The following is a 56795-nucleotide window of genomic DNA, read 5'->3' as shown; positions in this document are numbered from 1 at the left end:
AAACAATTTGGTGTATTTTGTTTTGTTTCTAACGATATTTAAATTCGTCTAGGACGGGCACTGATATACCAAAATTCAAAAACTCAATAAATGAGTCATTCAATTAGGAATTATTCATTCCTAGTGAATTTATTATTTTTAATGTCTTCGTCCTTTATATTTTAGGAAACAAAAAGATGAAATTAAATAAATTAGCGTTAGTTCTTGGCTTAGGTTTATCTGTTGCTGCAGGTTCTGCATTTGCTGCTGATCCAGTAAAAGATCAAGGTCATGGTACAGTTAAATTTGTTGGTTCAATTATTGATGCTCCTTGTTCTATTCATCCTGATTCAGAAAATCAAACTGTTCCATTAGGTCAAGTTTCTACTGCTGCATTAAAAGATGGTGGCCGTAGTAATTCTCGTGATTTTAAAATTACTTTAGAGAATTGCACAACAGAAACTTATAAAACAGTTAAAACCACCTTCACGGGTTCAGAAGATGCAAGCATCTTAGCGGGTTCTTTAGGTATTGAAGGTATCGCTAAAAATGCTGCTGTTGTTATCACCGATGCAGGTGGTAAACAAATCAAATTAGGTGAAGCAACTGCTGCTCAAAACTTACGTGACGGTAATAACGACTTGAACTTTGCTGCTTACTTACAAGGTTCTTCTGCAGCAGCCGCTGTTCCTGGTGACTTCACGGCAATCGCAACTTTCGCACTGACTTATCAGTAAGAAAAAATAAGTTCTGTACAAGGATGTACAGAGCTTTATTTCCTGTGTCTATTTTTAACGATTTTTTTCTTACGGAGAAAAATATGAATCGCAAGATGACACCACTATGGCTATGCCTTATTGCCAGCTTACTGATAACAGCAGCAGTAGCGAGTGATGTAAAACAAGATAAAAACATGCATCAGCGATTTGGGGTACTTAATCTTTCAGGCTCGATCTTAGAACCCTCTTGCACGATTGCAGCAGGAAGTGGTGAACAAGTTATTCCACTGACAACGGTTTCTATTCCAATGCTGGTGACTGAAGGGCAAGGACCTATTGAGTATTTTTCTATCAGATTAACGGAATGTACGCTAATTGAACAAAAAGGTCAGGAAGCGGACAACCCTCGTTTTATTGCAACGTTTGAAGGTCCCTCTAACGAGAATGGTAATTTTGCACTTTCTGGTGAAGCGAGAGGTGCGTCATTAGCGATAGCTGATCGTTATGGTAGGCGAGCCATTCCGGGTAAGCCATTGCCCCCTGTTGGTATTGACTCCAAATCCATGGCGTTACTTTACCAAGCGCGAATAGTCAAAAATAACGAAATACCAAAAGCTGGAAATTACCGAACAACGCTGCGATTTAAGCTGGAATACTATTAAATGGATCGGGTTGGATAACTTATGGTTAGAACATTCAAAACCGTTGGTTTAGGGACGGAAAAAAAGAAAAAACAACATACTATTCGGCCTGTTGCTGTACTGATCTATTTAATTCTTACTGGCGCTTCCAGTATTTCAAGTTCAGCTTTAGCAAATAGTGATATTGAATTTAATGCCGATATTTTGGATCTAAAAGATAAGCAAAATATCGACTTATCCGATTTCTCGCGCGCGGGTTATATTATGCCTGGGCGATATGAGTTTGTTGTTCGTGTGAATAATAATGAACTCCCTGACCTCTATAACATTAGCTATGTTGTACCCGCCAATGATCCTAAAGGTAGCGAGGCATGCTTGCCACCAGAATTGATCCATCAAATAGGACTCAAACCTGAATGGGTTGAAAAAGTTAAATATCAAGATAATGGAAGTTGTCTTGATATCTCTTCTATTCCCGGAATGACTGTGAATGCAAGTTTGGGAAGTGGCAACCTTATTCTTACTATTCCTCAAGCGTATCTTGAATATTCAGCGCCAAACTGGGATCCACCTTCTCGTTGGGATCACGGTATCTCTGGCGTGCTTTTTGACTATAACGTCAATGCTAATGTGACCGATCCCGCTAAAGGAAAACAGCGTCAACAAGTGACAGGCTTAGGAACAGTGGGAGCAAACCTTGGTGTTTGGCGTTTTCGTGCTGATTGGCAAGCAAGTTATCAGCATACAACAGGTATTCCCGATAGCACTGAAAATAGTTGGAAATGGAATCAGCTTTATCTTTATAGAGCAATCACGCAGTTAGGGGCTCGCCTTGTTATGGGGGAGACTTACTCACGTTCTGACATTTTCGATAACTTCCGTTTTACTGGGATTAACTTGTCTACAGATGACAATATGCTGCCACCTAATTTAAGAGGATATGCCCCTGAAGTAACGGGTGTGGCAAAAACGAATGCGAAAGTGACGATTAGCCAGCAAGGTCGCGTGATCTATGAAACGCAAGTTGCTCCAGGTCCGTTCCGTATTCAAGACATCAATGATGCAGTGAGTGGTAAATTAGATGTACGTGTTGAAGAGCAAGATGGATCTGTTCAAGAATTCCAAATGGATACAGCAAGTATTCCTTACTTAACACGCCCCGGACGAGTGCAATATAAATTATCTGCGGGTAAACCGTCGGATATGAACCGTAATACAGAAGGCCCTATTTTTGGTATGGGTGAATTCTCATGGGGGATCAGTAACGGTTGGTCACTTTATGGTGGTTCATTAGTATCGGGCGATTATAACTCAGTTTCTGCTGGTATTGGTCGTGACCTAATGGCGCTGGGGGCTATTTCTTTTGATGCGACACATTCTTGGGCAAAAATTCCAAGTGATAACAAACGTTATCACGGTGGCTCTTACCGCTTAAGTTACTCAAAACGTTTTGAACAAATCAATAGCCAAGTGACATTCGCAGGCTATCGATTCTCTGAACGTGACTTTATGAGTATGAACCAATACTTAGATCGTCGTTATCGTGGTGGTGAAGAAGATAACAATAAAGAGCTTTATACCATTATGTTTAGTAAGCAGTTCCCTGAGTGGGGATTAAGTGCCTACTTAAACTATAGTCATCAGACTTATTGGAATAAGCCTAATAATGATAACTATAACTTGTCATTAGCCAAAACGATGGATATTGGTCGCTTTAAAAATATCAACCTCAGTCTGTCGGCGTTTCGCAATAAATTTAATGGCACCAATGATAATGGCGTTTATATGAATGTCAGTATGCCTTGGAGTGATCGCGCAACCATTAGCTACAACACTGTGATTAATAAACACGGTAATTCACATAATGTCAGTTATTACGATCGTATTGATGACAATAGTAGCTACCGTGTTGGTGCTGGTTTAAGCAGTAACGGTAAACCATCCGCAGATGCTTATCTCATGCATTATGCTGATGCTGCATTGGTTACTGCTAGTGCGAGTCATATTAATGGTGAATACACATCAGCCACATTATCACTACAAGGTGGGGCGACATTAACACCAAAAGGTGGTGCATTACACCGTACAAGTCGTACTGGTAGTACTCGTTTACTTGTTGATACAGATGGTGTTTCAGATGTACCAGTGAAAAGTATTGGTGCTATTACGCGTACCAACGCTTTTGGTAAAGCTGTACTGCCTGATATCAATGATTATTACCGCAGTAGTGCCAGCATCGACCTTGATCAGATGCCAGATAACGCTGAAGCATTACGCTCAATTCAACAACTAACCCTAACAGAAGGCGCAATAGGCTACCGCCACTTTGATGTGGTATCGGGACAAAAAGCGATAGCTGTCATTCGATTACAAGATGGCACTTATCCTCCATTTGGTGCCAGTGTCACAACCGAGAAGGGGCGTGAGCTTGGTATTGTCAATGATGGTGGGAATGTCTATCTGACGGGAATTAACAGTGATGATGTATTGAGTGTTCGTTGGAATGGTCAAGAGCAGTGCAAAGTCCGTATTCCAACATTAGTTGAAGGATTATTTATGTCTTCATTATTACTGACTTGTAGTGATGGTGAAGCAACATCGTCAACAATCAATCAAAGAACAGAGCCCTTGCCTCAACCTAAACTGATTACGCAATAAGGTTAGGAAAGAAGGGAAAAGATAAAAATAATTTCAGACAAAAAGAGTAATTCAAAATGATGTTATCAAAGCGCTTATTCATTGTAACAACCACTTTATTGACTGGAATGGTCTTTACTAGTCAAGCCCTTGCTGCGATTGCTTTAGATAGAACGCGTGTCATTTTTAATGGTGCCGATAAATCTATTAGCTTAAATGTCAGCAATCAAAATAAAGAGTTGCCTTATTTGGCACAGGGCTGGATGGAAAATGAAAATGGAGAACGTATTGACAGCCCACTATTAGTTTTACCGCCTATTCAGCGTATTGAGCCGGGCGATAAAAGCCAAGTAAAAGTGCAGTCATTACCCGATATTGCCAAATTACCACAAGATAGAGAGAGCGTTTTCTATTTTAACTTGCGTGAAATTCCACCTCGTAGTGATAAACCCAACGTGTTGCAAATTGCATTACAAACGCGAATTAAGTTGTTTTATCGCCCAGCATCGATTTACGCCACACAAACGGATCTCACTCATCCTTGGCAGGAAAAAATCACCTTAATAAAGAAAGGTGATCGCTATGAAGTGAATAACCCGACACCTTATTACGTGACATTAGTGGATGGATTAACTGGATTACAAGGAAAAAGCCTTGATGGTTTTGAACCGATCATGATTGCGCCTAAAAGCACAGGAACGATAAATCTGCATACTTCGGCGTTTGGCGCATCACCTGTACTCAGTTACATCAATGATTACGGCGGACGTCCACAGATGAAATTCACCTGTAATGGCAATGAATGCAAAGTTACAGAAACATCAGCAGGAAACTAAATAGGTCTATTTTATGAAAATGGAACAGCGGTTTAGCCTAAGCAAAGCAGTGTTGATTCTTATTTTGGCAACGTTTACTGGAGGCCTAAGTTTTACTGCTGTTGCGAATTTACCCGCTAGAGCGGTGAAAGATGTTATTCCGGGAATTGTTTATATCAATATTTCAGGGAATGTTATTGCGCCACCGCCTTGCTTAATTAATGACGGCAAAATGATCGAAGTTAATTTTGGTGAGGTGATGAGCACACGTATTGATGGTGTTCGTTATAAAGAGCCTATTCATTACACCGCGACTTGCCAAAAAATGCCAACCAATGCCATGAAAGTTTATGTTACAGGCAGCGCAACTGGATTCGATTCAAATGCGCTACAAACAAATATTACGGGATTGGGGGTGCGTATTCTGTATCAGGGCAACTTATTAGATTTAGGTAAGGCGGTGAATTTTACCTATCCCAACTTACCTGAATTAGAAGCTATTCCGGTTCGTGATCAGAATGAAGCCTTAGTGGGTGGTGATTTTGTCGCAAGTGGCACACTGCATGTGGATTATCAGTAAGAGGTCAGAAGATGAATAAATTAAAGTACATGTGCCTGATTGCATTACTGAATTCTTATTCTGCCATCAGTGCAGACGCACCTAATATGAAATTATTTGGCACCTTATTAGTGCCACCTCCTTGTGTCATTAGTAACAACGAACTGATTGATGTCTATTTTGGACACAACGTGGGTATTCATAAAGTAGATGGCATTAACTATACCGAATCGGTGAATTATCGATTGGTTTGTGATCCAAATTTAAAAGGTTGGGATTTAGGGCTTTCTATTATTGGCCCTAAAACACAGTTTGATGAAGCTGCACTACAAACCAATATTCCAGATTTAGGCATTCATCTTACGCAAGATGGTAAACCTTTTAAATTAAACGAACGTATTGCGATATCACCCGATAATCCACCTGTGATCCAAGCGGTGCCCGTTAAAAGACCGGGTAGCACTTTGCCTGAAGGTGCATTTGAAGTTTCTGCAACACTGCTTGCTGAATACCAATAGGAGCGTATTGATGAATATAAAAAGATTATCGATCCCGTTCGTATTGGGTCTAGCCACATTTACAGGATTAACATCAACCGCTTTTTCAGCACCGGATAACATGCGTTTTCACGGAATATTAGTTGATGAGCCTTGCACCATAAAGCCCGGTGATGAAACCGTTGAGTTAGATTTTGGCAATATTCCTGATAAGAACCTTTATGCATATCAAAGAACACCCAGCAAATTGTTTCAAATACGCTTGTCTGAATGTGATTTAACGATTGGTAAAAGCGTCAAGATCACTTTCAAAGGTGATGAAAATCAAGCCATGGCAGGGCAAGGTTTTTTAGCGATTAGCCCAAGCAGCCAAGCGGCGGGTATTGCTGTTGGATTGGAATCTGAAAATGGAAATGCGCTACCTGTTAATAAAGAAACAGACAAAATGTCATTAAATGCGGATGACACGATTTTAAATTTTTATGCCTTTATTCAAGGGGAGCCGGATGCGATTGCTAACCAGTCCATTAAACGCGGCCCATTTAGTGCAATAGCCACATTCCATTTGAATTACGACTAATTACTCGGGTTGAGGTTTTATATGTTCATATTAAAGCGACTTCCGGCTTTATGTATTGCAATAGGGGGGTTGTTTTCGGCTCCTGCAATGGCATCCATCTTTTCTTATATTACAGAATCAACAGGAACACCATCTAATGCAGTCTATACCTATGTTATTCAGCGTTGGGATCTTGAAACATCGGGAGTATTAAACCCTTGTTATGGATGGTCTACTTGTTATGTAACTATCAATCACAAGCATGAGCTTGATGGCTCAGGGGGGAAAGCTAAGCAAATTATTGCAAGAATTGAGAAGTTGCGTACTTTAGCTGAAGTTAGAGAGGAAGTGCTAAGAAATGTCTCTTTACCACTAGAGGGAAAAGCCGAACACGTTGGGCCTGCTTTAGATTCTAATCAGGAATGTGTGGGATTATTTTATCAACCAAATTCAAGTGGATTATCACCCAGTGGACACTTACTTCCTGGTTCATTATGTGGTATCGCACCGCCCCCTGTTGGTGCCTGTAAAATAACGGAAGGAGCTGTAAACCTTAATTATGGTGATATTGATGAATATAGTTTAGAAGGTGCTCAGCGTTATCAGAATATCAATGTCACTTGTAATTTAGCGATGAAAGTCATGGTCATAGCATCAGGTTCAGATAGGGGGAGAGTACCTTTACGTTCAGACAACAGTTTATATGCGGATTTATTTCTTGATGATTATCCCGGTGAAACTGGCAGCATAATAAATGTTCCTGCTAACGGTTCTGTACCTGTAAAAGTGAGCTCTACTTTACATACCAATGGTCGCGTCGCACCGGGCTATTTCTCTGGTTCAGGTTCAATTATTTTAACGATGCCTTAATCGTGATAATGGGTGAATATTATGATGAATTACGATTTTACAGATATTGATGTTAATGCGTTAGTTGGAAAACGAATTCAGAAAAAGCGTAAAGAGTTAGGTTACACCGGTATGCAAATTGCTGAAAAAATTGGTGTAAGCCAACAGCAATTCTCTCGATATGAGCGCGGGATGAACAAGATAGATTTAAGTTATCTTGTTCTATTAGCCAACTATCTAAATACACCTATTTATTGGTTTTTTGAAGACTGTTTTATATCAAAATCGTCATCAGAAAATCAACGTACTGATAAACGAAGTAGCATCATTGCTGAAACAATGCCTGATGTATTTTTGTACTAATGCATATCGCTAAAGGATACTCAAACTTGGTGTTTTAAAGCGTATGCTTTTTCTTTGATTGATTACCAAATTGGTAAGGCAGGGGAAACCCTGCCCTTTTTTTATGCTAAAAAAAACTCATTGTGGGTAATCAAACTTGAGTTATTGATCGCACAATCAGTAAAAAAGGAAGAAGTAGGTAATCAATTTTTATTCTTTTATAAGAGATGAAAATCGGTCATAAATGTAAGTTTGTCATTTTATGATGATAATAATTATCTAAAACAGGCATTTCTCTTGAAAAGCTGTATCGGAATACTCTTAAAGCGAGTGTTTTACAAATATCGACTTTTATTAGGTTCAACATGTCTTTTTTTTATTACATCGTGAAAAAGATAAATAAAGCTAACTTAATTTATTGAATAAAGATATTCTAATAATGATATTCTTATTAAGATGTGATTAGTCCAATAATTAAATAATACTAATGTAATTCTATACTTTTATTTAAATTATTAACTCATTATCATTTAGTCTATAAAAGATAATTTCCAATATATATCTAAAAACTTACTTCTTTAAGTTAATTAACTATTCGAAAATAAGTTAAATCTATTCAGATAATATAAAACTATTCCTAATTTATCGTAAAGATAAAAAAACGCCAATATTCTTATTGAAAAAGATTTGATAATTAAAAAACAAGTAATAACGACTAATATTTATACGCACTATCCGAGTAATGTTAAATCGATATGTGTATGATGTAAATAAAATGTATTTTATTGTGTTTCTATTTGGATAAAAACATGTAGATCCAATGAAAGAGCAATAATATGAATAAGCTAATAATGAAATTAGTAGCAATACGTAAAATAGTCAATAATCCAGTAAATAAATAATTTAATTTTTTGAAGTAGAACTTAATAAATACATTAAAATTTTTACCCAAAAAAAGCGTAATTATTCTCAATCAAATGATTAAAAATCTAGGTTTTTTTGAGAAAAAAATAGTCATTACTCTAATTTCTTTTTTGAATTATCAGTTAGTTAACCCATGAGTATGTTCTTAATCAAAAAATGCAAATTGTAAAAAAACTCACTTTCTGACCTTAATTTCCTAAGTATAAACACTTAACTTCAAGTGTTAAATTTTTATCAAAACACTCTATTTTTGATTGTCTTTTTTATATAATTCATTGAAAATCAATTTGTTATACTTTTTATACTCTTTTTATGTTATTTATTGTAAATAATAGTAATTATAAATAATGTAACTATATATTTATTTATAAAATACAATAACTTACGTATATTCTTGGTTTTGTTCTTAATGTTTTAATCTATTTGAGATTATCATTAAATGATTAGATTGGTGTGGTTTCTACGCGGTAGTAAATAATGATAATAAATAAATTAACAAACTCAATATTTTGATCTATTTATAAATCAATGTGTTAAGGTTGATTTGTTATAATATGTAAAATTTTAGTTATTTGGGGTTAAAATAAATAAATAGGAAAATGTTATTTAATTTACTATTACTCCTATTCATAAAAAGACAGTTAGATCTTTTCACTTTAAATTTTGAAATAGTAGAATTTAAATCTTATTTCACTCTTTTTAAGAGTGAGTATTTGGTTTTAAATTCCATTTTAGCTATTTTAAAAAAGTAATATTTTGTATGAAAATGTAAAAAATACACCTAATATCAGTAAATTAATAAAAATAGATTTAATAAAATTTGAGTGGTTTGACTTAAATAAAACCAGAGAGAATAATACATCCAACTTGATACGCTTCCTTTATCTAATTTCATAATTAAATATGAATTTGGCTGGATGAACTTTATCAAAATATAGAAACTTTATTTAGTGTGTCATTCATTTAAGCAACTTGCTTATATTGAATTTTATTATTTTAAATATCTTCGTTCTTATATTTTCAGGAAACATAAAGATGAAATTAAATAAATTAGGTTTAGTTTTAGGTTTAGGCTTAACTGTTGCTGCTGGTTCTGCATTCGCTGCTGATCAAGGTCATGGTACTGTAGAATTTTGGGGTTCAATCATTGATGCTCCATGTTCAATCGATCCTAACTCAGGCGACCAACGTGTTCCACTAGGACAAGTTTCAGCAAATGCACTGAAAGATGGCGGCCGTAGTGTTTCTAATACTTTCAAAATTAAATTACTGCAATGCTCTACTGAAACTTATAAATCAGTTCAAACTACTTTCACTGGTGCTGAAGCAACAGCTATTCTGCCAGGTTCTTTAGGCATCGAAGGTTTAGCGAAAAATGCAGCAGTTGTTATTACTGATGCAGGTGGTACTCAAATTAAATTAGGTGAACCAACAAAAGCTCAAACTATTCGTGATGGTTCAAATGACCTGAACTTTGCTGCTTACCTACAAGGTTCTTCAACAGAAGCAGCTGTACCTGGTGACTTTACTGCAATCGCTACTTTCGCATTAACTTACCAATAATAGATGTCCTTTTAGGCCCTGTATAAGGACGTATAGGGCTTTATCTTTAGCTGTATTTTTATGGTTTATCTTATGGAGTAGAAAATAATGAATCGCAAGATGGTGCCACTATTATTACTTGCTACAACAGGACTATTTGTTAAGCCTGTAATGGCAGTGACCGATATAAAACAAGATGTAAAATCACATCAGCGATTCGGCATGGTTAGTCTACAAGGTTCTATATTAGAGCCAACATGCACTATCTCGGCAGGAAGTCGAGAGCAAGTTATCTCTTTGAGTACCGTGTCTATTCCAACCTTAGCTGTTGAAGGCCAAGGACCTATTGAATATTTCTCTATTCGATTGACAGAATGTTCCCTTGTTGACCAAAAAGGTACACAAGCTGAACGTCCTCGTTTTATTGCTACTTTTGAAGGCCCCGCACAGAACGGATTATTCCAACTTTTCGGCGACGCTAAAGGTGCTTCGTTAGCCATCGCTGACCGTTACGGAAGATTGGCAATACCAGGGAAGCCTTTACCTCCTGTGGATATCGATACCAAATCGTTGTCTTTGTTGTATCAAGCAAGGCTTGTTAAAAATAACGACATTCCACGAGCAGGTAATTATCAAGCAACCCTGCGTTTTAAACTCGAATATTATTAAATGGATTGGTTGGATTATTTATGGCTAAATCATTCAAAACTGCTTCAAGAAAAGCAGAAAAAAAGAGTAATCAGCATACAATTCGACCTGTAGCAGCACTGATCTATTTAATTATTGCTGGTATGGCGAGTGCCTCTAATATGGTATTTGCAGCCAGTGATATCGAGTTTAACTCTGATATTCTTGATCTAAAAGATAAACAAAATATCGATTTATCTGATTTCTCTCGTGCCGGCTATATTATGCCCGGTAAGTATGAATTTATTGTTAAAGTTAACAATAATGAATTACCTGATCTCTATACCATTAATTATATTGTCCCCGAAAATGATCCTAAAGCGAGTATTCCTTGTATTCCTCGTGAATTAGTCAATCAATTTACGTTGAAACCTGAGTGGCTCAAAGCGGTAACTTGGAAAGACGGCGATGCCTGTCTTGATGAGTCATCAATACCGGGTATGACAACAAGTACCAACTTAGGCGCAGGTAGCTTTATTGTGACTATTCCTCAAGCCTATGTTGAATATGCCACCGAAGATTGGGATCCACCTTCTCGTTGGGATGAAGGTATTTCTGGGATTATTTTTGATTATAACCTGAATGCTAATGTGACCGATCCTGCTAATGGTAAACAAAGACAACAAGTTACCGGTAGTGGTACTGCTGGTGCAAACTTGGGTGTTTGGCGTTTTCGTGCTGATTGGCAAGCAAACTATCAACATACAACAGGTGTGAATGGTAGTACTGAGAACGATTGGGATTGGAGTCAATATTATCTTTATAGGGCGATAACCCAATGGGGTGCTCGCCTTGTGATGGGTGAGACTTATTCACGCTCTGATATTTTTGATAACTTCCGTTTTACTGGTATCAGTTTATTAACGGATGACCAGATGTTGCCTCCTAATTTAAGGGGATATGCGCCCGAAGTAACGGGTGTCGCAAAATCTAATGCTAAAGTGACAATTAGCCAGCAAGGTCGTGTGATCTACGAAACACAGGTTGCACCTGGTCCTTTCCGTATTCAAAATCTTAATGATGCAGTCAGTGGTAAGCTGGATGTTCGTGTTGAAGAGCAAGATGGTTCGGTACAAGAATACCAAATGGATACGGCAAGTATCCCTTACTTAACACGTCCGGGCCGAGTGCAATATAAATTATCAGCAGGTAAGCCTTCTGATATGGATCACAAGACAGAAGGGCCAGTTTTTGCAATGGGTGAGTTTTCATGGGGGGTCACGAATGGTTGGTCACTCTATGGAGGTTCATTAGTTGCGGGTGATTATAACTCTGTTTCTTTAGGTATTGGTCGTGACTTAATGGCGTTAGGGGCAATTTCATTTGATGCGACACACTCTTGGGCAAAAATTCCAAGTGATGATAAACGCTATCATGGTGGCTCTTATCGAGTGAGTTACTCTAAACGTTTTGAGGCTATTAATAGTCAGGTGACTTTCGCAGGTTACCGTTTCTCAGAACGTGACTTTATGAGTATGGATCAATATTTAGATCGTCGTTACCGTGATAACAATCGTGATAATAGCAAAGAGCTTTATACCATAACATTAAGTAAACAATTCCCTGAATGGGGTGCAAGCGCATATCTTAACTATAGACACGAAACTTATTGGAATAAACCTAATAACGATTACTACAATTTATCTTTATCTAAGTTTATGGATATTGGTAGTTTTAAAAATATTAATCTTAATTTATCCGCTTATCGCAACAAATTTAACGGAGCAAATGATGATGGTGTTTATCTAAACGTCAGTATGCCTTGGAGTGATAAAGCGACAATTAGCTATAACACTGTCATTAATAAGACTGGTAATTCACATAATGTGAGCTATTTTGACCGTCTCGATGACAATAATAACTATCGCTTAGGTACAGGTTTAAGTAGCCGTGGCCGTCCTTCTGCTGATGCTTATTATACGCGTTATGCTGATACCGCACTGGTAACGGCAAGTGCGAGTCATACTCAAGGTGAAAATACCTCTGCATCACTTTCGCTACAAGGCGGGGCAACGTTAACACCAAAAGGTGGGGCATTCCATCGTACTGCAATGCCAGGAGCTGCGCGTCTATTAGTCGATACTAATGGGGTATCTGGGGTACCAATTAGAAGTTTAGGGGCTGTGAGCAATACTAATTATTTTGGTAAAGCAGTACTTCCAGATATCAATAATTACTATCGGAGTAGTGCAACAATTGATTTAGATAAATTACCTGATGACGTTGATGCGGTGCGTTCAATTCAACAATTAACCCTGACCGAAGGGGCAATAGGTTACCGCGAGTTTGACGTTATTTCAGGGCAAAAAGCAATGGCGATTGTTCGCATGAAAGACGGTAGTTATCCACCATTCGGCGCTAGTATTACCACAGCAAAAGGACGCGAACTGGGCATCGTGAATGATAGCGGTAATGTTTATTTAAGTGGAATAAACTCGGGTGATATTTTAGATGTACGTTGGAGTGGTAAAAAACAGTGTGAGGTGCAAGTACCTAAATTAGACGAAGGTATCTTTATTTCTTCACTATTATTAACGTGTGGGGACACTCCATCAATCTCTTATTCAGCACAAGAGAGAACCGAATCACCATCTCAGCCACAATTAGTCAAAACTGAAGGTTGAGAAGGGAAAAATTAAACGATTTTATAAACAAAAGAGTAATTAAAGATGATGTTATTAAAGCGCTCATTCATTGTAGCAACCACATTATTAACGGGTATGGTGTTTACTCAACAAGCTATTGCTGCGATTGCATTGGATAGAACTCGTATCATTTTTAATGGAGCTGATAAATCAATTAGCCTTAATGTCAGTAATCAAAATAAAGATCTGCCTTATTTAGCACAAGGTTGGATGGAAGATGTCAATGGGCAAAAAGTGGAAAGTCCATTAATCGTTCTGCCACCTATTCAACGTATTGAACCCGGTGATAAAAGTCAGATAAAAATACAAGGCTTACCTGATGTATCTAAATTACCTCAGGATAGAGAAAGCGTGTTCTATTTTAACTTACGTGAAATTCCACCACGTAGTGATAAACCCAATGTACTGCAAATTGCATTACAAACACGGATTAAATTGTTTTATCGCCCAGCCGCGATTTATGCAACACAGACTGATTTAACAAATCCATGGCAGGAAAAAATCACCCTAACGAAAAAAGGGGATATCTATCAGGTTAATAATCCAACGCCTTACTTTGTGACAATTGTCGATGGGTTAACCGGATTAAAAGGTGAAAGTATTACTGGGTTTACGCCTTTAATGGTCGATCCAAAAAGTAGTGCGGATCTTAATTTGAAAGCCTCGACACTTGGTGCTTCACCCGTATTAAGTTATATCAACGATTACGGTGGACGCCCTCGTTTGAAATTTAGCTGTAATGGCAATGAGTGCAAGGTTGTAGAAACAGCAATCGGAAATTAATAGGTTTATTTATGGATATGGAACAGCGGTTTAACACAAGCAAAGCAGTGTTGATTTTATTAATGACAACATTTACTGGTGTCCTGAGTTCAGCTGCTGTTGCAAATACACCACCTACAGCGAGAGCGGGTAGCGCTATACCTGGGATTGTATATGTCTATATCACGGGTAATGTTATCGCTCCACCTCCTTGTGTCATCAATGGGGGAAAAACGATTGAGGTTGATTTTGGTGAAGTCATGAGTACGCGTATTGATGGTGTTAATTACAAAAAGCCTATTACTTATAGTGCTGAATGTAGAAAAATGCCAACAAATACAATGAAAGTCTCTATTTCTGGAAATGGTACTGGGTTTGATTCAAATGCCTTGACCACAAACATTACAGGATTAGGGGTACGTCTTCTTTACCAAAATAAATTATTGAGATTGGGGCAAGAAGTGAATTTCACTTATCCTAACTTCCCTCAATTTGAGGCAATTCCTGTTCGTGATTACTCTGCATCATTAACTGGGGGTGATTTTTACGCTACGGCAACGCTTCGAGTAGAATATCAGTAAGGAGTCAGTACATGCTTATTAATTTAAAAAAGGTTTGTCTGACAACATTACTCGTCATGTCGCCTTTATTTGTCAGTGCGGATGAACCGAATATGAAATTATTTGGAACATTATTAATTCCGCCTCCTTGTGTAATCGAAAATAATAATTTAATTGAAGTTTATTTTGGTCATAACGTTGGTATTCATAGAGTTGATGGGATTAATTACACCCAATCCGTGAATTACCGATTAAAGTGCGATCCCAATATTAAAGGTTGGGATCTGGGGCTTTCTATTATTGGTCCTAAAAGTCAGTTTGATGATGCTGGATTGCAAACCAATATTACGGATTTAGCTATTCATATGACTCGAAACGGTGAGCCTTTTATCTTAAATGAGCGCTTTGTTATCTCACCAGATAAACCCCCTATTATTCAAGCTGTTCCGGTAAAAAAACCGGGAAGTACCTTAGTAGAAGGTCCATTTGAAGTAACTGCAACGTTGCTCGCAGAATATCAATAGGAGTGTGAAAATGAAGCTTAAAACATTACCGCTTCCTGTTATTTGCGGGCTTACGCTTCTAATAGGAATATTTTCAGCCGCTAATGCAGCACCGAATAATATGCGACTTTATGGCACATTAGTTGATGAACCTTGTGTAATAAAACCAGGTGATGAAACCATCTCGCTAGAATTCGGTAATGTGCCAGATAAAACGTTTTATATTGGCGCGGGTAGAACAAATAGCCAAAATTTTCAAATTCATTTATCAGAATGTGACCTCTCTATTAATAAAAGGGTGAGAGTGACATTTAGTGGTACTGAAAATCAGGCAATGGTTGGGCAAGGTTTTCTTGCATTAAGTACAGGAAGTCAAGCTGAAGGTATTGCCATTGGGTTAGAAAACTCGGATGGCAGTCCACTGCGGATTAATCAGGAAACAAGCAATATTGCCTTAAATTCAGGAGATTCTATTTTAAGGTTCCGTGCATTTATACAAGCCGAGCCTAATGCTATTGCTAACGAATCAATAAAACGAGGTCGTTTTAGTGCCATAGCCACATTCCACCTGAATTATGATTAATTATTAAGATTGAGGTTAGTATGTTTACCCCAAAACGATTATCAGCATTATGCCTATTTAGCGTGATGACACTCTTTTCTGCATCATCAATGGCTTCTATTTTTTCTTATATTACTGAATCTAAAATTATTTCTTCTTCTGCTGCAAATTATACTTTTATTATTCAGCGTTGGGACCCAGAAACAACGATGACATTGAATCCTTGTTATGGTGGTGCATCTTGTAAAATCACGATTAATCATCGACATAATGCATCAGGACAAGGTGGGGCTGCGACAAGAACAATTTTAACTGGGGCACAAAAATATCGCACTATGGCGGAATTACGTGATGCTGTTATGCGTGTGCAAAGTTTTCCTACGTCACCTGCTGTAGCTCACCACTCTGGGGTGCCTAATAGTGAAATTCAAGAGTGTGTTGGCTTATTTTATGAAACCGGAACGACAAAATTACTACTTCCAGGATCAATGTGCGGTATTGCACCGCCTCCTGCTGGGGCTTGTGAGATAATTGATGGTTCTGTCAACCTCAGTTATGGCGATATTGATGAAGACAGATTAGGCGACTCAACACAGAATAAACGATCACAAACAATTCGCGTAACATGCAATAAAGACTTATCTGTTGTTGTTTATGCATCATCTCTAGAAGGCCCAAATGTCAGATTACGCCCAGACGGTAGCCTCTATGCAGATTTATACCTTAACAATAAACCAGGTGAAAATGGCGAGATAATTTTTGTACCTGCGGGAAGAGCAACACCTGTAGTTGTTAGCTCTGTATTACGTCCTTATGGTCGAGTTGCTCCCGGTTCATTTTCTGGGGTAGGTACATTAATTTTGGCAATGCCTTAATATAAACGAAGTTGGAAAACGCGATGATGGATTATTTTCTTATAAACATCGATGTGAATGAGCTAGTTGGTAAAAGAATACAGAAAAAACGCAAAGAGCTTGGTTATACCGGCGGTCACCTTGCCGATAAATTGGGAATTAGCCAACAACAGTTCTCACGTTATGAACGCGGGTTAAATAAAATAGACTTGGGTTACCTTGTGACATTGGCAGTTTATTTAAAAACCCCAATTTACTGGTTTTTTGAAGATTGTTTTCACGTTGAAGAAGAGACTGAAGATAAACATGCAAGTAAGTGTATCTACTTTATGGCGGAATCTACGCCAGATATTATCTTCTAATCAGTAAATATTTTCTCATTGAGTGGTAGATAAAGAGGGTAAGTTATTCTTACCCTTTTTTATCTTTAAAATATCAACAACATTGCCTTTCAAATATTTATTTTACGATATCCATCTTTCTTTTTTCAGATCATCAATTCTTTATTCTATGTATAGTCATACGTTCAATATCTACTGTAAAATCACCTGTTCATGTTACAAATAATCTAAAGTTTTAACCTATCCTGACCATTTATTCGTCATTGTTTTCTCTTTTATAGTAATTACAGCCGTTACTATCAGGTTTATCTGAGTGTTTTATCGTTTCTGACTATTAATTGAAGGTATTTTTAGTCTGAAAAGGTTAATAAATAATCATAAAAATGTTAAAAAATGTTACCTTATGCACATTTTTTAATTTTAGATATTATAAATTAATTTTAATGTAAGTGATTTGTAATTGTGTGATTTATTTTTATTTGATTGTTTAATAAGGTAAAAAATATTTTATTTGATAACTTTATCCTAATTTTTATCTTAAATAAAGTGCTTATAAATAGGATTAACAGATAGTCATAATAAAAAGGGTTGTGTACTGTGCATTTTCTGTTTTTTTTATAAAAAGGATAAATGATGCAAACAAAAAAACAGGGAGGCAGTCGCTTTCTACGCACAGTGGAATGGCTAGGAAATGCGCTACCCCATCCCGTTATTTTATTTATTATTTTAATTGCTATTTTACTTGTCTCTTCGGCAGTTGGTGAATATTTTGGCGTTACGGTACAAGATCCCCGACCAGAAGGTGCCAAAGGACGTGCAGAAGATGGCTACATTCACATTATTAGTTTGTTAGATGCGGATGGTATTCGTCGTATATTGGCAAATGTCGTCACAAACTTTACTGGTTTTGCGCCTTTAGGTACGGTGCTGGTGGCGTTATTAGGTGTCGGTATTGCTGAACGTGCAGGTTTATTATCTGCGGTTATGCGTTTAGTGGTAATGAAAGCACCTCGCAAAATGACCACATTAGCAATTGTCTTTGCTGGTATTATGTCGAATACCGCGGCTGAATTAGGTTATGTGGTATTGATACCGTTATCAGCAATTATCTTCCATTCGTTAGGGCGGCATCCTCTTGCTGGTCTAGCGGCTGCCTTTGCTGGGGTTTCAGGCGGTTATTCTGCCAACTTACTCTTAGGGACAATAGATCCATTATTATCGGGTATTACACAGCAAGCGGCGCGTATTATAGATCCAACTTATATCGTTGGTGCTGAAGCAAACTGGTACTTTATGTTTGTCAGTACATTCCTTATTACTTTCTTAGGTTACTTCATTACAGAAAAAATCGTCGAGCCTCAATTAGGGCCTTATAACGGCAACGAACTTGATGATGAAGAAAATGATTTAAGGAATGCTGCTGAAGTTACGCCACTAGAAAAGAAAGCATTATGGGCTGCAACAGGAACATTTATTGTTATGGGCGTGATTTTGGCGCTAACGGTTGTTCCTGAAAATGGCATATTGAGAAACCAAGAAACAGGGTTAATTGGTAATTCTCCTTTCTTAAAATCTATTGTTGTCTTTATTTTCTTATTCTTTGCAATTCCGGGTATTGTTTACGGATGGATTGCTAAGACAATGCGTACAGATAAAGACATCGTGGATGCCATGGCGAATTCGATGAGCACGCTTGGGCTATATTTAGTAATTATTTTCTTTGCGGCTCAGTTTGTTGCGTTCTTTGGTTGGACAAACATCGGTCAGGTTATTGCTGTTAAGGGTGCAGCATTACTTAATAGCATTGATATGCCAAGTGGATTACTGTTCTTAGGCTTTATTTTAATCTGTGCTTTTATTAACTTAATGATTGGTTCAGCATCAGCACAATGGGCTGTTACAGCACCTATCTTTGTACCAATGTTAATGCTTGCAGGTTATGCGCCAGAGACAATTCAAGCAGCATATCGAATAGGAGATTCTGTCACTAATATCATTACACCAATGATGAGTTATTTTGGTTTGATATTAGCAGTCGCAACAAAATATAAGAAAGACACCGGTATTGGTACTATGATCTCTATGATGTTGCCATATTCCGTTATTTTCTTAATTGGTTGGTCATTATTATTCTATTTATGGGTATTTGTATTCAACTTACCAGTAGGACCAGGCTCACCAACGTATTATTCTCCAACCGCAGGTTAATTCTCTGCGATGATAGAAGCTTATACAGGGATGTATAGGCTTTTTCTATTTTGATATTTCATTATTTTTGTTCGGTTTCTTTTTTATGATTTGCTAATTTTTCTGTCAGTTGTGTGGCATAGTCCGTATGTAAAAATTGAGTATCTAAACCAGCCTGCTGTAATTTCAATTCAAGTAATGCCAAGCGTTTTTGCAGTGATTCATTCTCTATTCCAGTTTCATTTAATGTGCTTAAGATTTCAGCTAGGGATAAGGCTTCTTTCCTATCTTGCATTTCAGGCGGTAAAAAACCCGCATTCTTTAATAAGTGGTAGCTTGCTCTAAGTGACTCAGGAACATGGCTATTATCATCAAGGATCAACGGTTTTCCTTCACCTTTAAGTGATGAAAGTTCCCCTTTTTGTAACGCTTTTTCGATATGGCGTTCAGCCCATTCATCTAAAATAGACACTTTAAACCTCTTTTTCGGTAACTATTACAATAGAAAAGATCATCTCACATCAAATTAGCTTGCTTAGATTATATAGTTTGATATTATATTTTTATATTATATAAAAAAATATATTGTAAGGGATCAAAAATGAGCAAGTACAAAGAAATAGTAACAGACATTGCAGGTAACATGGGGGCATTGTCTCAAAATATTCCAGACGTAATGAAAGCTTTTATGAGCACGACAAAAGCGGGTGGTAAAGAAGGCGCTTTAGATGCAAAAACAAAAGAATTGATCGCCATTGCAATTGCAGTTGCAAATCGTTGTGATGGTTGTATTGGATTTCATACAAAAACACTTGTGGAATTAGGCACAACAGAGCAAGAACTTGCGGAAGCATTAGGCGTTGCTATTTATATGGGGGGCGGCCCTTCAGTTATGTATGCATCCAACACCATGGGCGCTTTTAAAGAGTTTAGTAAATAAGATTTTTATCATCATATAATTAAATAAAGTAATCAAAAACCAGAATAAGTTTCTTCTGGTTTTCTTTATTTATATTTTCTGTTTATTTTCTGTTTATTTTTAATTTTTTATCCTCTCTTTTTTTCTTTTAATAGTATCTAGATAAAACGTAGATAAAAAACTCTCTGGTTTTTAAAAAATTTAATAAAATATTAAGGTTTTATTAGTTGTTCCATTAACCTTTTCTTATCATATCTTGCTGATTAATATTGATAATGTTGGTGTTTTGCTGTTATTTTTGTTGATTAAAAATAAAACAATAAGTTAATTAATTATAATTTAATAAATAATAATTGAATCTTTTATAGGATAGCTATTCTAAGTGAATAGTTCATATAAAGTGATATTGTTTTATTTTAACGGGGAATATATGCGTGTTGATTTTTTAGAAAAATATAAATGGTTTCTACTTTTTATTTTTATATTTTTAACTTATTTAATTCCTCTCGAAACACGACTACTCTGGCAACCTGATGAGATCCGTTATGCTGAAATTAGTCGAGAAATGCTTGTATCAGGTAATTGGTCTGTACCCTATATGCTGGATATTCGCTATTTTGAAAAGCCAGTATTGGGGTATTGGCTAAACAGCATTGCACAATGGCTATTTGGCGGTGGTAATTTTTCTGTTCGTATTGTTGTTGTAACTTCAACCTTATTAACCGGCTTATTTGTTTATCGTGCTGCTATGCTAGTTTGGCATAACCGTACTTTGGCGTTTAATGCACTAATGGTCTTTTTATCCTCGTTTCTTGTGTTAGCTATTGGTACTTACAATATTCTTGATCCTATAGTGACAATGTTTGTCACAGCAGCAATGTATTATTTTTTATCTGGATTACATGCAACTAATAGAAAGGGTAAAATTAAAGCTTATATTCTCGTTGGTATTTTCTGTGGATTAGGTTTTTTAACCAAAGGTTTTATTGCTGTTGTATTACCCGCATTAGTTTTTGTTGTAACCGCAATTAGTTTATCTCGTTTTAAAGAAGTCCTTTGTTATGCACCAATAGCGCTTATTTCTATGCTTATTATTGCTGGCCCATGGGTGATTTCAGTTGCACTTCAGGCACCTGATTATTGGCACTACTTCTTTTGGGTTGAGCACGTTCAACGCTTTGTTGAAAAGGGATCAGCAAGATCACAACCTATGTGGTTTTATTTACCTATTGTTATTTTAGGTATTTTGCCTTGGTTAGGGTTCTTATTTGGGGCTATTAAATCAGCTATTTTCCTGAAGAAGGGAACTCTTTATTTTTCGTTTTGGTTATTCCTATTTTTTGTTTTCTTTTCTGCCTCCAGCGGTAAGTTATTAACCTATATGTTGCCTTGTTTTGCGCCACTTTCTATCTTGATTGCACATTATATGGAAGAGCTAAAAAACAAACACCATGAAAAAATTCATAATATTAATGCGATCATAAATACTGTTTTTGGGCTTATAGGCGTCTCTATTATTGTTTATTCGCTTTTCTCTACACGATTTACGTTATACGAAACAAATGAGCAATATAAAGCGTTGCTGGGTATTGTGGGCTTCTTATGCTGGAGTGCGGTGGGGGTTGCTTCTTTCTTTAAACCCACACGCTTACTGACTTTATTTTGCTCGATAGGATTAAGTCTAGTAATTGGGTATGTTATTCCTCATAAAATAGAAAGCAAAAGCACCCCTGAAAAGGCAATTAATCACTATTATAATCAGCTAGCAGATAAGCCTTATATTTTAACTGATGAAGTTGGGATCGGGACGTCTTTAGCATGGGGTTTAAAACGTACTGATATTCGTTTAACAGAGACGAAAGGGGAGCTCGCTTATGGTCTGGCATATCCTGATGTGCAAAATAAATATTATGATCTTAAGCAGCTAGTTAACTTAATTGAAGAGAAGAACTATCAAGGGCTTGCGATTGTTTTAGTCCGACCTGAGCGAAAAGAAATATTATCTGTTATAAGTCAGTTAAAGATAAAACCTATTGTAGAAAAACGGGGTGATTTAACATTTGTTTTCTTTAATTAACTGATTTTAAAGGCTATTTATATTTTTCAAGAGACGGCTATAAAAGAGCAATTAAATTTAATTTCAGCTTTTAAAATGATATGAATTTGATTTTTTGTGTTGTTTTTATGTGATCAAAGCCAAAAAATGGATTTTGTTGAGAAATATATTTTGCTCTTTTTAGTTTTAATGGTAGGTTTAAAATGTGTCCATTAAATCGGAGTTAGCTAAGCACTATATGAGAAGTCACTTTACTTTATCAGAACCCCCGCCCAAACAAAATGTACTTATGAATGGGGGTAATTTATGCTGATTTTCCTAGCTGAATGTTTTATCGGTCTAGCATCAATTGCTCTTACTCACCGTGTATTAACGTTGTACGGTACTAAAAAGAAGTGATGATACCCGCTAGCTAAAATAAGCAATTAACTATTGCTTATAACTAAAAGTCCTATATCTAATTATGATCTAGGACTTTTATAATTATATTAATATTTCTTATTAAAAAATTTAGTAATTTTATTGAAAATAACCTTCAATCAATTTTATTTTTTCAATATCTAAGGTATTCGTATATTGATGTAATAATGTCCAAGCCTGAATATAATCATATTTAGCTTTAATTAAATCTTGTTGAGCGCGATATAATAATTCTTCAGCATTAAGAACATCGACCATTGTTCTCTGCCCGCCAATATAACTTTTTTGAGTCGCATCTAATTGCAATTTAGCAGAAGAAACGGATTGCTCATAGGCGTTCAATTTAATATTACTCGTTGTACATATTTGGTATTGATGGCGTAATTCTTGTGTGATCTGCTGAATAATTGCATCTCTTTCAAATGCACTCATTTGATACAATGCAGTAGATTGACGCATTGAAGCTGTTGTTTTTCCACCATTAAATAAAGGTAAGCTGACATAAAAGCCAACATTCGCTGATTGATATTTTTGATTTACGGTATTATTGCTATCTGAATCACTATTAGAATAAGAAGCATAGAGTTGCACTGTTGGGAAAAATTCACCTCTATTTTTTTCCACTTCTTGTTTTGCTATTGCCATTTCATAACGAGCTGTTTGAATATTGAGGTTGCTTTGCATAGCCTCATTTTCCCATGACTCGTAATTATTGGGTGTGATAGGTTGTAATATAAAACTATTAGTGCTTAATTTTGCTATATGTTCTGCATAAGGTAGCGGTGTACCAATCATCGAACTTAGTTTATTTTTTGCATTATCTAACTCAAGCTGGATATCGGTATATTGCGATTGAGTTAAATATAAGCGTGTTTGGATCTCTGAAATATCTGTTTTTGTTCCTTCTCCTAATTCGAATAAACGCTGACTTGATATTAGTTGTTGTTTATAAATCTCTTGCTGTGAAAGGTTTAATAATAATTTATCTTGCGCATAAGCCAATTCTATATAATTATCCACTAATCTAATTACTAATTCGGAAAATTTTACTTGATAACGGCTGTCCGATAATAATGTTTTGATTACGGATGATTTGTAATCACTAAATGCTGTGTAATCAAAGAGTGGTTGGCTAATAATAGCACTAACAGAATGGCTTTGATAATTTTGATATTCTGTTCTTTCTATTTCCCCTTGATTCGTATTAATAGGATAAACTTTTCGTTGCCAATTTCGTGGGTTATTTTGATAGTTTACATGTACACTTGGAAGTAATTGAGATAAGCCAATATTTTCATACTCTTTACCGGCAACCTGTTCTTTAATCGCAGCATTAAACGTAGGGTCATTTTTTACTGCTAAGAAATAGAGATCAGATAAGCTGATCGCAAAAGTGTGAAAACTTATCATCCATATAGATAAAATGGCAGAGAACTTTTTTATTTGCATCATTATTCTTCCGTCAATGAAGTATGGATCCTATCTAAAACAGGCTTGAAGAGATAATTTAGTAATGAGCGATCGCCTGTATTAATAAATACATCAACTGGCATCCCTGCCTTTAATTGATTTTTATTGTCTGTAAGAAGAGTATTATCTTTAACATTAATAAATACTTGGTAATAAGGTTCTGTCGTTCTTTCATCAATAAGCCTATCCGCTGAAATTAATGTTACCTCTCCGGGAATTTTAGGTGTTGTATTTTGATTGAATGCACTAAACATTAAATCAACAGGAAGACCAAGTGTAACTTTATCAATAAGATGAGGTGCTAAACGTGCCTCAATAATTAATTGATGATCTTGAGGAACAACTTCCATTAATGTTTGGCCTGTTCTTACAACTCCACCTTGGGTGAAAACAGATAAATCCATTACTATTCCTGAAATAGGGGCCGTGATTTTCATCTTTTTTAGTTTATCTATTTCAATGATAAGCTGTTTTTCTGTTTCACTAATTTGTAATTGAATTTGGTTAAGTTCAGTACGTGCCGATTGATAAAAATTAGCGTTTCGTTGCAATATTTTTTGTTGATATTCCAATTTTTGTTTTTCTAATGTGCTTATTTGCCCATATGTATCATTAAGATGGTTATTATTTTCAGCGAGTTCACGCTCAATTTCTTGGTAACGATGACGGGGAATATAACCCTCATTAGCAAGTGTGTATAAATCTTTGATTTGAGTTTTTAAGCTATCAATTTGATGCTGTTTATTTAGCGTAGATCTTTTTAAATGAACTAAACGATTAGAAATACCATCAATAATAGCATTATAGCCATTTATTTCACTATGTAACTCAATATACTTTTCATTAAGTAATTTATTTTGCAATAGGGATAATTTATTTAAATTCTCTGAAGGAGAATAATATTTTTCATTAGGATCTAAGATAAATTCTGTTTTTTCATTTAATTGAGCATATAAGCGTTGTTGAGTAATCAGTAAATTATCATATTGATCGGATAAAGATTTGACTAAAGCCTTTGATTGAATAGGGCTTAATTGAATAAGCGTTTGACCTTCGATTACGCTATCACCATTTTTCACTAAAATATCAGTAATAATACCTTCTACTGAAGCTTGAACACTCTTTTTATTACCTGAAATTGAGACATTTCCTTTCGCAGATACACCTTTATCTAAAGGAGCAAAAGCTGCCCAAAAAATAAAAATAGCAAGACCTAAAAGAATAACTGACCATCCTATTATTAAGAATTTTCTAGGATCATCTGAAATACCATGAACAATATCGATTTCATTTTTTTTTGTGATCATAATAGTCTTCTCAATATTAAATATTGCTTTGAGTAATAGGTGTAGGTGTTGGCGTACTCTTTATTACTGATGAGTTATTTAACTCAGCAATAACCGCTGTTGTAGAGCCAAATAATTTAGTGTGACCATCGAAAAGAACTAAGAGTTTATTGGTTACTGAGAGTAATTGTTTTTGATGCGTGATTAATATAACAGTTTTTTTATTTTGTTTGAGTATTTGAATTGCTTGCATTAAAGCTTTAATGCCCAAATCATCTAAATTAGAATTTGGTTCATCTAAAACGACTAGAGCCGGATCACCATACAATGCACGAGCTAACGCAATACGTTGGCGTTGTCCTCCAGACAATCCTTCACCATGAGCGCCAATAACGGTTTCATAACCATCAGGAAAACGTAAAATCATTTCATGAACATTTGCCATCATTGCAGCTTGAGTGACTTTTTGAGGATCTATTTCAGAAAAGCGAGCAATATTTTCGGCAATCGTACCAGGGAAAAGGGCGATTTCTTGAGGAAGGTATCCAATATATCGACCAACTTCACTTTTATTCCATTGATATATATCTGCATTATCAAGACGTATGGCACCAGTTTTAACTTCCCATATACCAACAATAAATTTAGCTAAAGAGGATTTTCCTGAAGCACTAGGGCCAATAATACCAAGCACATCGCTGGGGCTTAGTGAAAAATGAATATTATTTAATAAGATGCGTTCCGTTTGTGGGTATTGAGCTTGGTTAATATTTACCGTTAATTCACCTTTAGGAGCAGGTAGCGCCATTTTTTTATTTTCTTCAGGATACGTTTTTAATAGTGTGGTTAACCTTTTATAAGCTTCTTTACTACTATCCCAGTTTTTCCATACACCAATAACTTGTTCAATCGGTGCTAAAGCGCGGCCTAATAGTATTGATCCTGCGATCATCATTCCTGGGCTAATTGTATTATCTATTGCTAGCCATCCACCTAATCCTAGCATTAAAGATTGCAGTGCCATTCGGGTAACTTTTGTTATTGCAGTGATACCTGCTGCATTATCACTTGCATGAGTTTGTGCTTGTAGATATTTAAAATGAGCAATTTGCCATTGGTTACGTAAATAACCTAGCATTCCCATTGCTTCAATAGGCTGTGGATGTTCAAAATGATGACCTTGTATTACCTGAGCTTGATTAGCAAACTCATTGGCCTTTTTTAAGGATGCTCGAGACAAATATTCATTAAGAATTGCCAAAGAAAATAAAACGAGCGCACCACATAGTGCAAATAATCCTAACCATGGGTTAAATAATGCGATAACAAGAAGATAAATAGGAAACCAAGGTAAATCAAAAAAAGCAAAAATGGCGTGACTTGTAATAAATTGCCTAATAGTCACTAAGTCATTAAATGCTAAAGAGGAATTAATACCGGGCGTTTTGTTTAATTTTGCTTGATATGCGGCAGTATAAATTCTTGAATTTAAGGATAAATCAAGTTTGTTACTCATTCTAATGACAATAATGCTTCTTAAGTATTCTAATCCTCCCATAAAAATAAATAATGTTAACATAATGAGCGTTAGCATTAATAAAGTCATTTCATTACCTGAAGGTAAGACTCGATCATAAACTTGCAACATATAAATGGAAGGAACTAACATTAAAATATTTATTAAGGCTGTAAATATTCCAATGGAAAGAAATACTTTCTTTCTCTCTTTTATAATATTTGTTATCTCATTATTGTTTTTGCTTGCTGACATAATGTTATTCCTGATTTTATTCCTATCTGCTTTATGGCTATTTACTGCACTTCTTCTATCAATATGGAGTGATGAATCTATCTATTTTTTTAAGAAGATAATATAAAAATAGCTCCTTATAGGTAAAAGAAAGGTAGGAGAAATAGTTTTCTCCTACCCATGATAAATTAAACAATAAAGTCAGTTTCGTAATTAACAAATCCTACAATGTCAATTTTGAAATCAGGGCTATATCCATAGCCATAAGCATTAATAGCAAGTTCACTTGAGTTTGTTGATTGATCATATTTAATGGTTGCTTCACCCGAGCGACCTGTAAAATTATCAACAAAGTTAAGGAATTTATGGCTAAAGGTATTTTCGATTAATTCTGATAGATCAATCTTATCAATACCTGATTTGAAGTCCATTATCTTGTCAGCGGCAGATACCAGAGAGTCGGAGATCTCTTTATAAACAAAGGTATTACTACCTGTACCACCCCATAATGTATCTTGGCCACCGCCACCGATGAGAATATTATCAGCATCATTTCCGTAGATAATATCATTACCAGAGCCACCGATTGCATTTTCTATTGTAACGCCTTGTGCAATAGAAACGTTTTTCTGTAGTCCGCCAACATCAGAGAAATGACCCTCACGTAAATCAATAACTTGATCTTGATAATATCCTGAGAAGTCAAAAGTATCATTACCACTACTATCCCAAACTGAGAATATTAATTTATCGTTGCTGCTTGTTGCTGTGTAATAATCAATACCTGTATTTGAGTTGAAACCGTAAACATCATCACCTGTTCTGGTGGTGGTATTTGCGCCATAAAGATATTGCATTGCTGAAATATCATGAAGTAAAGGCGCTCCGGCATAAGCACCTTGGAAGTGTGCACCTGTTTCATATTCATCCCAATAACTCATAACAGTATATTGGCGACTATCTTCAGCGTAGTCAGATTTTAAATATCCAGGTACATTTTGTCCTGCGTTGTAATCACCAGGGTGCATTAAACCAAGTGCATGACCAATTTCATGGATAATTGTTAAACGTCCATAATTACCTAATTCAGGTGTTGTATTACCAGCTCGATAATAATCACTGAACCAAGCTTGACCTGAAAGATCACGTCCATAGCTATAGGTATTTGGTAGCGTTGCATAAGCCTGAAATTTGCCATATGGATCAGTAATATTACCAAAAGTAATATCTGATTTTACACCTGGTGCTACTTCGGTAAATTTGATATTTGCAATATCAGACCATGCATCTAAAGATTGTCTTGCATGATCTTTTTGTGTTGAATTAAATCCATAGGGATTTTTATCACCAAAATCATTAAACTTTTTACCAGCCCAAGTTGGGAATGAATATGTCACTTCTGCTGCTTGTCCAATAACATACTTCCCATTCCATGTGGAGTTTTCTCGTGCAATATGTTTTCCAGCAGTATCATAATCAAAAGAAAGTAGAGTTTTAGCTGAGAAATTATAAAAAATTCCACTTTTATCTAATAAGTCAGAAACATTAGATAATCCTACTGCTTTTTTTAATAAAGAAGAACCCATAATATCCTCCGGATATCAAGTTTAGGTTAAGTTTATTTTCATGTTGAAAATAGTTTAATTATCTGGCGAACGCCAGCGATAATAAAGATAGCTATTTATTGATATTAATCTAGAGGGGGAAAATAAGTTTTTAAATAATTGTGATGTGAGGTGTGTTTTAAGTCAGAATAATTTAACTAAGTAAATAAATTTTAGGTTACCTTATCTAGAGAGATGTTTTTTAATGTTATTATATAATGCTGTCATAATTTTATAATATATTTAATTCCCCATGATAAGGCTTGATTGAATACAAGCCTTATATATTGTCCATTATTTTTTAAGATAATTAATTATATTAACAAAATAGATCTTCATAACTAAAATTTCCAACAATATCTATTGTTAAATTTGGAGCTTCTAGTTTTTCGTTTGTTTTTATTTCTAATTTTGTTAAGTTATATTCTTTTTGATAACTCATCTTAAACGAGATTAAATTTTGAGATAAAAGATTTTCGATGTTTAGGTTTGTTTTATTTTCATCTAGGAAAATAAGAAAATCTTCATGGATATTATAATCCATAATTTTATTATGGCTATTTGTCTTGTCGCTAATTTCGAAAAAAAACATATCAGCGTGCTTTCCTCCGAACAGTGTATTATGCCCATTACCGCCAGAAATTATATCACGACCATCTTCTCCATTAATAAAATCATTACCTTCGTTACCATAAAGTGCATCACTATCTTCACCTCCAAAAATGTTATCATCACCATCGTGCCCATAAATAATATCACTACCTTTACCACCAAATAGGTTATTGTTTACTTCATTACCAATGATGTGATCATTATTCTCACCTCCTATTGCATTTTCGATTATTGCTCCATAGGCAATGGAAATATTGCTTTTTAGTCCGCCCACATCAGAAAAAGAACCTTGATTAAGATTTATTTTCTGCTCAATATTATATTTCGAAAAATCAAGTGTATCATTGCCACCAGCATCCCATATACAACTAATGATGATATCATCTGGCATGTATAGACTATAAAAATCTCTTTCTGTATTAGAGTTAAAACCATAAATAGTATCACCTGTTCGCGTCGTTACATTTACGCCATAGAACTTTTGAATAACATATATATCGATTAATAATGGAGACATGGGGAATAATCCAATAAAATCAGCATCTTCTATTTTTGGATAGCGATATGACATTATTGAATATTTTAAACTATTTTCTTCAATATCAGGATTATTAGGATCATTTGCTCTAAAGGTATGTGGTAAACCAAGAGCATGTCCAGTTTCATGTATATAAGTTTGAGTTTCGCTATTTCCTTTTTCTAATATTATAGGTTGATTATTTATATGACCGTTTTCATTACTGTTTTTATATAAAGTAATATGAGTATCTGTTTCTATATAATAATATTTTATATTGTCTGATTTTTCTTTGAATAAATTTATTTTATTTTTTTGCTCTGGTGTTATTTCATTTTTATTGAATTTTTTTATAAGTGTAGTTGAAGATATATTAATCCAAACATGTCCTCCTATACTATAATCAGTGATTTTTTCTATTTTTTTATTTGGCTCTATATTGTTTAATGGGAATGTTGCAACACCTGCGACTAAATGGGAATTGTCTTTTGTTATTTCATTTATATTATTAAAAGCACCAAATTTTATATGAGTATCATGTTTAGTATCTTTTTCAACAAAGTTTATATTAGCCACATCTGACCATTGTTGTAATACTTTTTTAGCAATTTTTTTTTGATGCTCATTAAATGTTGTGAGCGTCTTATATTTATCACCTCTTAATTGACTCCAGTTTGGAAAACTGAATGTTACTTCTGTAAATTCACTATTAGGATCTTGTTTTGCCCATCTCATTAATGGCTTAAAACTTTTTATTAATTTAATAATCTCATTTAATTTTGAAATATCATGTTTATAGATAGCACTCATAATATATTAATATCCTTTTTTTATAAATATTTTCCATGTAAAAGCATACTTATTTTATTCGGTTTTATGTTAAATTTCTTTTAAAAACGAACTTGGTTTAAAAAAAGATAGATGATTTAATAATGTTTTATATTGAGTGAGGTGAAAATGATAACAAACCAATAAAGGCTTATTATCATTTTAAAAGGAATGTATATAAATTAATTATGAAAAATCTTTTTTATAATTACTAACTTTATTTTCTTTAAATGCAAATATAAATACAATAGCAAGTATAAGTGTATAGGATGCAAAAATTAACCAAATAGATTGCCAGTCTTTCATTCCATTGACTGTAAAATGATCAACAACCATACCACTTAAAATAGAGCCGGCGTATGCACCAACGCCATTGACCATGGTCATAAACAACCCTTGAGCACTGGCTCTTATTTCAGGATTAACTTCATTTTCGATATAGATAGAACCTGAAATATTAAAGAAATCAAATGCACAACCATAAACAATCATTGAAAGCATTAGCAATACAAAACCCCAAGGGGATGGATCGCCATAGGCAAATAATCCAAAACGTAAAGTCCATGCAATCATACTAATTAACATGACTTTTTTAATACCAAAGCGCTTTAGGAAAAAAGGAATTGCTAAAATAAAGGCAACTTCAGCCATTTGTGATACTGATAATAAAATTGATGGATATTGAACAATTAAACTATCGGCAAATCCAGGATTTTTAGCAAAATCATGAATAAAAGGGCTACCAAAAGTGTTGGTAATTTGAAGTACCGCACCTAATAGCATGGCAAATAAAAAGAATACTGCCATTATAGGTTTTTTGAATAGAACAAAGGCATCTAATCCTAAACGAGAAGCCCAAGAGGTTGATTGTTTATGCTGAGTTGTTGGAATTTTAGGTAAGCAAAATGAATAGAGAGCTAAACAAAGAGAAGCTACTGATGCAATATATAATTGTGTGTTACTGAGTTCTAATTTAAATAAACTCACACACCACATGGCGATAATAAACCCTATCGTACCGAAAACACGAATAGGGGGAAAATGGGCAACAGAATCTAGTTGGTGTTTATTTAAGCAAAAATAGCCAATTGAATTTGAAAGCGCAATGGTTGGCATAAATGCTAAGGCATTAATGAACATAACCCAGAACATGATTGTCGGATCAGTCACTGATGCCGCAAAGAATAAAGCAACAGCGCAAATAAGATGACAAATAATATATAAGCGATTTGCAGGAATAAATTTATCGGCAATGATACCTAATAAACCAGGCATAATCAGAGCAGCAATGCCTTTAGATCCATAAACTAATCCAACTTCAATCCCAGTGAAGTTTAATGTTTGCATCATGTATGCACCTAGGGTAATTAACCAACTTCCCCAGATAAAATATTGCATAAACATCATGCCTTTGAGCTGTATTTTTATACCCATAACAATCTCCACTGTTGGGGATATTGATTTCAGTGGAGCATAGGCAGCTATCTATTCTCCACTTTTTCTTTTATTGATAAAAAGTTATAAGCGAGCAATCACTTCACTGATCAGTTTTAAGAAGGTTGATTTCACACGTTCTGCGGTTTCAATAACTTCATCATGGCTAAGAGGCTGTTCTAAAATGCCACAAGCCATATTGGTTAAGCATGAAATACCAATGGTATCAATACCTGAATGGCGAGCAATAAGTGCTTCTGGAACGGTTGACATGCCCACGGCATCTGCACCTAATGTTCTTATCATGCGAATTTCTGCTGGTGTTTCATAAGTTGGCCCTGTCCACCATGCATAAACACCTTGACGCAAGGTAATATCCTGCTCTTTAGCAATATCAATAACAATTTGGCGCATGGCTTTGTTATAAACTTCACTAACATCTAGAAAACGAACACCTAATTCAGGGTTATTTGGTCCAATCAGTGGGTTATTTGCAGTTAGGTTAATATGATCCGTAATTAGCATCAGATCACCGGGATTAAAATCTGTATTTACCGCGCCACATGCGTTAGTGATAATCAGCTTTTCAACACCTAATGCTTTCATTACACGGACAGGAAAGGTGACTTCATCGAGTGATACACCTTCGTAGTAATGAAAACGACCTTTCATTGCAACAACCGTTTTTCCTGCAATTTTACCAATCACTAATTCATTAGCATGCCCCACAGCCCCAGACGCTGCAAAGTGTGGAATGGTGTGATAAGGAATGTGTACGGCATCTTCTAATGTATCGGCAAAAGGGCCTAAACCTGATCCTAAAATGATCCCTATCGTTGGTTTTTCTGTGGTTCTAGATTGAACAAATTCTTTTGCTTTATTAATTTCAGAAATCTGATGCATGACTCTCTCCTGTGTAAATCGTCATTACGTTTTAAATAGTGGTTGAGAGTACTTTGCCTGATAAACAGAAATGAACAACTCACTTTTTCTCATTTTGAGATTAAGATCATGTTGTTTGTTTTGATTAAGGAACTATTGCTTTTTTTACAGTAAGATAGCGATATCCCTCTTTTGCTAATCAATAATTTAATAAAGGACGTTGCTATGCTATTGAAAAATTTAAAAGAACTTCAGTCTTCTAAGACTTCAAAAGCATTGAAACTTAAAAGCCTTTATAAATTAGTGGCAGAAAATGGGCCGATAAAAACAGAAACATTGACTGAGTTGGCACAAATGAAGCCTGCTACTTGTGCTCGACTACTGGACGAGTTAAATGCTCTTCAATTAATTACAACAGCAGAATTAGGTGAATCAACGGGTGGGCGAAAACCTATTTTGTATAATATTAATACTGATGGGGTGTTTTTAATCGGTATTGAACTAAGTAAGGTCTATTCAACCATTGTATTGATGGATCTAAAACTTAATATGTTAGATAAAATTAAAATATCACCAGAGCCTTACTTATCTGCATATGAGATGACAGATAAGCTATTACCTAAAGTTGATGCCTTGTTATTAAAAAATAACATCAGCTATGAAAAAGTTTTAGGATTGGGAATTTCTATTGAGCATGTTGTCGAACATCAATTGGCTTCAAAATCTCTCGATGAAGAATTTTGTGAATTAGAAACGCTATTACGTAAAAAAATTCCTACGTACGTTACTGTGGGAAGTGGTGTTCATTTTGCCGCTTTAGCTGAATTTCGTTTATATTACCGCCAAAAAACACAACGATTTTTATTTACTTCTTGTGATACCGAAGTAAGAGGGTGTGCCATTATTGGTAACCAGTTTTTAACTGATACCTCAGCGACTATGAATTGTTTTGGTCATATGACAATTGATGTAAAAGGGCTATTGTGTGAATGTGGCTCTTATGGTTGTTTAAATACATTGTGTTCTTTAGATGCCATAAAAAATAGTATCATTAATCAAATAAGACGAGGAAAGCACTCTTTATTAACTTCTCTGGTCAGTACTGATGATGAAATTAACTATCACACTATTTTTCAAGCAATAGAAATGCGAGATCCACTGTGTATTGATGCACTAGAAGAAGCGGCTTATTACTATGGGCTTGCTATTGCAAATACGATTTTAATGCTCCAACCTGATATTGTTGTTTGCGGCGGAACATTAATACCTAAATATACGTTTTTTGATACCGTTAAAAAAACGATTGAAACTAAACTCGCACTTTTCCCAAATATAAAAACAGAAGTTTATCCAGCAAGCCACGCTTATGAAATAGTTTCTCAAGGTGCTGGTGCAATGGTATTAGAACATTTAGTTAATTAAATAATGAAAAAGGCGGTGTAACATCAATTACATCGCCTTTTAGTTTTTTATTGTTGTTTGTTTTTACTGCTTTAACCCTGGTGAGGTTACCTGCTAGGAAACAGGTTTATTGATATAGACTAACTTTTTACTGCAAACTTCTTTTATTTACTTCATTGTGAGGAAGGTGATTCTTTTTATTTTTGGTTTAATTTAAACTATCTGAACTAACGTCTTATTGTTGTTCCGTTACTTTACCCTGGTACTTTGTGCATTTGGGAGCCAATTATAAATATGCCTTACATACCTAGAGAAAAAATAGATTATCAAGCCATTGGCTATCGCTTGCGTGCTTACCGTATAGCCTCTTCATTAAAAGCTGAAGATGTAGCAGAAAGCTTGGGTATTTCTCGTGCTGCTGTATATCGATTAGAAAAAGGCGAAATTGTTAAAATTGAGACACTTGATAATCTTGCTAGATTATTAAATACCTCGTTAACCAGTTTGTTGGGTATTAATACTGAATATTATTCAAGTGCAAATGGCTTTTTTGAACGAATGCGCCAACTTGAAACTCAATCTTCACATATTTACACCCACTTCGAACCTTTCTCTTACTTATTAACCTCAGATTGTTATGACAAAACATTGGTTGAAATGCTAACAGAAGCATCACCTTTAAATCTTTTGTCTGAAAAACAACAAGAAGTTTTGTCTATTTTAAAAGAGCGTAAGAAACATCAGTCCTTACATTCACCTCATATTTATAACCTTATTAGCCAGCAGCAAATTGAAAAATTTCTTTATGTTGGCATGCTTGGTTCAGTTAATTTAACTAAAACACTGCAACAAGAAAGAAAAGAACGAGCAAAAAATGAAATTCTTCATTTAATTGAAAAGTTAGAACAAAAAAATAGTTATCTTAATATTGCAATCATTTCAGATACTATGCCGTCTTTAACTTTCCAATTATTCTATCAAGACAAAGTTCCTCTTTCTTTAGCCGTTAGCCCGTTCCGTTTAGGGGAATTCCCTAATGTCAGTACGGGCATTGCTACTGTAACCTCTTCAACTGAGGCGATATTTCAATATCAATCCCTCTTTGATAAATTATGGTTAAAAGCAACCAAGGGAGATGATGCTATTAATCTTTTAAAACAAATAGTTAGCCATTATTGATTAGCTAATGTGCCTAATGTTTCTGCTAATAAATCTGCAGCGACAGCAATATCACTAAATTCGGTAAATTCATCAGGGTGATGACTAATACCCGCAACTGAAGGGGTAAAGATCATCGCGGTTGGATAAAGTGGCGCCATATTCATTGAGTCGTGGCCTGCACCACTTAGCATTGTCATATAGCTGATATCGTGTTTTTGGCACAAGCTTTCAATAACTTGGCAAATTGAATCATCTAGTTTGACTGGCGATTCAGCAGAAATCGGTTGAACATCAATAACGACACCAAAATCTTTTTCTGCTTTTTCCACACTATTATTTAGGCGCTGTACAACACGTTGAATACTGTCAGTATCAATGCCACGAATATCAACAGAGAATTTTACTTGCCCTGGAATGACGTTCATGGAGTTAGGCACAACATTGAGTTTACCCACTGTACCTACTGTGCCATAAACGGCTTCAGTACATGCTGCGCGGTTGATATCGGTGATAATCCCCGCACTTGCCACTAGCGCATCTTGACGTTGATACATAGGCGTTGCACCAGAGTGATCCGCATGGCCATTAACAGTGACTGAAAAACGAGTTGGCGCCGCTATTCCATTGACAATACCAATGGTTTTTTTGTCATTTTCAAGGCGTTTACCTTGCTCAATATGAAGCTCAACAAAGGCACTAAAACGATCTTTTGTGATTACGCAATTATCAAAGTTATCATGCTGATAGCCTAAAGATTTTAGAACTTCAAAGAAGTTATTACCGTCATCATCTCTATTTTGTTCCCAGCGAGCTTTATCTATTTTTCCTGTTAATACCTTACTGCCAATACACGAAAAGCCAAAACGGCTAGATTCTTCCGCACGGAAAACAACAAGTTCAAGGTCACGTTTAAGTTGTTGTGGTTTGTATTGCATTAAGGCATAAAACCCTGCAATAACACCCAAAGCGCCGTCATAAGCACCGCCTTGAGGAACTGTATCAAGATGAGAGCCTGTACCTACTGCGGGTAGTGAACGATCTTTACCTGGTAAACGTGCGTAAAGTGTACCAATACCATCACGATAAACTTCAAGACCTGCTTCTTTCATTAAACCAGCAAGGTACAGATGCGCGGCTTCATCTTCTTCGCCATAAGCAATACGAGTGATCCCCTTGCCACTGTTATCTTTTTTATAAATTTGCATTGTTTCAATTAATGCTTTCATATCATCAATTGAATAATGAGTTGCCGTATCTTGTTGAGTCATAAGAGAATTCTCCCGTGGTTTCTGTAATATCTTTTTGTCTAAAAAATGAGACAATTTAAGGATTAAAAAAGCCATCTTCAAAGATGGTCACTATTTTTATAATCATTGCTTATTATATTTACTGCTGAAGCTATATTTCGTCAATGATAATTAAGGTGAATTTCATATTTTGTGAGACAGGTATTAATTAAAAAGAGATATATAGCAGGGGTATTTCTTAAATGAACTTAAATTGTATGATAAATGTTATAAAAGAGATCGGTTTTATTTCAAATGTATCAGGATTTATATTTATGTAATATAAATTAATATTTTATTTTAATTATTAAAAATGAATAGGGGAAGATAGATGATACATTTAAGAGAGAAGATAGATAAATGACGCCTCTATATTTTAGAAAGCGTCAATTTATTATATTTTTTATATCGAAAATAATGATAAATATAAATTATCGTTCACGTAAACTCTCTTTTACGGATTCTTCTAGAGGGCTGAGAAGATAACTTATTACGCTCCGCATACCTGTTTTAATTTCAGCAGTTACGGCCATACCTGAACTTAATGGAATATTTTTATTTCCAATTGATAAGTTATTCTCTTCAATAGAAATAATAACATTAAAAACAAGCCCTAATTGTTGGTTTTCTATAGCATCTAAATTGATATTCTTTACTTTACCAACTAAATAACCATATCGAGTGTAAGGAAAAGCTTCTACTTTAATAATAACGTCTTGTCCAACATCAATAAAACCAATATCTTTATTCTGTACTAATGCAGTGACTTCCAATGTATCATTTTCTGGCACTATTATCATTAGTGTCTCAGCGGTTGTTACAACACCACCTTCTGTATGTACTTTCAATTGTTGAACTTTCCCAGAAACTGGTGCCGTTATTACTGAAGCTTGTTGACGTTGTTCGTTTTTTTCTAATTCTAGTGCTAATAACTTAACACTATCTGTTGTTTGCCGTATTTTATCTAAGATTTCATTTTTAAATAACTGAGTGACTAGTTGATATTCTTCTTTTGCTAATAAAATTTCACTTTCAATCTGCTCTAATTGAGTTTTATAAACACGTAACTCATTTGCGGCCTCAAGATATTTATTTTCCTGCTCAAGTACAGCATGTTTTGAAATAGCTTGCTTTTGTAATAAGTTCTTAAAATCATCTAAACGACTCTTTTCAATTTGTGATAATTTTTCATAGCGATTTATGCGTGCAAGTATTGTTAATCTTTCTGCTTTTTTCTTATCTAAATTTAATTCTTTTTGATATTTCTGATTTTGCCAAGTTGAAAATTGTTCTTCAATTAAAGATGTTAAACGTAACATTTCATCTTCAGAAATATTTTGAAGATCGGGATCATTAGGTAATTTTATTTCTGGTAATTTATTTGATTCAATTGATTTAGCCAGTATTTGATAACGAAACTGTTCCAACTTCGCTTGTAGTAATGACGATTGCGATTTTAATGTATCAGCTTCAGCGCCTAATGCTGTAAGTTTTAATAATACATGACCTTTTTTAACTAACTCACCTTCTTTTACCATAATTTCTTGAACTATCGAGTTTTCAATAGGTTTTATTTCTTTACTTCGCCCGCTTAATGCTAACTTTCCATTTGCAGTGGCAACAATTTCAACTTTACCTAAAATTGATAAAATAATAGCAATCACTAAAAAAGCCATAATAAAATAAGCGATTAAACGTGGGCGCTTAGATACGGGAGTTTCAATTAATTCCAAATGTGCAGGTAAAAATTCATGTTCATCTTTTTCACGTATAGGCGCATCTAATTGTTGGCGGATCTTCCAAGTTTCACTCCAAACTACTTTATAGCGTAAAAAAAACTTATAAACACCCATTAACCATGTTTTCATATTATTCTTCTCTTTTTATTAATCTGATTGTAATTGATGTAAATAGTGATATAGGCTTTCAGGATCAGAGAGAAGTTCCTTGTGTTTGCCTTGTTCGATAATTTGTCCTTTTTCCATGACAATAATACGATCCGCATTTTTTACTGTAGATAAACGGTGAGCAATAATAATGACAGTCCTACCTTGGCAAATTTTGTGCATATTACGCATAATGACATGCTCAGATTCATAATCTAAAGCACTGGTTGCTTCATCAAAAATTAAAATCTTGGGATTGTTGACTAACGCTCTCGCAATAGCGATTCGTTGGCGTTGCCCGCCAGATAATCCCGCACCTTGTTCACCAACAATTGTGTTATAACCTTCACGTAATTCTGAAATGAAATCATGAGCACCAGCTAATTTTGCAGCATAAATAACTTTTTCTACTGGCATACCTGGATCTGCCAACGCAATATTATCAATAATACTACGGTTAAGTAGCACATTATCTTGTAATACAACACCAACTTGACGACGTAACCAGTTGGGATCGGCTAGTGCAAGATCATGTCCATCAATAAGTACTTGGCCATTTTCAGGAATATAAAAACGTTGAATTAGTTTAGTTAATGTACTTTTTCCTGAACCTGAACGTCCAACAATACCGATGACTTCGCCTTGTTTAATATCTAAGTTAATATTATTTAGAATAATTGGTGCATCAGGTTTATAACGAAATCGAATATTACGAAACGAGATATCGCCATTAATTTCAGGTAATGCTAATTTACCTTGATAACTTTCCGTAGGATAATTAAGTACATCACCTAGGCGAGTTACAGAAATACCGACTTGCTGAAAGTCTTGCCAAAGTTGAGCGAGACGGATCACTGGTGCAACAATTTGTCCTGCTAGCATATTAAAGGCAATTAATTGACCAATACTTAAATCACCAGAAATAACTAAATGTGCACCTAGCCAAAGATTAATAATCATAACGGCTTTTTGTATTAATTGGATCCCTTGTTGGCCTATAGTTGCTAATACCGTTACTTTAAATCCTGCTGCAACATAACCCGCTAATTGTTTATCCCATATATTTGTCATTTGAGGTGAAACAGCCATGGCTTTAATTGTGTTAATTGCTGTTACAGACTCAACTAGAAAAGATTGATTATCTGCATTACGAGCAAATTTATCATCTAAACGACGGCGTAAAATCGGACTAATAAAAATAGACCAGGCTGCATAACAAGGTAGTGAAAATAAAATCACTAACGTTAATTTTGGGCTGTAATACCACATTACAGCAAAGAATATAAATGAAAATAATAAATCTAAAATGGAGGTTAATGCTTGACCAGTTAGAAAATTACGAATTTGATCTAATTCTCTTACTCGAGCAACAGTATCACCTACACGACGGCTTTCAAAATAAGAAATAGGTAGTGCTAATAAATGCCGAAAAAGTTTTGCACCAAGTTCAACATCTATACGACTTGTACTATGTGCAAAAATATAAGTACGTAAACCACTTAATGTAATTTCAAATATGACTACGACAGCTAATGCAATAGTAATAATATTGAGTGTTGAGAATCCTCTGTGTACTAAAACTTTATCCATAACCACTTGAAAAAAAAGTGGTGTAATTAAAGCAAATAATTGTAAAAATACAGAAACGACTAATGTTTCAATAAATATTTTTCTGTATTTAATAACAGCAGGAATAAACCAAGTAAAATCAAATTTTGCTAATTTACCTATGACAGATGCTCTTGAGGTAATTAAAATAACTTTATCTTGATATAATTCACAAAATTCATCCTGAGTAAGAACTCTTGGATTTCTCTGTTCTAAATCATAAATTAAATAACGATTTGAGTCTTTACTTACTTTAGTTAAAATAAAATGTTTTCCATCTTCACGCCAAATTAATGCTGGAAGATAAATAAATTCTAATCTGTCTATTGTTTTTTTTACTGGCTTTGCTTTTAATTCCAGTGATTTTGCTGCAAGTAGCCATGACGTTAAGTCTAATCCTTTTCCATTAATATCAAATTTATGTCTAATTTCTTCAGGATTAATAGCAATGTTATGGTATTGGGCTAATATTTCTAATGCATATAGCCCATAATCATTTTGGTTATTAAAATCCATAGTGACTCCAAAAAAATAGCAATCCTATTTGACATAGTCTAATAAGATTGCTATTAAAAATTAAAATATTATGCTACTGATGGAGCTAAAGTTATTGAGCTACTATTATAAGAAATATTTATTCCACTATTAGGAGTGGTTAATAATGGGAGCTCAGCAGGTCTTTCTTTATTAGCCTCAAAATTACCAACAGATAAAATTATTTTATTAATCTCATTATTTAATGGATTTAGGTTATTTTTATCTGCATAACGGCTTAATGCATTATGCCCATACACATAATCAAGGCGATTATTGCGTTGGTCTTTTAACGCATTTTCAAGAGATTCCGCTGTAATTACCCGACCATCTTTATCAAAGAGTTGTTCTATTTTATAGTTAGAAACACCTTTTTGGTCTTTTTTAAACCAATTTTTAAATGTAATACCATTTTTATTACCAATTGAAATGGCATTATTTTCCGCTTTATACATCACTAGGTCATCGCCTTCTTGTTTAAATACAACATCTGTGAAGTCAATACCGAATAAGCGAAGTTTATCGTTATTTCCACCCTCATCTTCGATGATATGATGACCATATTCAGCAAAGTAACGGTAGATATCATCACCATAACCACCTTTTAGAACATCATTTCCTTCTCCACCATCAAGTAGATCAACGCTTTCACTACCATATAATTTATCGTTACCTTTACCTCCTAATAGTACATTGTAATTTGTTTTATTACCTTGTACTTGTAACTCATCGTCACCATCTCCGCCACTTAGGTAATTATTACCTGTACCTCCTACTAATTGGTCGTTGCCATCGCCACCATATAATCGGTCATTACCGTGCCCACCTCTTAAAGTATCATCGCCATCATCACCATATAAACGATCGTGACCGTCATTGCCTTCAATTGTGTCATTACCTTTGGCGCCATGGAAAATATCATTGAATTTACTACCGCGGAAAGTATCGTTACGGTCACTACCAATAATTTCTTCCACCGAATGCAAATTATCTACTGCTTTTAAATCTTGAGAATAAATGTGTTTAAATTCATAATGGCGATATTGTGTTTTTTCAGTTCTTTTTCCAACTGAAACTTCTTGTTCCTTAACTGTTTCTTGTAAGATCTTAACGTCACCACCCAGCAGTCTCGTAACGGTATACTGACCTGCTTCAGTTGCTTTTGTGCCATCAATAGTTAAATAGCCAGTGTCTGTTTTATCATAATAAACAGTATCGTGACCGTTACCTGCAAAAACATCGGCAGAACCTGCAGCTAAGAAAACTTTGTCATCTCCATTACCTAATTTTGATTCAATACGAATTTCACGATATTGGTTATTTCCAATACCTGCATGCTGGATTAAGTTAGAGTAGTCATATACAGCATTTTTATTTTGGACTCCTTTTACTGTCCATTTATCAACACCGTTGACTAACAGTTCTGTTACATATTGATATTTACCGGATTGTTTTCTGTGACGAATTTCTTCACCTGGTGTTAATAGGGGAGTGACAAATTTTAGTAATGATGAATCCTTGATATCAGATAGATCAATATTTCCTTTTAATGGATCAAATATCTTTTTCTCAAATTCATCAGATTTTTTTTCTAGATGTTTGCCTTCTTTGTAGTAATCAACATAAGCTTTGCCACTAAATACTCTTTCCCCATTTTTAGTGACACCAGCTAATTCACCAATCAGTTCATCCCAATGTTGTTGTGTGATAAGAACAGATAATTCAGTAGAATGCTCTTGGCCATATTTAGATAATAATTCGAAGTTATCTTCTAAAAATGCAGAGTGGCGGGCATCATATCCATTTTCAAAATAGTTTTTGCCATGTTTTTTCTCCCATTCTGCAATGGTATTAGCCATTTTGTTTGCAACATGTTCAAACATAGACTGTTTTGATGCTTCTAAAATACCAGTAATAATACCTGATACAGCACCGACTAATGCACTTATTGGGGCACCAACAAGACTTGCTGTTGCCGCTGCACTGACACCCGCAGACACAGAATTTAATACTGTGCTAATAGTTGTTAATGCTGCATCAATAGCACCCGTTTCTTTACGGAAAGCAGCAAGTAAGCTATCGCCTTCGTAACCAAGTTTCTTAAAGCGTTGAGCATATTCTTCAATTTGGTTTGCTCGCTTAAATTGATCAGAAATAGCTAAGAATGATAATGGACTAATTGCGAGTGAAACAGCCGAAGCAATTAAACCTGCACTTGCTGCTGTAGTTGATAATCCTTGAGCAACACGTTGTGCGAGGATATATTGAGAAACAGCTTTTCCTACATTACCTAATATTTTGGTTGTCAATTCAACACCAGCAGCAGCTTTGGTGCCTGCATCTGCATCTGCATTACTTAAAATGAAACTTGCTGAAATAGCGGATAAAATCCCTGAAACTGTATCTAATCCTGTACCTAATTTACCAAGATCCGGTAAATTTTGTAATTTATTACCAACACCACTTAGGTGTTTTGTGTTAGATAGAACACTACCTAAATTATTTAATTGTTGTGAAAAAGCATCAATATTATTATTGAAGCTTGCAGCTGTATCTACAAGTTGACTAATAAGGTCGATACTTGCTTTTGCTAATTCAGTTGAGCTGACATCTTCACCGTTTTTTTGTTTTTTGATTAACTCATGTATTTCCATTGATGACAGTGCTGTCCCTAAAAAATTTTGAAGGGTTGATAATACACCTCCAGCTTTACCTAAGTGACTTCCTAGATTTTCTGCACTTCCACCAAGTTTATTACCCACGTTTGGATATTTCTGCAACAATTTATCTAATTGTGGTGCAAATATAGCGACTCCTCGTTCTGTTAATCCAAGCAATTTTTCGCCTGTACCAAAGAGTTGTTTGGCTATCGCAGTAGCATTTTTTTCTTCATACTGAACTTCAATACCAAGTTCATCAGCGGCTTTAACTAGATCATTCAGACTTGAACCTTGTCCTTGATAATCTTTAGGTATCAATAAAATAAGCTTATCACCAGCTTTGCGTGCTTGACCTGCTGCTTTTTTTAACGCGTCTTTTGTTGATTGTCCTGCGGACTGTAATTTTTTCGTCGCTGATTGTTTAGCTGATTGAAGCGATGTTTTAATTTGAGTGGTTGTTATTGTTGGCATTATAATTTACCTTTAACTTATCAATGAAAATTTAAAGTCGGGATAGTTTTTAACTTCAGTTATTAATTCATGGTGATATTGTTTAAATATTTTATTTGCCAATTGTTTATCTATTTTACCTCCGTGAAATTCTGACACTTTACCAACCTGAGTTTCAGGATCTACTCTGATTGCCCTAAATAATTCATTAGGAAAGTTTTTTCTCATATATTTATATAGTGCTCCGTTATCCCCAAAAGGGGCTATCCAATCAATGAACCATTTACGATCACCAGAAGTCCAGTCCTCTGCAATTAAAGAAGTCACATCATTTAGATATTTAACTTCATTTTCTAAATTTAAATTAGCCCAGCTACAATATGCGACAGGGAAACCATCTCGAGTTAATAAAGCATATTGGTTAGCTTGTATTGCGGGTAATACATTTATTGCGAATAAAGATACAGGCCAATTTCTATGTAAAGGGGAACTTGCCCATAACCATACAATATGACCAAGAATATCTAATGAATTATTTCTATTCATTTTTTTTCCATGAAATATGTTTGATTTATAGATTTGGATAATAACTTTTCCGCGATTCTATAAAAAAAATAAAAATGAAAAAATGGAAAATTTTACGATTTAATATTTTTTTAATATAAATTTAATTTTTCTATGGAACAAAAGATTTTATACCGCAATTTGTTAAGATTTTGTAATTTCTGTGTATCTGTTTAATTTTTTTGTTTTTTGTGTTGTTGTATTATTTTGTTGTTTTGGTTTTATTTTTTTTGTTTTGTTTTTTCTTGATCTCTTTTTTCTTACATTTTGTTTTCTTTTTTTAAACTATTGTTGTTTTTTTAATAGGTGTGATTTATTTTTTATTGACAGTCTACCTTCTGGTAGGTAGATTTTTTATTTAAATTTAGGCTATATTGTTTTTTATGGAAATAAATTTGAGTAATTAACTTTTTGAAATCACTATAAAATAGAATTGCTTTGATGATGTGGTTTTATTTCTCTAATAATAGAAAATCACATTCTATGTGATAGCATTATACTTATAATACAAGGATTATTAATGACAACATATGATAAGATATTGCATCAGGCTAATATACTTATTCAACAACGAGGTTTTTTAGGGTTTAGTTATGCTGATCTAGAGAAAAGAATAGGTATTAGGAAAGCAAGCATACATCATTATTTTCCAAGCAAAATAGATTTAGGATTAGCATATTGTCAATATAAAAAAGAGGGATTTATCCGACTTGAAGGATCTTTATATAATATACCCTCTGGATTACAACGATTAAAAACGTATTTAAATGCTTTCTCTGATTGTGCAAAGAAAGGAGAAATGTGTGGTGTCTATGCGATGTTATCTGATAGCCATCAATTCCCATTAGAGTTGCAAGAAGCCGTTAATTTATTGGCTGATTTTGAATTAAATATATTGAAGAATATTTTAATTTTTGGTCAAGAGAATGGTGATATTCGGCTTTTTTCTGCAGCTAATGAGTTAGCTGTAATTGTTTGTTCTTCATTGAAAGGAGCATTAATGCTTAATCGAATACCGCCTCATAATGCTTATTTTGAAACAGTAAACATATTACTTACGATGCTTGATTCAAAGCAATAGAGTTATCGTTATCTCATCATTATTATCATTTTTAGAGGTTTTAATGAAAAATTTTATTAAACGTTTTATTAATTCAGATTACGATATCGTTTTTCTTCGATTATCTGTCATTGGCATACTCATGTTATTTGGTACTTATAAATGGTTTGATTTTGAGGTAATGGCATTAGAACCTCTTATATCTAAATCTTGGTTGAATATTTTATATACTTTATTTGGTGTTTATGGAGGAAGCTATTTCCTGGGTATAGTAGAAACCCTCACTTTTCTCGCTTTAATTACAGGCTTTTATAAACCTGTGATTGGTATGATGGGAGATATCATCGTTATTGGTATTGGCGTTATTACTCTCAGTTTATTACCCCAGTTAGGAAAAGTTGATAGTTTTATTATAAAAGATATTCTTCTCATTGGTGCTGGTATCGTTTTACTTAAATATGATTTAAAACGTCACTTAACGATTGGTTAATAGATGTATTAAATATAAAAGTATTCTAATTAAATAAATAATTATATTTTATACACTCAAACTTAATAATTATGATGTTAGTTTATCGCGTGATTATTTGTATTGGTATTTCTATTAGGGAAATTAAATAGACAATATACGATTTAATAAAAACAAATAGTTAAATATAAATTAAAAATATTTAATGTATTTTTAAGTTAAATTCTTGACAGAGTTCTATTGAAAAAATAAAATCCGCCACCTTATTGTTCTAGTCATTTTTTATTTTCATTTACACTTATATATAATGGGTTTGTGATCATGAAGAAAACATTAATTGCTTCTTTAATTTTTACTTCTTGCGTAGCAAATAGCTATGCCGCAGATGCAACATATAATGCAGGTACTAATAGTAAAGCAAACAGTAATTATGCTACTGCTATTGGTGTATCGGCGAGTGCAACAGGAAATTCATCGTCTGCAATAGGTGCTAATTCATCAGTTAATGGTCATAATTCTGTTGCTATTGGTTCATTTAGTAAAGCTTCAGGTCATTCAAGTTTAGCAAATGGTGCTGCAAGCGAGTCAGCAGAAAATTCTACAGCGGTTGGTGCTGTTGCAAAGGCGACAGGAGAAAACAGTGTCGCTTTAGGTACTTCTACATCATCAAAAGGCCAAGATTCCATTGCTATTGGTGCAGGTGCTCATTCTGATATGGAAGGTGCTATCTCTATTGGATCTGATAGTCAGGCTATGCATATGGGAAGTGTTTCTATTGGCCATGCAAGTACTACTGATAGAGAAGATTCTGTCTCTTTCGGAAATGAAAACATGACAAGACAATTAACGAAAGTTAAAGCAGGTACAATGGATACTGATGCTGTAAATGTAAAACAACTGAAAGATCATACAGCAACAGAAATCACAAATAATAATAAAGTTATTAACCAACGCATGAAGGAAGTTGTGCAATTAGGGCAAAAGGCGGCTAACAACGCTGAAAGAAATGCAAATGACTATACAGACAGTCAGATAAATAAAAATAATATGGAGATTAATCAAAATATTGAAACTTCAAAAAATGAAGCGATGCAAGCTGGACAGAAAGCGGCTAACAACGCTGAAAGAAATGCAAATGACTATACAGACAGTCAGATAAATAAAAATAATATGGAGATTAATCAAAATATTGAAACTTCAAAAAATGAAGCGATGCAAGCTGGACAGAAAGCGGCTAATAATGCAGAAAAAAATGCAAATAATTATACGGATAACAAAATCACTAAAAACAACATGGTGATTAATCAAAATATCGATAATACAAAAAAAGAAATCATTCAACTAGGTGAAAAATCTATTAATAATGTAAAAAAAGAATCAATTGCATATACAGATGCAAAATTTAACCAAATTGATAATAGAATAAATTCATCATTTCAACAATTGAATGATAGAATCGATGAAAATGCAAAGAAAGCTAATGCAGGAATTGCATCAGTTGCTGCAATGACTAATATTCCTTATGTAAATTATCAAAAGTTTAGTGTTGGTGCTGGGCTTGGTAATTATAGAAATGGGAATGCTGTTGCTGTAGGCATGCAGTATAAATTAAATGAAAATACACATGTTAGAGCATCTACATCATGGAATAGCTCAGATAGTGCAGTATTTGGTGGTGGTATTGCCATTGGTTGGTAATATGCTGTGATAAAATGATTTCTATTTAGAATAATAATTCTAAATTTGATCTTAATTGTAAGAGATTTAATTGTTTTTTGTACACTGCTGTTATGGTAGGTGACTGTTTCTATTATTATTATTATCTCTATTTCTTTCCCAAAAGTTGGGTTTCGATCCAACTTTTGTTTTTTTTATTTATAATTAATAGCGATGATGGGTATTAGGTTTTTCTCTAGTTTTAAAAAAGAGAAAATAAGGATGGTATTATATATTTTTAGGAGAACGTAATGGTTCAAAATATTATGTTTAGAGACTATGAAAAAGTAATTAAAGCAAAAGCTTTTACTTCATCTTCTGCAGAAGAGTTGCATTTTATTGAACATTCTCTTATTTGTATTGATAAATTGGGTTTTATTGCAAAAATTTATCATTCTAATGAAGAAGATTATTTGCCTCTTCTATCTTGGGCTAAAAATAATAATATTCTTCACGAACTTAAATCTGACCAATATCTATTACCTGGTTTTATTGATTTACATGTGCATGCACCACAATGGCCTAACCTTGGTAAAGCATTAGATCTTCCTCTGGATCAATGGTTACAAGAATATACTTTTCCACTTGAAGCTCGTTATTCAGATTTAGAATTTACTCGTAAAACTTATCAGCATTTAGTGCAAACATTATTAGAAAATGGGACAACAACAGCTGTTTATTTTGCGACTATTCACAGAGAGTCGAGTGTAGAATTAGGGCGGATCTGTCTTTCTCTTGGGCAACGAGCTTTAATTGGTAAAGTGGCTATGGATGATCCTAATTCTTGTCCAGATTATTATCGTGATGAATCAGCTGAAAGTGCCATTGAAGAAACTCATCTATTTATTGAGGATATAAAAAAATTACCTGGTAATGAAAATAATCAAATATTACCTGTTATTACTCCTCGTTTTATACCTAGTTGTACAACAGAGTTACTCAAAGGATTAGGAAAACTTGTACAAGAAACACATTGTCATGTTCAGACACATTGTTCAGAAAGTGATTGGGAACATAATTATGTATTAGAACGGTATGGTGTAACAGATACTCAAGCTTTAAATAATTTTGGCTTAATGACTCGTAAAACTATTTTAGCACATAGTAATTTAATTTCTGATGATGATATCAATATCATCAAAGCTAATTCAGCAGGGATCGCACATTGTCCTTTATCTAATTTCTATTTTGCGAATTGTGTTTTTCCTTTGCGTAAGGCGCTTAATCGACATGTTCATGTTGGATTAGGAAGCGATATAGCAGCGGGGCATAGCCCTTCAATTTTTGATGCTTGTCGTCATGCAGTTACAGCAAGTAAAGCGCTTAATGATGGTGTTAATTCACAATTATCAGCAGAACAACGAGGATGTTCTGGTTCTGAAATTACATTTAAAGAAGCTTTTTGGTTAGCAACAGGTGGTGGTGGTGAAGTGCTTGATTTGCCTATTGGTCAATTGAGAGAAGGATATTTGTTTGATGCAATGGTTATTGACACCAATGTAACGAGTTCTGATATTCTTATTCGTGAAGAAGACTCTAGCCATGATATTTTACAAAAGCTTATTTACAATACTCAGCGAATTAACATTACGGATATTTGGGTTGGTGGAAAAAAGGTTTATTAATTATCGAAAAAATTAATATAGAGTATATGCGATAAACATATCGATTTTTATATAAAAGTAATCCCAATTAATAGTTAATTAATTGGGATTACTTTTATATAGAGCGAAATAGAACTTTATAAATAATAGTGAAGAAAATAATATTGTAAATATATCGAATAGAACATGAATATTTTTATATTAAGTGAACAATAATTTTTAACTATTTTAAATATATATTATATGCAAGTGAAAGTAATTTACAAACGAGAATTGTTATCAATTAGGCTTTTCAGCCTGCTAATATATTCATTAAAATATTACTTAAGGGAATATCACAATATGTTGAAAAAATGTATTTTTTCCGTAATAAAACGCGTGTCATTACCTTGGTATCATCACTTCTTGCACCCAGTGTATTTCCTGTCATGGCAAACAATTATTTAACATTATATACCACTTGAGTGTCAGGATTAATTCAACCACTTCTTAATGTTTTTACTCAAGAAACTGCGATTAATGTAAATACAGTACATATTAATGCCGGTAAACAGCATTGTTAGTTACTCATAATGAAGATGAAGTTCAGTTGATGGTGAATAAAATTTGCCATTTAAAAAATAGCAAATTAAGTCAGGATGAAAAAAGAGATAAATGAAGCATTTATCTCTTATTCAAAATTTTATAAGATAAAATAAATAAAATATTTTTATGTATCATTGTCTTTAGTCTCAAGTAATTTTATTCTTTTGCGATATTCACCAGGAGTACAGTTAAATTCACGTACAAAAGCCTTATGGAATGATGATTCATTGGCATAACCTACTGATTCAGCAATCAACACTATGGGTAATGTTTCACGAGATAAAGTCTGTGCAGCTATTTGGAGTCGTAACATTGTTAATACAGACATCGGGGTGGTGTTCGATATTTTACGAAAAAGTTGTGCAAAACTAGCTCGTGACATATAAACCTGTTGGGCAAGCTCTTTAATTGTCCATGGGTGTGATGGATTTTCCATCATTTGTGAAATAACTAGGCCAAGTCGAGGATGTAATAGCAAATTGAGTAAATTCTTCTCCGTAGTAACTTGAGTTAGCCAATTACGTATTGCAAGTGTGAATAATGTAGAGCATTGCTGGCTACACAAGGCATCAGATCCTAGCATACCCGTATTAGATTCTTGTTGTAAAAAACAGATAACGTCCTTAAGCCAATAGAACTCTAAGCTATTATTTGATGGAGCTAAATATAGTACTTCAGGTAATGTGGTTAAAAAATGACGTGCTGAATGTTGTAATCGTAGGCTGCCACAGATAATGTGTGTTGGTTCATCTCCTAATTGATTTAAGCAATGAGCTGAATTATGAGGTAATAATACAATTCTTCCCGGTCTTAAGGTAAATGTTTGACCTGTCGGTGTTTTTATTCTTGCGGCACCTTGAGTGACAGTATGCCAGCGGACTACTGAAAATTCTCCTGTTGTATGATGAATTTTCCAGTTATCACCTAAAAGGCAATTTTTATCGATTGATCCTTCTAGTATATTCAGAATTAGTAAACGGCTAAGCGTATCCATATAAAGCTCCCGAATATCATATAGGATATGATGTTATATATTCTTCAATGAATTTTGATTTTTCATTATCATAATATTGATATTATTATTTTTCAGTATTTTTTATGTTGACTTCGATATTTTAGACGCTAAGACAAAAATAGTCATTTTATGGAAAATTCGTATTTCTTCTTGTTCAACTATCATAGAGTAAATTAAATACATATTTACTTATAGGTGGAATTAATATGAATAAATATCAGGCAGTGATTATTGGTTTTGGAAAAGCAGGTAAAACGCTGGCTACCACATTGGCTAAAACTGGATGGCGTGTTGCTATTATTGAACAGTCAAAGAGTATGTATGGGGGTACTTGTATTAATATTGGTTGTATTCCAACTAAAACATTGGTACATGAAGCGCAATTACATAAAGATTTTTCTTCAGCAATGCAACGTAAAGCTGATGTTGTTAAGTTTTTACGTAATAAAAATTTTCACAATCTTGCTGATATGGATAACATCGATGTTATTGATGGTCGTGCTGAGTTTGTTGATAGTAATACGATACTTATACATCAGCCTAATGGTGAGTTGAAAATAGTGGGTGAGAAAATATTTATTAATACAGGATCGCAAGCAGTGCTACCGCCTATTCCTGGATTAACCACTACTCCTGGTGTGTATGATAGTACGGGATTACTTGATTTGGACTTTTTACCAACACACTTAGGCATTCTTGGTGGTGGGTATATTGGAGTAGAATTTGCATCTATGTTTGCTAACTTTGGCAGCAAGGTGACAATATTTGAAACTGCACCATTATTTTTACCAAGAGAAGATCGAGATATTGCGGATGTCATTGCTAATATTTTGAGTGAACAAGGAGTAGATATTATTCTCAATGCTAATGTGAATAGCATAAATCGAAAGGATGATAAAATTCAGGTTCACATGACTCATGGTTTACAGGATGTTGATATATTGTTAGTTGCTTCTGGCCGTAAGCCCGCAATAGAACAATTACAGTTACAAAATGCGGGTGTAGCTGTAAATGAGAATGGCGCTATAATTGTTGATAAACATTTGCATACGACAGCAGATAATATCTGGGCAATGGGGGATGTTACTGGTGGACCTCAATTTACTTATATATCGTTGGATGATTTTCGTATAGTGAAAGATGAATTATTAGGCGATGGCAAGCGTAGTACAGAGCTACGGCAAAATATTCCTTATTCTGTTTTTATGACACCACCATTATCACGTATAGGAATGACTGAAGAACAAGCTGTGGCGAGTGGTGCTGAAATTGAGGTAGTTACTTTGCCTGTTGCCGCGATCCCAAGAGCTAGAGTCATGAATGAAACTCGCGGTATATTGAAAGCAATAGTTGATCGCCAAACGCGGTGTATTCTGGGGGCTTCATTACTATGTATTGAGTCTCATGAAATAATTAATATTATAAAAATAGTGATGGATGCAAAATTACCATTTACTGTGTTACGAGATCAGATTTTTACCCATCCTAGTATGAGTGAATCGCTTAATGATTTATTTTCATTAATAAAATAAGAAATATATTTATTTAGTTTGAGTTCATATGCTTTTTTTTATTGTTTACCACCCTCGTAGAGGGTGGTGTCATTAAAGAGTATATTATTAAGACTATTGTTATGAGAACAATATTTATATACTTAAAATTTAATAAATTGATAAAATAATAGAATGTTTCGATATTTTTTATTATTTCTTATTTTAATTATATCATTATTGTGTAATATATGTATTGAGCATTTTTTATTTTGGACATGACATTGATTAATTTTTTATTTTATCCATCTTTTAGATGGATTTTTTTATTAATTTAAATGAAGAATGTTGAGGCTGAAATATTTAATATTAAGCCACATTTATTAATGCATTACTGTCTATCTATAAAGATATTTTATGTTTTCTATCTTGTCGTTTTATTATTAGGCATAGTGAATGTTGCTTTTATGTTACAATAAAATTAAGTTTCTATAATAAATTTAGTTATGATAAGGTTGTATGATAAATATAACTGATAAATAGGTAGCTAATTGAAAAGTACCATAGTAAGAATAATTTTAGATTGGATAGAAGACAATTTAAGTAATCCATTATCTCAGGATGATGTAATAAATAAATCAGGATATAGTAAAAGACGTTTTCAAGACCTATTCTATAGTGAGACAGGAAATTCGATTGCTAGATATATTTTACTTAGGAGATTGTCACTTTCTGCAACTTTATTGAGGCTGACAAGTTTATCTATACTAGAAATTTCTGTTAATTATCAATTTAATTCACAACAAAGCTTTTCTAGAGCGTTTAAACGCCATTTTAAAGTTACACCTATGTTTTATAGAAAAAATCAATATTGGGATTTTACATATTATACTCCTTTACATAATTATTTTAATTTTAAAGATGTTACCTTTAAAGAAGTTTTTATTGACGTCACTGTTAATAAAGAAAAAGAGAGTTTTTTTTATGTTAATATTCCTTTTGATTTAACAGCAGTAGCAGCAAGAACTGGAATAGGGTTCAAAGATAAAGATTTAATAATTAAATTAAAAAAATTAATTACTCTGGATGAGGGTAACTATTTGAGTGTGTATTTTCGTTACGAGAAATCCTTATTAGTAAAAAATGTTTTAACTGTTTACAACTATTATGAAAATGTGTCTGATGTTGATTCATTTTTATCAGAGTATGGTGAAAAATATTATAAATTTTCATTTTTTGGTACTTGGGACGAATACTTTAATTTATCAAATGTTATCTATTATAGAGAGCTTCCTAAATTTAAAATAAAAAAGAGAGATGGATACGATATAGAAGTGTTTAATATTAAAGATATGAGTAAAGATAATAATATATGTTCACTAGATTATTTTATTCCTGTTTTGTAATTTTTTAACATTTTTTTCGGGGTTGATTTGTAGTATTCTTTAAATTTTTTTATGAAATATGATGTTGTTTTATAACCTAATTTATTTGAAATAGTATTAATATTTAGATTAGTTGTTGTTAATAAATTTATTGCATGCTCCATTCTTGTCTTTGTTAATATTTTTGTAAAGCTTGTTTTTTCTGTTTCTAGTTTTTTTCTTAGAGATGAAGTACCAATGTATAGTTTTTTACTAATATCTTTTATTGTCCATCCATAACTTAAATCTTCACTAATAATATTTGTTATTTTTTCTGTATATGAAGAATTATATATTTTGTATAGAAAGCTCATAATATTTATTTCTAGTCCAACTAATAAATAAGCTAGTTCCAATATTTGGCTATGCTCTATTTTATCGGATGTAATGATTTCATTATTAAAATTAATTTTTAATTTATTAAATAATAGAATATCTTCTGGTTGTGCTTTTTTTATTAATATATTGTTTTCAATGTTGTTTGTGTTTTCTTTTAGTTTGAATTTATTAGAGATCAGATTTATTTTTAATGCATCTCTAAGAACATCGCAAGATAAATAAAGTAAAATTGGCTTTTTTGTATTTGAGAAATACACATCAAATTTTGTATCTTTTGATATTAAAATAATGCTGTTTTTATCTATAAATTTTTTAGTGTTATTGGTTTTTATTTGTATTTCACTATCCTTTGTTAAAATCATGATATAATTTGATAGAGTTAAGTTTTTTAAATGAAAATAATAATCTTTCATATAAATAGACTCACTTTAAATTTGGTTGCAATGAAAAAATGATAATAAAAATATTAATTTTTAGTCTATTGTTTTATTTTAATAAATGAAAATACATTTATTGTCTTATGGCGTATTGTTGTATTTTTTTATCTATAAGTGTTATTTTGTCGCTGTATTAATGATTAATGATTAATGGATGCAGTAAGTGTCAGCGATGAGAGTATAACTTGGCTTGCATGAATACATTTTAACATTTTTGGCAATTTAATTAAAAATTAAGGTTATTTTTATTTTTTTATTTTTCTTGTATTTATTTAAAAAGTATAAGTTTTATTGTTTTGTTGTATTTTTTTCTCTTTTGATTTGATTCTAGCTGATAACTCAAGTGATACACTGAACTTAAGTGAAATTATCATTATGATATTTTATCTTCATTCCTCTGATGAATTTAGGTGTATAGCTTGAATATAGATTATGTAATAGGAAATGAGGTAAGAATTTTAAGAAAGGCCAGAAATCTGACCGGAATTAATATGTCAAAAAAAATGAACATAAGTCAACAGCATTATTCTCGCCTTGAAAGAGGTGCGGTTAAATGGTGTGTCTCTACTCTAGTTGATGTTTGTTTTATTTTGAATATTTCTATCCTTCATTTTATAAAATTATTAGATAGTAAAAAGAACATGGTTATTGATTGTAACTGTGAGTGTGTTGCAAAGAAAAACTAATAGTAAGGAGATATTAAGGAAAGAATACTATTTTATAAATAGTTTTTAATAAAGAATTTTTAAAGAAATGAGCACTTCTCTTAAGTTTAGAAGTTCTACTTTAATACTAGGTAATCATTATGAAATTTATCTTTTCTGAAAAAAATTCAGATACGCAAGTGCAGTTAACTCCTAATGTAAGGCATGTTATAACTGCAAAACCCAATGAAGTTTACCAATTGATTGATGCGGAAACAAATCTTTCACCAGTAGATATTAAGGCCATTCGTAAATCAGACAATCTTATTTTATCTAGTAAAGAACAAGATATTGAAGTTGTAATTAAAGACTTCTGGGAGGAGTGCAAGCCAGGAGAGGAACAGTGTTATGCAACTTTAAATGTTTTAGATCAAAATGGAGTAATGGGTGAGGCGACTATTACTCAAGATGGTCCGGTTTTAGAGCACTTAGTTGCTGGTGAAACAGGGACTCTTTCTGATAATGATGATGGAATTGGTCTATTTTTATGGGTTGCTGGTTCTATCGGTAGTGCATTAGCGATCTTTTTAGCTAATAGAAATCATGGGGGTGATAATAAAGGTAATGATGCCGATGTCACCGCACCAAGTAAACCTGGATTAACAGCTGAAGATGATGGCTCAGTGTCTATTGATTTACCAAAAGATGCAAATAAAGGTGATTCTGTAGATGTTACTTTTGAAGATGAGGATGGTAACTCAAATACTGTCACATTAGAGAAAGGCGATAATGGCTGGACATCTAGTCATCCAGATTTAATTCCTGATACTAATGGTGATCAGGTTACTATTCCAAATGATAATATAAAAGATAATAGTGATGTTACCGCAAGTGCAAAAGATCCTAGTGGTAATAAAAGCGATGAGGTTACTGTTACTGCAAAACCAGATCCTGTAACTGATTCTCCTGTATTAACGATCCCTGAAGTTACTGATGGTTATGCCAATGCAGATGAACTGAAAGACGGTTTACAGGCTGAAATCACACTGCCAGCAGGCACTGTGGAAGGCGCTGAAATTACGTTAACCATCACTCGTCCAGATAACTCCACTGAAACGATCACACATACAGTCACTAAAGATGAAGTGGCTGCGGGCAAAGTATCGTTGGATATTCCGAAAGATGTGGTGCAAAACGGTCAGAACAGTGTGGAGGTCAGTTTAACTCAGGGCAATAACCCGCCAAAAACAGGGAATAAAGTGGAGTTTGCCGTTGATGGGCAAATTCCGGGCGACACTGACGGGGATGGCGTTGTGGATAGCACTCCAGTCGTCACCATTCCAGAAGCGGCTAATGGTGTAAATGCTGATGAGCTAAAAGACGGTGTACAAACCGAAGTGACAGTGCCAAAAGGCAGTGAAGCCGGTGACACCTTGACGCTGACAATCACCAAACCTGACGGTAGCACTGACACCGTTGAACACACGCTGACGGCAGATGAAGTGACCGCGGGTAAAGCG

The 56795-nt window shown here is 34.0% G+C and carries 45 protein-coding genes and 1 pseudogene; 31 read left to right on the top strand and 15 right to left on the bottom strand.

All coding sequences use genetic code 11. From position 1 onward, the window contains the following. Nucleotides 1-176: 176 nt before the first annotated feature. The 19 genes from CBE70_RS06730 to CBE70_RS06640 all read left to right on the top strand — a co-directional run bounded on the left by CBE70_RS06730 (nt 177) and on the right by CBE70_RS06640 (nt 19185). A complete protein-coding gene (locus tag CBE70_RS06730) occupies nt 177-716 on the top strand; it encodes a fimbrial protein (RefSeq protein WP_100158737.1) in 540 nt (179 codons plus the stop codon). A gap of 95 nt (nt 717-811) precedes the next feature. Then, nucleotides 812-1360, top strand: a complete 549-nt coding sequence (locus tag CBE70_RS06725) for a fimbrial protein (protein ID WP_157925997.1) — start codon at nt 812-814, stop codon at nt 1358-1360. 21 nt (nt 1361-1381) lie between these two features. Then, the gene (locus tag CBE70_RS06720) at nt 1382-3997 is read left to right on the top strand and encodes an outer membrane usher protein (protein ID WP_100158735.1); all 2616 of its coding nucleotides are present in this window, start codon (nt 1382-1384) and stop codon (nt 3995-3997) included. A gap of 56 nt (nt 3998-4053) precedes the next feature. Beyond that, a complete protein-coding gene (locus tag CBE70_RS06715; protein ID WP_100158734.1) occupies nt 4054-4812 on the top strand; it encodes a fimbria/pilus periplasmic chaperone in 759 nt (252 codons plus the stop codon). 13 nt (nt 4813-4825) lie between these two features. After that, nucleotides 4826-5371 (top strand): fimbrial protein, encoded by a 546-nt coding sequence (locus CBE70_RS06710; RefSeq protein ID WP_100158733.1) that lies wholly within the window; start codon nt 4826-4828, stop codon nt 5369-5371. Nucleotides 5372-5382: 11 nt separating this feature from the next. Continuing rightward, nucleotides 5383-5868, top strand: a complete 486-nt coding sequence (locus CBE70_RS06705) for a fimbrial protein (RefSeq protein WP_100158732.1) — start codon at nt 5383-5385, stop codon at nt 5866-5868. A 10-nt stretch (nt 5869-5878) separates the two neighbouring features. Continuing rightward, nucleotides 5879-6427, top strand: coding sequence for a fimbrial protein (locus CBE70_RS06700; protein ID WP_100158731.1), 549 nt, complete (start codon nt 5879-5881; stop codon nt 6425-6427). Between the two features lie 21 nt (nt 6428-6448). Continuing rightward, nucleotides 6449-7276 (top strand): MrpH family fimbial adhesin, encoded by an 828-nt coding sequence (locus CBE70_RS06695; protein WP_100158730.1) that lies wholly within the window; start codon nt 6449-6451, stop codon nt 7274-7276. A gap of 21 nt (nt 7277-7297) precedes the next feature. Beyond that, nucleotides 7298-7618: a helix-turn-helix domain-containing protein gene (locus CBE70_RS06690; protein WP_100158729.1), complete on the top strand. Its 321-nt coding sequence runs from the start codon at nt 7298-7300 to the stop codon at nt 7616-7618. A 1938-nt stretch (nt 7619-9556) separates the two neighbouring features. Next, nucleotides 9557-10084 carry a fimbrial protein gene (locus CBE70_RS06685; RefSeq protein ID WP_100158728.1) on the top strand — a complete coding sequence of 176 codons (528 nt, stop codon included), beginning with the start codon at nt 9557-9559 and terminating at the stop codon, nt 10082-10084. A gap of 87 nt (nt 10085-10171) precedes the next feature. After that, nucleotides 10172-10732, top strand: coding sequence for a fimbrial protein (locus CBE70_RS06680; protein WP_100158727.1), 561 nt, complete (start codon nt 10172-10174; stop codon nt 10730-10732). A 20-nt stretch (nt 10733-10752) separates the two neighbouring features. After that, a complete protein-coding gene (locus tag CBE70_RS06675) occupies nt 10753-13374 on the top strand; it encodes an outer membrane usher protein (RefSeq protein WP_100158726.1) in 2622 nt (873 codons plus the stop codon). 45 nt (nt 13375-13419) lie between these two features. Next, entirely contained in the window at nt 13420-14178 is a 759-nt protein-coding gene (locus CBE70_RS06670) for a fimbria/pilus periplasmic chaperone (RefSeq protein ID WP_100158725.1), read from the top strand. Between the two features lie 11 nt (nt 14179-14189). Further along, nucleotides 14190-14738 (top strand): fimbrial protein, encoded by a 549-nt coding sequence (locus tag CBE70_RS06665; RefSeq protein ID WP_023581054.1) that lies wholly within the window; start codon nt 14190-14192, stop codon nt 14736-14738. Between the two features lie 56 nt (nt 14739-14794). Continuing rightward, nucleotides 14795-15241: a fimbrial protein gene (locus tag CBE70_RS06660; protein ID WP_408634004.1), complete on the top strand. Its 447-nt coding sequence runs from the start codon at nt 14795-14797 to the stop codon at nt 15239-15241. A 10-nt stretch (nt 15242-15251) separates the two neighbouring features. Next, nucleotides 15252-15803: a fimbrial protein gene (locus tag CBE70_RS06655; protein WP_023581052.1), complete on the top strand. Its 552-nt coding sequence runs from the start codon at nt 15252-15254 to the stop codon at nt 15801-15803. 20 nt (nt 15804-15823) lie between these two features. After that, a complete protein-coding gene (locus CBE70_RS06650) occupies nt 15824-16657 on the top strand; it encodes an MrpH family fimbial adhesin (protein WP_100158723.1) in 834 nt (277 codons plus the stop codon). A gap of 23 nt (nt 16658-16680) precedes the next feature. Next, nucleotides 16681-16998, top strand: a complete 318-nt coding sequence (locus CBE70_RS06645) for a helix-turn-helix domain-containing protein (RefSeq protein ID WP_100158722.1) — start codon at nt 16681-16683, stop codon at nt 16996-16998. 612 nt (nt 16999-17610) lie between these two features. Next, nucleotides 17611-19185: an AbgT family transporter gene (locus tag CBE70_RS06640; protein WP_100158721.1), complete on the top strand. Its 1575-nt coding sequence runs from the start codon at nt 17611-17613 to the stop codon at nt 19183-19185. 61 nt (nt 19186-19246) lie between these two features. On the opposite strand, the gene CBE70_RS06635 is transcribed toward CBE70_RS06640, so the two are convergent. Beyond that, nucleotides 19247-19636, bottom strand: coding sequence for a DnaJ family domain-containing protein (locus CBE70_RS06635; protein ID WP_100158720.1), 390 nt, complete (start codon nt 19634-19636; stop codon nt 19247-19249). Between the two features lie 129 nt (nt 19637-19765). Between CBE70_RS06635 and CBE70_RS06630 the strand changes: the two genes are divergently transcribed. Both CBE70_RS06630 and arnT read left to right on the top strand, forming a co-directional pair. Next, nucleotides 19766-20104, top strand: a complete 339-nt coding sequence (locus tag CBE70_RS06630; RefSeq protein ID WP_100158719.1) for a carboxymuconolactone decarboxylase family protein — start codon at nt 19766-19768, stop codon at nt 20102-20104. 409 nt (nt 20105-20513) lie between these two features. Beyond that, nucleotides 20514-22160, top strand: a complete 1647-nt coding sequence (gene arnT, locus CBE70_RS06625; RefSeq protein WP_100158718.1) for a lipid IV(A) 4-amino-4-deoxy-L-arabinosyltransferase — start codon at nt 20514-20516, stop codon at nt 22158-22160. A 498-nt stretch (nt 22161-22658) separates the two neighbouring features. On the opposite strand, the gene CBE70_RS06620 is transcribed toward arnT, so the two are convergent. From CBE70_RS06620 to CBE70_RS06590, 7 genes are all read right to left on the bottom strand, one after another. After that, a complete protein-coding gene (locus tag CBE70_RS06620; protein WP_100158717.1) occupies nt 22659-24011 on the bottom strand; it encodes a TolC family outer membrane protein in 1353 nt (450 codons plus the stop codon). Next, a complete protein-coding gene (locus CBE70_RS06615; protein ID WP_100158716.1) occupies nt 24011-25336 on the bottom strand; it encodes an HlyD family type I secretion periplasmic adaptor subunit in 1326 nt (441 codons plus the stop codon). The genes CBE70_RS06620 and CBE70_RS06615 overlap by 1 nt, the downstream gene beginning before the upstream one ends. A gap of 16 nt (nt 25337-25352) precedes the next feature. After that, complete coding sequence (locus CBE70_RS06610) at nt 25353-27086, bottom strand: type I secretion system permease/ATPase (RefSeq protein WP_100158715.1); 1734 nt, start codon at nt 27084-27086, stop codon at nt 25353-25355. Nucleotides 27087-27253: 167 nt separating this feature from the next. After that, nucleotides 27254-28651, bottom strand: coding sequence for a serralysin family metalloprotease (locus tag CBE70_RS06605; RefSeq protein ID WP_100158714.1), 1398 nt, complete (start codon nt 28649-28651; stop codon nt 27254-27256). Between the two features lie 337 nt (nt 28652-28988). Next, nucleotides 28989-30608 (bottom strand): M10 family metallopeptidase C-terminal domain-containing protein, encoded by a 1620-nt coding sequence (locus CBE70_RS06600; RefSeq protein WP_100158713.1) that lies wholly within the window; start codon nt 30606-30608, stop codon nt 28989-28991. A gap of 204 nt (nt 30609-30812) precedes the next feature. Then, complete coding sequence (locus CBE70_RS06595; RefSeq protein WP_100158712.1) at nt 30813-32060, bottom strand: nucleoside permease; 1248 nt, start codon at nt 32058-32060, stop codon at nt 30813-30815. Between the two features lie 84 nt (nt 32061-32144). Beyond that, entirely contained in the window at nt 32145-32963 is an 819-nt protein-coding gene (locus CBE70_RS06590; protein WP_100158711.1) for a purine-nucleoside phosphorylase, read from the bottom strand. A gap of 204 nt (nt 32964-33167) precedes the next feature. On the opposite strand from CBE70_RS06590, the gene CBE70_RS06585 reads away from it, so the two are divergent. Further along, complete coding sequence (locus tag CBE70_RS06585) at nt 33168-34364, top strand: ROK family protein (protein WP_100158710.1); 1197 nt, start codon at nt 33168-33170, stop codon at nt 34362-34364. Nucleotides 34365-34637: 273 nt separating this feature from the next. Beyond that, entirely contained in the window at nt 34638-35522 is an 885-nt protein-coding gene (locus CBE70_RS06580) for a helix-turn-helix domain-containing protein (RefSeq protein ID WP_100158709.1), read from the top strand. Here CBE70_RS06580 and CBE70_RS06575 read toward each other — a convergent pair. From CBE70_RS06575 to CBE70_RS06555, 5 genes are all read right to left on the bottom strand, one after another. After that, nucleotides 35516-36772 carry a Zn-dependent hydrolase gene (locus CBE70_RS06575; protein WP_100158708.1) on the bottom strand — a complete coding sequence of 419 codons (1257 nt, stop codon included), beginning with the start codon at nt 36770-36772 and terminating at the stop codon, nt 35516-35518. The two genes, CBE70_RS06580 and CBE70_RS06575, sit on opposite strands and share 7 nt — an antisense overlap. A 449-nt stretch (nt 36773-37221) precedes the next feature. Beyond that, nucleotides 37222-38658: an HlyD family type I secretion periplasmic adaptor subunit gene (locus CBE70_RS06570; RefSeq protein ID WP_100158707.1), complete on the bottom strand. Its 1437-nt coding sequence runs from the start codon at nt 38656-38658 to the stop codon at nt 37222-37224. An 18-nt stretch (nt 38659-38676) separates the two neighbouring features. Further along, on the bottom strand, nt 38677-40800 hold the full coding sequence (locus CBE70_RS06565) for a type I secretion system permease/ATPase (RefSeq protein WP_100158706.1): 2124 nt from the start codon (nt 40798-40800) through the stop codon (nt 38677-38679). A 68-nt stretch (nt 40801-40868) separates the two neighbouring features. After that, a complete protein-coding gene (locus CBE70_RS06560; RefSeq protein ID WP_100158705.1) occupies nt 40869-43949 on the bottom strand; it encodes an RTX family hemolysin in 3081 nt (1026 codons plus the stop codon). 12 nt (nt 43950-43961) lie between these two features. Continuing rightward, a complete protein-coding gene (locus CBE70_RS06555) occupies nt 43962-44474 on the bottom strand; it encodes a toxin-activating lysine-acyltransferase (RefSeq protein WP_100158704.1) in 513 nt (170 codons plus the stop codon). Between the two features lie 538 nt (nt 44475-45012). Between CBE70_RS06555 and CBE70_RS06550 the strand changes: the two genes are divergently transcribed. From CBE70_RS06550 to guaD, 4 genes are all read left to right on the top strand, one after another. Beyond that, nucleotides 45013-45573 (top strand): TetR/AcrR family transcriptional regulator, encoded by a 561-nt coding sequence (locus tag CBE70_RS06550; RefSeq protein ID WP_100158703.1) that lies wholly within the window; start codon nt 45013-45015, stop codon nt 45571-45573. Nucleotides 45574-45616: 43 nt separating this feature from the next. Beyond that, the gene (locus CBE70_RS06545) at nt 45617-46042 is read left to right on the top strand and encodes a DUF417 family protein (RefSeq protein ID WP_100158702.1); all 426 of its coding nucleotides are present in this window, start codon (nt 45617-45619) and stop codon (nt 46040-46042) included. Nucleotides 46043-46342: 300 nt separating this feature from the next. Further along, nucleotides 46343-47719 carry a YadA-like family protein gene (locus CBE70_RS06540; protein WP_100158701.1) on the top strand — a complete coding sequence of 459 codons (1377 nt, stop codon included), beginning with the start codon at nt 46343-46345 and terminating at the stop codon, nt 47717-47719. 269 nt (nt 47720-47988) lie between these two features. After that, nucleotides 47989-49362 carry a guanine deaminase gene (gene guaD / locus CBE70_RS06535; protein WP_100158700.1) on the top strand — a complete coding sequence of 458 codons (1374 nt, stop codon included), beginning with the start codon at nt 47989-47991 and terminating at the stop codon, nt 49360-49362. Between the two features lie 688 nt (nt 49363-50050). On the opposite strand, the gene rclR is transcribed toward guaD, so the two are convergent. Continuing rightward, the gene (rclR, locus tag CBE70_RS06530) at nt 50051-50920 is read right to left on the bottom strand and encodes a reactive chlorine-specific transcriptional regulator RclR (RefSeq protein ID WP_100158699.1); all 870 of its coding nucleotides are present in this window, start codon (nt 50918-50920) and stop codon (nt 50051-50053) included. Between the two features lie 227 nt (nt 50921-51147). Here rclR and rclA point away from each other — a divergent pair, with 227 nt between their 5' ends. Then, nucleotides 51148-52473 (top strand): reactive chlorine resistance oxidoreductase RclA, encoded by a 1326-nt coding sequence (gene rclA / locus CBE70_RS06525; RefSeq protein WP_100158698.1) that lies wholly within the window; start codon nt 51148-51150, stop codon nt 52471-52473. A gap of 509 nt (nt 52474-52982) precedes the next feature. Next, nucleotides 52983-53837, top strand: coding sequence for a helix-turn-helix domain-containing protein (locus CBE70_RS06520; RefSeq protein WP_100158697.1), 855 nt, complete (start codon nt 52983-52985; stop codon nt 53835-53837). On the opposite strand, the gene CBE70_RS06515 is transcribed toward CBE70_RS06520, so the two are convergent. Further along, nucleotides 53816-54607, bottom strand: a complete 792-nt coding sequence (locus CBE70_RS06515) for a helix-turn-helix transcriptional regulator (protein WP_100158696.1) — start codon at nt 54605-54607, stop codon at nt 53816-53818. The two genes, CBE70_RS06520 and CBE70_RS06515, sit on opposite strands and share 22 nt — an antisense overlap. A gap of 434 nt (nt 54608-55041) precedes the next feature. On the opposite strand from CBE70_RS06515, the gene CBE70_RS18690 reads away from it, so the two are divergent. Then, entirely contained in the window at nt 55042-55317 is a 276-nt protein-coding gene (locus tag CBE70_RS18690) for a helix-turn-helix domain-containing protein (protein ID WP_408634003.1), read from the top strand. 119 nt (nt 55318-55436) lie between these two features. After that, nucleotides 55437-56795, top strand: a pseudogene (locus tag CBE70_RS18485) (beta strand repeat-containing protein); the annotation flags it as partial.

The sequence above is a fragment of the Proteus columbae genome (genome assembly GCF_002777965.1).
Lineage (GTDB): Bacteria > Pseudomonadota > Gammaproteobacteria > Enterobacterales > Enterobacteriaceae > Proteus > Proteus columbae.
Note: the sequence above shows the minus strand (reverse complement) of the source record. Positions and strands in the feature narration are given on the sequence as shown.

Excerpts from the sequence above, each read along its gene's own strand:
- CBE70_RS06680 (WP_100158727.1), top strand. The coding sequence starts at position 10,172 with ATGAATCGCAAGATGGTGCCACTATTATTACTTGCTACAACAGGACTA.
- CBE70_RS06675 (WP_100158726.1), top strand. The coding sequence starts at position 10,753 with ATGGCTAAATCATTCAAAACTGCTTCAAGAAAAGCAGAAAAAAAGAGT.
- CBE70_RS06700 (WP_100158731.1), top strand. The coding sequence starts at position 5,879 with ATGAATATAAAAAGATTATCGATCCCGTTCGTATTGGGTCTAGCCACA.
- CBE70_RS06600 (WP_100158713.1), bottom strand. The coding sequence starts at position 30,608 with ATGAGTGCTATCTATAAACATGATATTTCAAAATTAAATGAGATTATT.
- CBE70_RS06730 (WP_100158737.1), top strand. The coding sequence starts at position 177 with ATGAAATTAAATAAATTAGCGTTAGTTCTTGGCTTAGGTTTATCTGTT.
- rclA (WP_100158698.1), top strand. The coding sequence starts at position 51,148 with ATGAATAAATATCAGGCAGTGATTATTGGTTTTGGAAAAGCAGGTAAA.
- rclR (WP_100158699.1), bottom strand. The coding sequence starts at position 50,920 with ATGGATACGCTTAGCCGTTTACTAATTCTGAATATACTAGAAGGATCA.
- CBE70_RS06640 (WP_100158721.1), top strand. The coding sequence starts at position 17,611 with ATGCAAACAAAAAAACAGGGAGGCAGTCGCTTTCTACGCACAGTGGAA.
- CBE70_RS06720 (WP_100158735.1), top strand. The coding sequence starts at position 1,382 with ATGGTTAGAACATTCAAAACCGTTGGTTTAGGGACGGAAAAAAAGAAA.
- CBE70_RS06645 (WP_100158722.1), top strand. The coding sequence starts at position 16,681 with ATGATGGATTATTTTCTTATAAACATCGATGTGAATGAGCTAGTTGGT.
- guaD (WP_100158700.1), top strand. The coding sequence starts at position 47,989 with ATGGTTCAAAATATTATGTTTAGAGACTATGAAAAAGTAATTAAAGCA.
- CBE70_RS06615 (WP_100158716.1), bottom strand. The coding sequence starts at position 25,336 with ATGATCACAAAAAAAAATGAAATCGATATTGTTCATGGTATTTCAGAT.
- CBE70_RS06595 (WP_100158712.1), bottom strand. The coding sequence starts at position 32,060 with ATGGGTATAAAAATACAGCTCAAAGGCATGATGTTTATGCAATATTTT.
- CBE70_RS06630 (WP_100158719.1), top strand. The coding sequence starts at position 19,766 with ATGAGCAAGTACAAAGAAATAGTAACAGACATTGCAGGTAACATGGGG.
- CBE70_RS06555 (WP_100158704.1), bottom strand. The coding sequence starts at position 44,474 with ATGAATAGAAATAATTCATTAGATATTCTTGGTCATATTGTATGGTTA.
- CBE70_RS06560 (WP_100158705.1), bottom strand. The coding sequence starts at position 43,949 with ATGCCAACAATAACAACCACTCAAATTAAAACATCGCTTCAATCAGCT.
- CBE70_RS06545 (WP_100158702.1), top strand. The coding sequence starts at position 45,617 with ATGAAAAATTTTATTAAACGTTTTATTAATTCAGATTACGATATCGTT.
- CBE70_RS06610 (WP_100158715.1), bottom strand. The coding sequence starts at position 27,086 with ATGTCAGCAAGCAAAAACAATAATGAGATAACAAATATTATAAAAGAG.
- CBE70_RS06570 (WP_100158707.1), bottom strand. The coding sequence starts at position 38,658 with ATGAAAACATGGTTAATGGGTGTTTATAAGTTTTTTTTACGCTATAAA.
- CBE70_RS06585 (WP_100158710.1), top strand. The coding sequence starts at position 33,168 with ATGCTATTGAAAAATTTAAAAGAACTTCAGTCTTCTAAGACTTCAAAA.
- CBE70_RS06565 (WP_100158706.1), bottom strand. The coding sequence starts at position 40,800 with ATGGATTTTAATAACCAAAATGATTATGGGCTATATGCATTAGAAATA.
- CBE70_RS06715 (WP_100158734.1), top strand. The coding sequence starts at position 4,054 with ATGATGTTATCAAAGCGCTTATTCATTGTAACAACCACTTTATTGACT.
- CBE70_RS06540 (WP_100158701.1), top strand. The coding sequence starts at position 46,343 with ATGAAGAAAACATTAATTGCTTCTTTAATTTTTACTTCTTGCGTAGCA.
- CBE70_RS06695 (WP_100158730.1), top strand. The coding sequence starts at position 6,449 with ATGTTCATATTAAAGCGACTTCCGGCTTTATGTATTGCAATAGGGGGG.
- CBE70_RS06650 (WP_100158723.1), top strand. The coding sequence starts at position 15,824 with ATGTTTACCCCAAAACGATTATCAGCATTATGCCTATTTAGCGTGATG.
- CBE70_RS06515 (WP_100158696.1), bottom strand. The coding sequence starts at position 54,607 with ATGAAAGATTATTATTTTCATTTAAAAAACTTAACTCTATCAAATTAT.
- CBE70_RS06620 (WP_100158717.1), bottom strand. The coding sequence starts at position 24,011 with ATGATGCAAATAAAAAAGTTCTCTGCCATTTTATCTATATGGATGATA.
- CBE70_RS06690 (WP_100158729.1), top strand. The coding sequence starts at position 7,298 with ATGATGAATTACGATTTTACAGATATTGATGTTAATGCGTTAGTTGGA.
- CBE70_RS06725 (WP_157925997.1), top strand. The coding sequence starts at position 812 with ATGACACCACTATGGCTATGCCTTATTGCCAGCTTACTGATAACAGCA.
- CBE70_RS06590 (WP_100158711.1), bottom strand. The coding sequence starts at position 32,963 with ATGCATCAGATTTCTGAAATTAATAAAGCAAAAGAATTTGTTCAATCT.
- CBE70_RS06685 (WP_100158728.1), top strand. The coding sequence starts at position 9,557 with ATGAAATTAAATAAATTAGGTTTAGTTTTAGGTTTAGGCTTAACTGTT.
- CBE70_RS06665 (WP_023581054.1), top strand. The coding sequence starts at position 14,190 with ATGGATATGGAACAGCGGTTTAACACAAGCAAAGCAGTGTTGATTTTA.
- CBE70_RS06580 (WP_100158709.1), top strand. The coding sequence starts at position 34,638 with ATGCCTTACATACCTAGAGAAAAAATAGATTATCAAGCCATTGGCTAT.
- CBE70_RS06550 (WP_100158703.1), top strand. The coding sequence starts at position 45,013 with ATGACAACATATGATAAGATATTGCATCAGGCTAATATACTTATTCAA.
- CBE70_RS06660 (WP_408634004.1), top strand. The coding sequence starts at position 14,795 with ATGTCGCCTTTATTTGTCAGTGCGGATGAACCGAATATGAAATTATTT.
- arnT (WP_100158718.1), top strand. The coding sequence starts at position 20,514 with ATGCGTGTTGATTTTTTAGAAAAATATAAATGGTTTCTACTTTTTATT.
- CBE70_RS06705 (WP_100158732.1), top strand. The coding sequence starts at position 5,383 with ATGAATAAATTAAAGTACATGTGCCTGATTGCATTACTGAATTCTTAT.
- CBE70_RS06575 (WP_100158708.1), bottom strand. The coding sequence starts at position 36,772 with ATGACTCAACAAGATACGGCAACTCATTATTCAATTGATGATATGAAA.
- CBE70_RS06710 (WP_100158733.1), top strand. The coding sequence starts at position 4,826 with ATGAAAATGGAACAGCGGTTTAGCCTAAGCAAAGCAGTGTTGATTCTT.
- CBE70_RS06605 (WP_100158714.1), bottom strand. The coding sequence starts at position 28,651 with ATGGGTTCTTCTTTATTAAAAAAAGCAGTAGGATTATCTAATGTTTCT.
- CBE70_RS06655 (WP_023581052.1), top strand. The coding sequence starts at position 15,252 with ATGAAGCTTAAAACATTACCGCTTCCTGTTATTTGCGGGCTTACGCTT.
- CBE70_RS06670 (WP_100158725.1), top strand. The coding sequence starts at position 13,420 with ATGATGTTATTAAAGCGCTCATTCATTGTAGCAACCACATTATTAACG.